This is a genomic window from Methylobacterium sp. WL19, from assembly GCF_008040005.1.
GTDB lineage: Bacteria > Pseudomonadota > Alphaproteobacteria > Rhizobiales > Beijerinckiaceae > Methylobacterium > Methylobacterium bullatum.
The window spans coordinates 1-56,356 of the sequence record NZ_VRVC01000011.1 but is presented as its reverse complement, the minus strand read 5'-3'; the positions used below and the strand labels follow the sequence as shown (position 1 = coordinate 56,356).

At 62.4% G+C, this 56,356-nt stretch carries 41 protein-coding genes, 1 tRNA gene and 11 pseudogenes; 31 read left to right on the top strand and 22 right to left on the bottom strand.

Annotation, left to right across the window (positions count from 1 at the left end):
* The 9 genes and pseudogenes from FV220_RS26465 to FV220_RS04215 form a co-directional block, all read left to right on the top strand.
* The coding region (locus tag FV220_RS26465) for an IS3 family transposase (RefSeq protein WP_348642059.1) at window positions 1–97 on the top strand (97 nt) is incomplete at its 5' end.
* Between the two features lie 244 nt (window positions 98–341).
* Window positions 342–686: a hypothetical protein gene (locus FV220_RS04250; RefSeq protein WP_018044634.1), complete on the top strand. Its 345-nt coding sequence runs from the start codon at window positions 342–344 to the stop codon at window positions 684–686.
* A gap of 23 nt (window positions 687–709) precedes the next feature.
* A complete protein-coding gene (locus FV220_RS04245; protein WP_147829849.1) occupies window positions 710–973 on the top strand; it encodes a hypothetical protein in 264 nt (87 codons plus the stop codon).
* Between the two features lie 107 nt (window positions 974–1,080).
* A complete protein-coding gene (locus FV220_RS04240; RefSeq protein ID WP_018044635.1) occupies window positions 1,081–3,597 on the top strand; it encodes a CheR family methyltransferase in 2,517 nt (838 codons plus the stop codon).
* A 1,105-nt stretch (window positions 3,598–4,702) separates the two neighbouring features.
* Window positions 4,703–5,140: a TadE/TadG family type IV pilus assembly protein gene (locus tag FV220_RS04235; RefSeq protein ID WP_056161208.1), complete on the top strand. Its 438-nt coding sequence runs from the start codon at window positions 4,703–4,705 to the stop codon at window positions 5,138–5,140.
* 8 nt (window positions 5,141–5,148) lie between these two features.
* Window positions 5,149–6,774 carry a pilus assembly protein TadG-related protein gene (locus tag FV220_RS04230; protein ID WP_082494148.1) on the top strand — a complete coding sequence of 542 codons (1,626 nt, stop codon included), beginning with the start codon at window positions 5,149–5,151 and terminating at the stop codon, window positions 6,772–6,774.
* 1,057 nt (window positions 6,775–7,831) lie between these two features.
* Window positions 7,832–7,982 (top strand): annotated as a pseudogene (locus FV220_RS04225) (IS3 family transposase); the annotation flags it as partial.
* 405 nt (window positions 7,983–8,387) lie between these two features.
* Window positions 8,388–9,872: a PAS domain-containing methyl-accepting chemotaxis protein gene (locus FV220_RS04220; protein WP_056161207.1), complete on the top strand. Its 1,485-nt coding sequence runs from the start codon at window positions 8,388–8,390 to the stop codon at window positions 9,870–9,872.
* Between the two features lie 33 nt (window positions 9,873–9,905).
* Window positions 9,906–10,199 (top strand): annotated as a pseudogene (locus FV220_RS04215) (transposase); the annotation flags it as partial.
* A 33-nt stretch (window positions 10,200–10,232) separates the two neighbouring features.
* Here FV220_RS04215 and FV220_RS04210 read toward each other — a convergent pair.
* The 4 genes and pseudogenes from FV220_RS04210 to FV220_RS04195 form a co-directional block, all read right to left on the bottom strand.
* Window positions 10,233–11,299: pseudogene (locus tag FV220_RS04210) on the bottom strand (IS630 family transposase).
* A 230-nt stretch (window positions 11,300–11,529) separates the two neighbouring features.
* Window positions 11,530–12,138, bottom strand: a complete 609-nt coding sequence (locus tag FV220_RS04205; RefSeq protein ID WP_051439860.1) for a PAS domain-containing protein — start codon at window positions 12,136–12,138, stop codon at window positions 11,530–11,532.
* Window positions 12,139–12,796: 658 nt separating this feature from the next.
* Entirely contained in the window at window positions 12,797–15,523 is a 2,727-nt protein-coding gene (locus FV220_RS04200) for an EAL domain-containing protein (protein WP_056161203.1), read from the bottom strand.
* 205 nt (window positions 15,524–15,728) lie between these two features.
* On the bottom strand, window positions 15,729–18,080 hold the full coding sequence (locus FV220_RS04195) for a calcium-binding protein (protein WP_147829847.1): 2,352 nt from the start codon (window positions 18,078–18,080) through the stop codon (window positions 15,729–15,731).
* Between the two features lie 531 nt (window positions 18,081–18,611).
* Here FV220_RS04195 and FV220_RS25965 point away from each other — a divergent pair.
* From FV220_RS25965 to FV220_RS04170, 6 genes and pseudogenes are all read left to right on the top strand, one after another.
* Window positions 18,612–18,931 (top strand): annotated as a pseudogene (locus tag FV220_RS25965) (hypothetical protein); the annotation flags it as partial.
* A 9-nt stretch (window positions 18,932–18,940) separates the two neighbouring features.
* Window positions 18,941–19,411 (top strand): annotated as a pseudogene (locus tag FV220_RS04190) (integrase core domain-containing protein); the annotation flags it as partial.
* A 304-nt stretch (window positions 19,412–19,715) separates the two neighbouring features.
* Window positions 19,716–20,105, top strand: a complete 390-nt coding sequence (locus FV220_RS04185) for a helix-turn-helix transcriptional regulator (protein ID WP_082494110.1) — start codon at window positions 19,716–19,718, stop codon at window positions 20,103–20,105.
* 192 nt (window positions 20,106–20,297) lie between these two features.
* A pseudogene (locus FV220_RS04180) lies at window positions 20,298–21,358 on the top strand (IS3 family transposase); the annotation flags it as partial.
* Between the two features lie 392 nt (window positions 21,359–21,750).
* A pseudogene (locus FV220_RS04175) lies at window positions 21,751–21,918 on the top strand (transposase); the annotation flags it as partial.
* A 132-nt stretch (window positions 21,919–22,050) separates the two neighbouring features.
* Complete coding sequence (locus FV220_RS04170) at window positions 22,051–22,791, top strand: cyclic nucleotide-binding domain-containing protein (RefSeq protein ID WP_056146132.1); 741 nt, start codon at window positions 22,051–22,053, stop codon at window positions 22,789–22,791.
* Window positions 22,792–22,809: 18 nt separating this feature from the next.
* On the opposite strand, the gene FV220_RS04165 is transcribed toward FV220_RS04170, so the two are convergent.
* From FV220_RS04165 to FV220_RS04135, 7 genes are all read right to left on the bottom strand, one after another.
* On the bottom strand, window positions 22,810–23,109 hold the full coding sequence (locus FV220_RS04165; protein WP_056146570.1) for a cytochrome c: 300 nt from the start codon (window positions 23,107–23,109) through the stop codon (window positions 22,810–22,812).
* Window positions 23,110–23,141: 32 nt separating this feature from the next.
* On the bottom strand, window positions 23,142–23,954 hold the full coding sequence (locus tag FV220_RS04160; protein WP_147829845.1) for a universal stress protein: 813 nt from the start codon (window positions 23,952–23,954) through the stop codon (window positions 23,142–23,144).
* Between the two features lie 120 nt (window positions 23,955–24,074).
* Complete coding sequence (locus FV220_RS04155) at window positions 24,075–24,335, bottom strand: hypothetical protein (protein ID WP_147829843.1); 261 nt, start codon at window positions 24,333–24,335, stop codon at window positions 24,075–24,077.
* Window positions 24,336–24,417: 82 nt separating this feature from the next.
* A complete protein-coding gene (locus tag FV220_RS04150) occupies window positions 24,418–24,534 on the bottom strand; it encodes a DUF2474 family protein (protein ID WP_147829841.1) in 117 nt (38 codons plus the stop codon).
* A gap of 11 nt (window positions 24,535–24,545) precedes the next feature.
* Window positions 24,546–25,559 carry a cytochrome d ubiquinol oxidase subunit II gene (gene cydB / locus FV220_RS04145; RefSeq protein ID WP_056146129.1) on the bottom strand — a complete coding sequence of 338 codons (1,014 nt, stop codon included), beginning with the start codon at window positions 25,557–25,559 and terminating at the stop codon, window positions 24,546–24,548.
* A 5-nt stretch (window positions 25,560–25,564) separates the two neighbouring features.
* Window positions 25,565–27,007 carry a cytochrome ubiquinol oxidase subunit I gene (locus FV220_RS04140; RefSeq protein ID WP_147829839.1) on the bottom strand — a complete coding sequence of 481 codons (1,443 nt, stop codon included), beginning with the start codon at window positions 27,005–27,007 and terminating at the stop codon, window positions 25,565–25,567.
* Window positions 27,008–27,211: 204 nt separating this feature from the next.
* Window positions 27,212–28,219, bottom strand: a complete 1,008-nt coding sequence (locus FV220_RS04135; protein WP_187273324.1) for an HD domain-containing phosphohydrolase — start codon at window positions 28,217–28,219, stop codon at window positions 27,212–27,214.
* A gap of 327 nt (window positions 28,220–28,546) precedes the next feature.
* On the opposite strand from FV220_RS04135, the gene FV220_RS04130 reads away from it, so the two are divergent.
* A complete protein-coding gene (locus FV220_RS04130) occupies window positions 28,547–29,623 on the top strand; it encodes a PAS domain-containing protein (RefSeq protein ID WP_082473204.1) in 1,077 nt (358 codons plus the stop codon).
* A 381-nt stretch (window positions 29,624–30,004) separates the two neighbouring features.
* A complete protein-coding gene (locus FV220_RS04125; protein ID WP_246689378.1) occupies window positions 30,005–32,251 on the top strand; it encodes a methyl-accepting chemotaxis protein in 2,247 nt (748 codons plus the stop codon).
* Between the two features lie 102 nt (window positions 32,252–32,353).
* Here FV220_RS04125 and FV220_RS04120 read toward each other — a convergent pair.
* Together FV220_RS04120 and FV220_RS04115 are read right to left on the bottom strand one after the other, a co-directional pair.
* Window positions 32,354–32,638 (bottom strand): annotated as a pseudogene (locus FV220_RS04120) (transposase); the annotation flags it as partial.
* A gap of 16 nt (window positions 32,639–32,654) precedes the next feature.
* Window positions 32,655–33,279, bottom strand: a pseudogene (locus FV220_RS04115) (transposase); the annotation flags it as partial.
* A gap of 642 nt (window positions 33,280–33,921) precedes the next feature.
* Between FV220_RS04115 and FV220_RS04110 the strand changes: the two are divergent.
* The 4 genes and pseudogenes from FV220_RS04110 to FV220_RS04095 all read left to right on the top strand — a co-directional run bounded on the left by FV220_RS04110 (window position 33,922) and on the right by FV220_RS04095 (window position 38,330).
* Window positions 33,922–34,812, top strand: coding sequence for an ImmA/IrrE family metallo-endopeptidase (locus tag FV220_RS04110; RefSeq protein ID WP_147829835.1), 891 nt, complete (start codon window positions 33,922–33,924; stop codon window positions 34,810–34,812).
* Window positions 34,813–35,304: 492 nt separating this feature from the next.
* A pseudogene (locus FV220_RS25960) lies at window positions 35,305–35,652 on the top strand (recombinase family protein); the annotation flags it as partial.
* Window positions 35,653–35,877: 225 nt separating this feature from the next.
* Complete coding sequence (locus FV220_RS04100; RefSeq protein ID WP_147829833.1) at window positions 35,878–37,515, top strand: inorganic phosphate transporter; 1,638 nt, start codon at window positions 35,878–35,880, stop codon at window positions 37,513–37,515.
* A gap of 440 nt (window positions 37,516–37,955) precedes the next feature.
* Window positions 37,956–38,330 carry a VOC family protein gene (locus tag FV220_RS04095; protein WP_147829831.1) on the top strand — a complete coding sequence of 125 codons (375 nt, stop codon included), beginning with the start codon at window positions 37,956–37,958 and terminating at the stop codon, window positions 38,328–38,330.
* 336 nt (window positions 38,331–38,666) lie between these two features.
* Here the strand turns inward: FV220_RS04095 and FV220_RS04090 are convergent, their stop codons facing one another.
* Together FV220_RS04090 and FV220_RS04085 are read right to left on the bottom strand one after the other, a co-directional pair.
* Window positions 38,667–39,056, bottom strand: coding sequence for a hypothetical protein (locus FV220_RS04090; protein WP_147829829.1), 390 nt, complete (start codon window positions 39,054–39,056; stop codon window positions 38,667–38,669).
* Between the two features lie 482 nt (window positions 39,057–39,538).
* A complete protein-coding gene (locus FV220_RS04085; protein WP_238253806.1) occupies window positions 39,539–39,964 on the bottom strand; it encodes a hypothetical protein in 426 nt (141 codons plus the stop codon).
* Between the two features lie 328 nt (window positions 39,965–40,292).
* Here FV220_RS04085 and FV220_RS04080 point away from each other — a divergent pair, with 328 nt between their 5' ends.
* The 3 genes from FV220_RS04080 to FV220_RS04070 all read left to right on the top strand — a co-directional run bounded on the left by FV220_RS04080 (window position 40,293) and on the right by FV220_RS04070 (window position 42,133).
* Window positions 40,293–40,757, top strand: a complete 465-nt coding sequence (locus FV220_RS04080; protein ID WP_246689377.1) for an ATP-binding cassette domain-containing protein — start codon at window positions 40,293–40,295, stop codon at window positions 40,755–40,757.
* Window positions 40,758–40,855: 98 nt separating this feature from the next.
* On the top strand, window positions 40,856–41,851 hold the full coding sequence (locus tag FV220_RS04075; protein ID WP_238253807.1) for an alpha/beta hydrolase: 996 nt from the start codon (window positions 40,856–40,858) through the stop codon (window positions 41,849–41,851).
* A gap of 84 nt (window positions 41,852–41,935) precedes the next feature.
* A complete protein-coding gene (locus FV220_RS04070) occupies window positions 41,936–42,133 on the top strand; it encodes a hypothetical protein (RefSeq protein WP_018042458.1) in 198 nt (65 codons plus the stop codon).
* 29 nt (window positions 42,134–42,162) lie between these two features.
* On the opposite strand, the gene FV220_RS04065 is transcribed toward FV220_RS04070, so the two are convergent.
* Window positions 42,163–42,954, bottom strand: a complete 792-nt coding sequence (locus tag FV220_RS04065; RefSeq protein ID WP_147829823.1) for a DUF4239 domain-containing protein — start codon at window positions 42,952–42,954, stop codon at window positions 42,163–42,165.
* Window positions 42,955–43,270: 316 nt separating this feature from the next.
* On the opposite strand from FV220_RS04065, the gene FV220_RS04060 reads away from it, so the two are divergent.
* Both FV220_RS04060 and FV220_RS04055 read left to right on the top strand, forming a co-directional pair.
* A complete protein-coding gene (locus FV220_RS04060; protein ID WP_018042456.1) occupies window positions 43,271–43,690 on the top strand; it encodes a CopG family transcriptional regulator in 420 nt (139 codons plus the stop codon).
* Between the two features lie 62 nt (window positions 43,691–43,752).
* Window positions 43,753–44,964, top strand: coding sequence for a PHB depolymerase family esterase (locus FV220_RS04055; RefSeq protein ID WP_018042455.1), 1,212 nt, complete (start codon window positions 43,753–43,755; stop codon window positions 44,962–44,964).
* A 124-nt stretch (window positions 44,965–45,088) separates the two neighbouring features.
* On the opposite strand, the gene FV220_RS04050 is transcribed toward FV220_RS04055, so the two are convergent.
* The 4 genes from FV220_RS04050 to FV220_RS04035 form a co-directional block, all read right to left on the bottom strand.
* Window positions 45,089–45,190: a DUF2474 family protein gene (locus FV220_RS04050; protein ID WP_018042454.1), complete on the bottom strand. Its 102-nt coding sequence runs from the start codon at window positions 45,188–45,190 to the stop codon at window positions 45,089–45,091.
* 35 nt (window positions 45,191–45,225) lie between these two features.
* Window positions 45,226–46,233: a cytochrome d ubiquinol oxidase subunit II gene (gene cydB / locus FV220_RS04045; RefSeq protein WP_147829820.1), complete on the bottom strand. Its 1,008-nt coding sequence runs from the start codon at window positions 46,231–46,233 to the stop codon at window positions 45,226–45,228.
* 10 nt (window positions 46,234–46,243) lie between these two features.
* Window positions 46,244–47,662, bottom strand: coding sequence for a cytochrome ubiquinol oxidase subunit I (locus tag FV220_RS04040; RefSeq protein ID WP_147829819.1), 1,419 nt, complete (start codon window positions 47,660–47,662; stop codon window positions 46,244–46,246).
* 93 nt (window positions 47,663–47,755) lie between these two features.
* Entirely contained in the window at window positions 47,756–48,160 is a 405-nt protein-coding gene (locus FV220_RS04035; RefSeq protein ID WP_018042451.1) for a DUF983 domain-containing protein, read from the bottom strand.
* 192 nt (window positions 48,161–48,352) lie between these two features.
* Here FV220_RS04035 and FV220_RS04030 point away from each other — a divergent pair, with 192 nt between their 5' ends.
* Complete coding sequence (locus FV220_RS04030; protein ID WP_147829817.1) at window positions 48,353–49,744, top strand: PLP-dependent aminotransferase family protein; 1,392 nt, start codon at window positions 48,353–48,355, stop codon at window positions 49,742–49,744.
* 266 nt (window positions 49,745–50,010) lie between these two features.
* The gene (locus tag FV220_RS04025; RefSeq protein WP_246689379.1) at window positions 50,011–50,775 is read left to right on the top strand and encodes a sigma-70 family RNA polymerase sigma factor; all 765 of its coding nucleotides are present in this window, start codon (window positions 50,011–50,013) and stop codon (window positions 50,773–50,775) included.
* A 1,303-nt stretch (window positions 50,776–52,078) separates the two neighbouring features.
* Here the strand turns inward: FV220_RS04025 and FV220_RS04015 are convergent.
* Window positions 52,079–52,153: transfer RNA gene (locus tag FV220_RS04015), tRNA-Glu, on the bottom strand.
* 155 nt (window positions 52,154–52,308) lie between these two features.
* Here FV220_RS04015 and rlmB point away from each other — a divergent pair.
* Window positions 52,309–53,124: a 23S rRNA (guanosine(2251)-2'-O)-methyltransferase RlmB gene (gene rlmB / locus FV220_RS04010; protein ID WP_026175694.1), complete on the top strand. Its 816-nt coding sequence runs from the start codon at window positions 52,309–52,311 to the stop codon at window positions 53,122–53,124.
* A gap of 118 nt (window positions 53,125–53,242) precedes the next feature.
* On the opposite strand, the gene FV220_RS04005 is transcribed toward rlmB, so the two are convergent.
* Window positions 53,243–54,790: a CYTH and CHAD domain-containing protein gene (locus FV220_RS04005; protein ID WP_147829813.1), complete on the bottom strand. Its 1,548-nt coding sequence runs from the start codon at window positions 54,788–54,790 to the stop codon at window positions 53,243–53,245.
* Window positions 54,791–55,010: 220 nt separating this feature from the next.
* On the opposite strand from FV220_RS04005, the gene FV220_RS04000 reads away from it, so the two are divergent.
* Together FV220_RS04000 and FV220_RS03995 are read left to right on the top strand one after the other, a co-directional pair.
* On the top strand, window positions 55,011–55,757 hold the full coding sequence (locus FV220_RS04000; RefSeq protein ID WP_147829811.1) for a TlyA family RNA methyltransferase: 747 nt from the start codon (window positions 55,011–55,013) through the stop codon (window positions 55,755–55,757).
* 11 nt (window positions 55,758–55,768) lie between these two features.
* Window positions 55,769–56,356: pseudogene (locus FV220_RS03995) on the top strand (RNA methyltransferase); the annotation flags it as partial.

Sequence of the window (56,356 nt, the reverse complement as noted above, 5' to 3'; positions counted from 1 at the left end):
CGACTACATCGAACGCTTCTACAATCCGGCCCGCCGACACTCGACCCTCGGCTACGTCAGCCCAATCGAGTTCGAAAAACAGGCCCAATTAGCTTAGGATCGTGTCCACGGAACCAGCAGCAGGCCAGCCATCCCGGCCACTCAACCCTGCCTCAGCCTCTTATCGGACGGGCTCTGAGTCAGTGCACAAGCGTCCCACCTCGGCTACCACATGAGCGCAAACCACGGCACTCGCCGGGAATTAATTTGCGTCATGCTTTTTCTCAGCGCAGTCTACGAAGGTGTCTAGGTCGCTTCGTAGACACTGGAAGGTTCGCTAAAAATTTCGGTCGGGACGAAAAATGAGTGATGCCAATACAGGAGATCGCGCCCTCGAGACGGCTCGGGCGTTGCGCGCAGCGGCCGAGGAGGCGCGGCGGACAATCCTGGCGTCGCGTGAAATCGTACAGAGATCGCAAGAGCAGACGCGCGCAATGATAAACCGGCCTGAGATTGAGCCGTGTGATCATCACACCAACCAGCCCCCGTCGGAGAAGCTCGTCCGCTGCCTGATCCAGGCTTACGAACTCGCCATAGATGAGGATGATGTTCAGACACAGGCCTTGCTAGGCAGCATGTTACATGATGTGGGGGGACGCATCGCTGCGGCGGTTGGACCGAAGGCGGCCCAAATGATCCTGCATTGATCATCGCGGAACGGAAAAATGGGATGGCTCAGGATTTTGATGAAGATCCAATGGATCGTCACGGCACTCAAATACTGGCCCGTATCGCCCAGACACTTGACGTACCGCTCACCACTTTCTTTTCGAAGACGCAACCCTCGCCGTCCATTGGCTCATTGAATGCTTCCGAGTTAAAAAATCTCGCCCAGACAACGGAGATGCTTCGAAATTTTGTCAAACTGAAAGATACCGACGCTCGCGAGCGTTGCCTGGATTTCGTGAAAAGGGAAATCGAACGGCAAAATTAGTTTGGCTTAGTTGGCAGGAACGTCATCAACATCCTCGATTTCGTGGGGTTGATCCGCCAAGCCCTTTGTGTCCCTTGAGGCGACACGTAGCGGGGTTAGGATAGGCGATGACCACACAGGATCGGTTCCCGATCATCGGTATTGGAGCATCCGCTGGCGGCATCGAGGCTATGAGAGCCTTTTTCAATGGGTTTCCGCAGAGCCTCGATGCGGCTGTAATCGTCGTGACGCACCTCAACCCCGAGCGTGAAAGCCTGCTGACCGAAGTCTTGGCGCGATTCACGGCTTTGAAGGTCGAGAACATTATCGACGGCGTGTTGGTTCAGCCTCGTCACGTTTACGTCATGCCCCCCGGCGTCACTCTCGGCATCCAAGACGCTCGGCTCATCACGACGCCACTCCCTCCTGGAACCCGCGAGACGAAACCAGTCGATATCTTTTTTACCAAACTCGCGCTCGACCAGGGGGAGCGGGTGGTGGGCGTCATTCTGTCGGGCGGTGATGGCGACGGCGCAATCGGAGTCAAAGCGATCCGGGAGCACGGAGGCCTCACTCTAGCTCAGGTCGGAGACGAAGACGGCCCCGAAACGCCGGACATGCCTTTCAGCGCGATGCGGACCGGCTACATCGATTTCGGATTACGGGCCAGCGAAATGGGCGCCCGGATTGCTGAAAGTTATCTCGGTGACCGGGAGCCTTCACTAAGCGGTTTCGACAACGGCGATTCGGCGGATGCCACTGTTTCCGAGGATTTGCTCGCAGACATCTACGCCATCCTGCGCCGACAGGTTGGGCATGATTTCGCGGGCTACAAACCCAGCACGTTTCTCCGCCGCCTGTCCCGGCGCATCAGCGTCAGCGGCTCGGCCGGGCCACAGGCCTACCTCGAACTGCTGCGCGCAAACTCTGCGGAGGTCGCCGCCCTTTTCCGGGACCTGCTCATTGGCGTGACGAAGTTCTTCCGCGACGCTGCCGCTTTCGACGCGCTCTCCGCCCTGGTGATCCCTCTGCTATTCGAGGGACGTGGCCCCGACGATACGGTACGGGTCTGGGTGCCCGCCTGCTCGACCGGCGAAGAGGTCTATTCCATCGCCATACTCTTGCGTGAGCACGCCGATACGTTGCCCAACCCACCACGTATCCAGATTTTCGCCACCGATATCGACGAACGCTCGCTTACCGTCGCCCGATTTGGCCGCTACCCGCGGGCCTACCTCGATGCCGTCTCGCCAGAGCGTATTGCTCGCCATTTCGTCTCGGAGGCGGAGAGCGTCGTCATCAGTAAGAAGCTGCGGGACATGTGCACATTCTCGCCCCACAGCGTGCTGCGCGATCCACCGTTCTCGCGCCTCGACCTCGTCTCCTGCCGTAACCTGCTGATCTACCTCGGCCTTGCCGCCCAGGAGCAGGTTCTACCTATCCTTCACTATGCCTTGCGCCCATCCGGGTATCTGTTCATCGGCATGGCTGAAAACGTCACGCGCTTCGAAAATCTATTCGCCACCGTTGAGAAGAAGCACCGAATTTTTCAGGCCCGTAACACGATCCGACCGGTGCGTTTGCCGTCCATGCTCGACCCTGACAGGACTGGTATCCTTGCGGCTGGTGAAGGCCGGCGCCGAAGCGGGACGACGCACGCGACGCTGCGGCAGGTGGTAGAGGCAGAGATACTCATCACGTTCAGTCCACCGCATGCGGTTGTGACGCGCTCAGGCGAAGCCGTGCATTACTCCCCTCGGATCGGTGACTATCTGGAGATCGCCTCAGGCCAACCGACGCAGGATTTAGCCGCGATGGCTCGTCGCGGACTGCGCCTGGAACTTCGCATGGTCCTCAGTGAGGCCATCGAGGGGAACCGGTTGGCAGTTCGAGATGATCTTGAATATACCATGCCGGATGGTCGTATCCGAAAGCTATCTCTGATCGTCAAGCCGCTTGCGATGACAGCCGAAGCGGAGCCACTGTTTCTCGTTGTTTTCGACGATGCGGCGTCCCCCATCGATCCGACCCTCCGGCGCGCGCAGATGAACGGCGAGCAGAGCGAGGAAATCGCTCGGCTGGAGCGTGAACTGACTGATGCGCGCGAGCGTATGCTGGCGATCGTTGAAGAGTATGAGACCTCTCTTGAAGAGCTGAAATCGTCAAACGAAGAAATGCATTCTGTCAACGAAGAAGCACAATCGGCAAACGAGGAGTTGGAGGCTTCCAAGGAAGAAGTCCAGTCAATTAACGAAGAGCTTCACACGGTCAATACAGAACTGAACTTGAAAATTGACCTCATGGATCAGATGAGCGACGATCATGAGGCTCTGTTTGAGAGCACTGAGCTCGCAAGTGTATTCCTCGACAAAAGCTTACGGATTCGCCTTTTCACACGGGCCGCCGCGGATATATTCAACATAGTGCCAAGCGATCATGGACGTTTGTTGAGTAATTTCTCGGCTCCGTTCTCGTTGGTGTGGTTGCCGGATGAAGCCTATAGAGTGATGGTCGAAAGACAGACGAGCGAGAGAACGATCGACGGACTGGACGGCGCACGTTACCGAATTCGCCTTACGGCGACGGCTCGAAGAGGCGCTGAAGTGTCGGGTGTCGTGGCGAACTTCGTCAAGTTGGCCGAATAGGCAGCCTCGGCACGGGGCTCATAGGCTCGACGACAGGCCCGATGTGAGAGGGCTACGTCGCCCACTGCGCAAGTGAGCAGATCGACCTGCTACTGCCTCCGAATGAACGATGTTGATGTCCGCTTGGCGCGACGGCAAGCGGTCAGCCCGCATCTTGAAGAGTTTCCGGGTACGCCTCCGGTGACGGCCGCGGTCGTCATTCCGACAGTGCGTCAGGCGGCGATCTGCTGGGGCTGAGCCAATGTCCCGTTCCGCGGCAGTCTTTCGTCGATACTTCCGGCGGGATGATCGGATAACCGAAGGACCACGCCGAAGGAGGATCGCGAAGGCCTGACGAAAATTGTTCGCCAAAACCGGCTTACAGATCCAGCACCTCGTCCCAGGCTCAGCATGGGAGAATGGGGGGGGCCAACGGCAAGCTGACGGACGAAAGCCTACGCCGAGACATCGTCTGCTCGCTGAAGAATGCGCAGATCGTGAGGGAGATCTGGCAGATCATCGACACCCGCATCCGACCGCATTCCTCGTTGGGCCGCCGACCGCCCGTGCCTGTAATTTTCCCGATTCTGGCTCTTCGACTACCCATGGTCACCACCATGCCGTCGCCCTCACGAGAACCAGCATAAAATACCCACCAAGCCTCTCACTCGCCCCACCTCATCTAATAATGCTTACTTCAAAATTACGGCCTTAACCCTGCAAATACATTTATCTAAGCAAGCTTATGATTATTGAAGCTGACAATTATGCCAAAAATAGAATATTATATTATTAGAGAAGTATTTTATATTCATTTATTAGATATGACGCTCATAAAATCAGACAAATAAAACATGGGTTCCAGCACAAGCATAGTTTATAAAAAGGTAATTATTTTCCATAAAAATAATTCATATTTGAGTGCGCCGTCAAATACCCCACGCCGCACTGTGGCTCCTCAAAATCGCGAATCTTTTTGATCGGCCGTAGCTTGTAGCGGCATATTTCTCATGTAAGTTGATAAGTGCAACCGCGCTGTCTGTCGCTCCCAGCGGGCGCTCTCGGTGACCTTATCGCCTGAAGCCCCATCCTCAGGATTGGTCGCTCTCTCGAAGATTGAGGAAAAATGGCTAGGAACAGTCGTTTCTCACTGAGACGTTTTCAAGTCGCCGAGGAAGGAGCCGCGGCCGTCGAGTTCGCTCTCCTCGTACCGATCCTCATGGTTTTGCTGTTTGGAATCGTTGGTTTTGGGTGGTTCCTGGGAATCGCTCATAGCCTACAGGAAGCCGCCTCCCAATCTGCACGAGCGTCTGTAGCGGGCATGGATGTCAGCGAGCGGTCCGCTGTAGCATTAGCGACCATCAAGCGTAGAATCTCCGACAATCCCTTGATCGATCCCGATTCACTGACGGTGAATGTCGGGGCGGATGCGGGAAATCCCGATCTCTTCACGGTCACCCTCCGCTACGACATGAGTGCGAACCTACTCAAGATCGTACCAACGTTCGTCCCCTTGCCAACAACATTGATGAGGACAGCTAGTATTCGCCGGGGAGGTCTGTGAAGCGGACCATGCTAAAGGCATTACGATCTGACCGCAGCGGTGCGATTGCTCCCCTCGTTGGCCTCGCGATTTTCGCGCTGCTTGGCTTTTGCGGTCTCGGCATCGATTTCGGCGTTGCCTTCAACCACAAGCGTAAGCTTCAGTCCGCCGTGGACTTAGCTGCCCTGGCCGCTACGGGCGCCAAAGATAAGGTCGGTGCTGCCACCCTCGCCATGATCGACAATGGCTTCAGCGTTCCGTCAAAACTTACGGTGACGCCTGGGACGTACACGGCAGACCGCAGCATCAGTCCCGAGGCCCGGTTCTCGGAGGGGGGGGCCTCCCCGAATGCGACCCGGGTTACGGCCAATTCGTCGATCATCACCAGCTTCTCTCACCTGATCGGCGGGCCTGGATCCATGGAGATGACGGCAAGCGCAACGGCTATACGGGCCGAACTCGCTGCCTTCAGCATTGGCTCTCGCGCCGCCGCCCTAGATGGGGGAATCGGCAACGCCCTCCTGTCAAGCATTTTAGGAACGTCCGTATCCTTGTCCGTTCTCGATTACCATGCCCTAGCCGGTCTAAAGATCGATGCGCTCACTTTCCTGAAGAACGCAGCCACTCGGGGCCATATTCAGGCCGCAACCTACAAAGATGTACTAGACGGTTCGGTCACCGTCGGCGAGTTGGCTCTCGCTTTAGCCGATACCGCTCGTGCGACACCCGGCGGGTTCGAGGCCGCACAAATTCTGAGTCGTCTTGCCGCAGGGAAAGGCGGAACCGAGCGCGTGAAGCTCGGAAACCTGCTATCAGTCGGAGACCTGGCACAACAACCCCTAACATCTCCTGGCTCGCCACTGACTGTCGGGGCGCTTGGCATGCTGAGTGCGGGGGCGGTTCTCGCCAATGGGACGAACCAAATAAGCGCCGACTTGGGTGTTAACATACCGGGCTTGCTTAAGTCTAAGGTTACGTTTCGAGTTGGCGAGGCTCGGCGTACGTCAGGCTTTGTTCTACCCGGCACCACGCTCTCGACATCGCAGGTTCGTGCTCTCGTAGAGGTCTCCCTCGCGGCTCCTCTTGGGCTTGGAGAATTGAAAGTTCCAATTTATGTGGAAGTCGGGCGCGCGACAGCGAAACTGGCAAAGCTCACATGCCCCTGGAACTCGCAGGATCAGAGGTCGGTCACGTTGGACGTGACAACAGGCGCTGCCTACCTTTCCCTTGGAGAGACGCCCTTATCGTATCTCGATCCTGAAGGACCACGTCCTCCACTAACGCCAGCGGTCATCCTGCGCGCCCCGCTCCTCGAGGTGCGAGCTTCCTCAAAATTTGAATTGGGACAGACCACCCGCAGTGTTAATTTTGGCGATGCAGACATCACATCCGGACGAATAAAAACCGTCTCCTCGGACAAGCTGACGTCGTCTTTATCTCGCTCACTTTTTTCGAGTCTGTATCTCGATGTGAATGGTCTCCCATTAGGTGGTATTCTCAACCTGCAGCAACTGATCGGCTCGGTGCTTATGTTAGCCGCGCCTAGCATCGATGCCATCCTCGACGCACTGCTGGCGACATTGGGGATCCAGATTGGGACCGCCGATGTCTCCGTAGACGGGACACGCTGCAATGGTGCAGCTCTGGTGCAATAGCAATATTTTTCTGCCTCTTAAGTCATTGATATGACGAAAATTTGAGGCCATTCCCAATTCGTGAAATATCACCGTTCATAACCGGCGTACGATACAATCGCACGATACGCAATCAACGTAAGTGGAAGGGATGCCCAATTCGGCACGATGATGTGTCCGCTAGCGGTCAATGCCGAACGTTCGAAGCATACTGCAGCCTATTCGTCGCGCTTTTGACTTTGTGTCGCTAACTGTCGAAATTTGACGCCGTTTCTATATTTCGCCGTCGTACCAAGCCTCAATGACTTCGGACGTTCGCAAAGCAGTCTTGCAAACCCGCAAGGTTTTCAAACTCGGAAGCTTCAATAAAAATATATCTGGAACTACGTCTGCGTCCAGCAGAACCAGTCGCACGCTCAACTCACTGCGGCTACAGACGAGCACAGGTACCATCGTATGTTCGGTCAGAAAAATGGCCCCGGACTCGAAAGTAGTTCCCCACTTATCCTTGAGTTTATCAATCATCATTCACCTCCGCGAGACAATCATATTATTTGTACAATTCTAAACATTTTCCCGATCAAAGGCGGAGCGAAAGATGATTGCTAGAAAAATATAAAATTCATTCCCAGTCATCTGTTAACGCAAGTTGCCTAACCTGCTGTTTGGAGCGAGCAGAATACCCATCGTGTTCATGTCCCACCTGTTTTGGCCTCCGGAAATGAGTATCAACGGCCGGATAGCCTTTCTCAGTTTTCGGAAGCAGGGGCACGCTAGCTCTAATGGCGCGAATGTAGCACGAGTTCGCTCGTTGCTTTCCCTTACAACATTCGATCAAGATCATTGCATACAGGTTAAAACTCGCCTCATTTTTGTCCGCGGCTCAACCTTTAGGCGATTTCTTCCCTCGCGGGCGACCATGCGAGTAGTGTGGACACACGCTAGGCCGTGAAACCATGACGATTTTTGGATCGGGACGAACCTGCTCGGATCTTTTTCTCCTTGGAAGGAGTTGCCAATGGCTTGATATGATCTGACGGATGTAGAATGGACGGTCATCAAGCCGGTGCCGCCGACCGCGATCCGGATCGCTCGTAAGCTTGAGGCGCTGTACGTGATCGACGTGCCTTCGGACCTGTTCAGCCTCCGCGGGGTTGCCCGGTTATATCCCCTCGGACAACGGGCCGGAGTGCGTTGCCGAGACCGTTCAGGACTGGATCGGAGCGGTTGATCAACCGCCGCCGACATCGAGCCGGCAGCCCGTGGGAGAACGGCTGATTGTAAGGAGGTGTCGGCTTCGCACAGCACCAGCAGCGCCGCTTCAGCCTCGATCCGCCTTATGGTGGGCATGATGGCGGGCTTGGGCGGAGCCTCGAAGTTGACTGGCAGCGGATGATCCAAGGCCTGGGTGCTGCTCGTGGTTGGCATACCTCATAGGCTCATGGTCGCGGGCCAATCCACACGAAGGACCAAAAAATCGCATCTCAGTTGAGTTATGGAAGGAATTAAAGCCATTGTTAACGGGTGCGGCGTGATGGTGGTGATCTGTTGTTCGAGTATTCAGTCAGAGCTGGAGCGTAGGTTGTGGGCGCGACGCGCCGGCGTCACGCAAGAAATCCCGAAAGTATTTGAGAATGCTTTTCAGTCGCCCCCTTCATCCGAGGACGGAAGATTGTGCCAAGATAGCGGCGCTTGAACGGTCCCAGGGGGTGATCGAATTCGATCTTTATGGAACGGTGGTTCGCGCCAACGAGAATTTCCTTTCCGTGCTCGGTTTCAGCGCAGGGGAGGTCGTTGGACAGCACCACCGAGGGTTTGTCGAGCCGGCCGTGCGGGATAGTCGCGCATACAGTGAGTTTTGGGAGAAGCTGCGGGCCGGCGAGTTCCAGGCCGGGCAATTCAAGCGCATCGGTAAGGATGGCCGCGAGGTCTGGATCGAGGCGTCCTACAACCCGATTTTCGACCGTCGGGGCAAGCCCTACAAGATCATCAAATTCTCGGCCGACATTACGCATCAGAAGCAACTCGATGCGGATTGCAAAGGGCAGATCGAGGCTATCCAGAAGGCGCAAGCAGTCATCGCCTTCAATCTAGATGGGACCATTATCGAGGCCAATCAAAACTTCCTGTCGGTTGTTGGTTACACGCTCCCCGAAATCGTCGGTCAGCATCACAGGATATTCGTCGATCCAGCTTTCGGCGACAGTCCTGGTTATGCGGCGTTCTGGGGCAAGCTGCGCCAGGGCGAGTACCAGAAGGGGCAGTTCAACCGCATCGGCAAGGACGGTCGCGTGGTTTGGATTGAAGCTTCCTATAATCCCATCTTTGATGCGAGCGGCCGGCCCTACAAGGTGGTGAAGTTCGCCATCGACATTACGGCGCAAGTCGTTTTGCTGGCTAACCTCAAGCGCCTGATCGAACAGAATTTTGCAGAGATAGACGGGGCCATTTCGATCTCCTCGCAGGAGTCGAGGTCCGCCACGGAGGCTGCGGGAATTACAGCCAACAACGTACAGACCATGGCTGCCGCCTCCGAAGAACTGGCCGCCTCCGTCGACGAAATCTCACACAGCATGAGCAAGGCACGGATCGCAACGGACGATGCACATGCGCAGGTGGAGGCAGCGGGTGCGGTCACCCAGAAGCTCACGGCAGCCGCCACGGCGATGAGCGGCATCGTGGCCCTGATCCATGCTATCGCCAGTCAGATCAATCTGCTGGCCCTTAACGCGAGCATTGAGGCGGCGAGGGCTGGCGAAGCTGGACGCGGTTTTGCGGTGGTCGCGCAGGAAGTCAAGAACCTCGCCGCTCAGGCGGCCCGTGCCACGAGCCAAATTTCCAGCGAGATCGACAGCGTACAAACAGCGTCGGAACAGGTCGCCGGGACGCTTGGAACGATCCAGGGATCGGTCGAGACCATGCGCGACTACGTGGTCAGCACAGCCGCTGCGGTTGAGGAGCAGAGCGTTGTAACGCGTGAGATGTCACGGAGCATGCAAGGGGCGGCCGAAGCCGTTCGAGACATTTCACGGAGCGTGCTGGCGATCTCGGAATCTATCAACGAGGTCTCATGGGCCGTCGACACGACAAAGGAGGCTGCTCGTGTTCTCGCCCGTTAAAAGTGTGCGCCGCATCGCCCCCGATCCCGTCGTATGGGTTGCTCGCGCAGCGGCCTGACCACCACGATCCATGTCCCGGTCGATGCCGTGGGCCGCCCCATCGCACTCAAACTGACCAAGGGTCAAACTCATGACGGCCGCTCCTCGGACGATATGCTCGGCGCGCTCGGTCCGGGTCAGACCCTCCTCGGCGACCGGGCCTACGACAGCGACGAACGGCGAGACCGTCTGGCGAAACAGGGCGCGTTGGCCAACGTCCGCCCCATGTGCAACCGCTACCTCGTCGAACGCTTCTTAAACACAATCAAGCACTTCAAGGCAGTTGCCGCATACCTTGGCATCGTTGTCTAGTGCGCTGACTCAGACAGATGGTGCAGGGAGGCGTTTGAGAGCGCTGAGGATGGCGTCGGCGGGTTTTGTCCATTGGAAGGGCCTTGCCCGCTGGTTGTGCGCGGCGATGTAGCGTTTGATGGCGGCTTGCAGATCGACGATGCCGGTGAAGGTGCCGCGCCGCAGCCGGCGGCGCGAAAGGGCGGAGAAGAAGCCCTCGACGGCATTGAGCCAGGAGGCTGAGGTCGGGGTAAAGTGAAAGGTCCAGCGCGGATGGCGCGCGAGCCAGGCGCGGACCTTCGGGTGCTTGTGGGCCGCATAGTTGTTGAGGATGGCATGAACCGTCTTGCCAGCCGGGACGGCGGCCTCGACGGTGTTCAGGAAGCGGATGAACTCACCGTTGCGATGGCGCTGCATGCAGCGGCCGAGCACGGTTCCTTCCAGGACGTCGAGCGCGGCAAGCAGTGTGGTGGTGCCGTGGCGGGTGTAACCGTGGGTCTGGGCGGTGGGGCGCCCTGAGCCGAGCGGCGGGGCGGGTCATGTGCGCTCCAGCGCCTGGATCTGGGACTTCTCGTCGATGGAGAGCACGACCGCGTGATGTGGCGGGTCCATGTAGAGGCCGACGATGTCCTCGACCTTTTCGGTTAAGGCGGCATCGTTCGAGCGCCTGAAGGTGCGCACGCGGTGTGGTTGTAGGCGGTGGGCCTCCCAGATGCGTTGCACGGACCGCAGCGAGATGCCGACCTATTCGGCTACGGCGCGACCTGCCCAATGCGTGACCTCGCCCGGTGGCTCGGAGCAGGTCAGGGCCAATACCACGGCGACGGTGCGCGCCGACAGCGGTTCCTTGCCGGGCGGGTCTTGTCATGCAGTAGGCCCTCGACGCCTTCCTCGGCAAAGTGCTGCTGCCAGCGCCAGACCGCCGGGCGGCTGGCGGCGGCCCGCCGCGCCGCTTCCACCACCGACAGGCGCTCGGCAGAGAACAGCACGATCCGGGCACGCTGGATGTGCTTGAACGGACGCCAGCGGTCGCCGATGATGCTCGTCCGCCGCGCCCGGGCGGCTTCGTCAAGGAGAACACAGACAGTCTGAGCCATCCCCTCAGACACGCATACCTCACCGCAAAGGTGAATCCTCCGTATGCGTCACCGCAATAGGATGGCAGAGAGATAGAGCGCCTCCCACACCGTATTGTGGCCGAAGTGCTCCATGCGCCCTGGCGGCAGTGGCCTGCCCTGATTCCCATCCGAGAAGCGAAGCACATTGGCCAGCAGCCCAATGAATCAGCCTCACAACCTGTCGTCGAGCGTATTACTTAAATGGGCTTCTAGTTCATCTCGCTGTATCGCCTGCGATCCGACAGCTTCGCGAGGGCCCGCCCAACCTCCAATAATAGCATATCGCTCATCCTATGGAGGAGGGGTTCAGGAAGCTCATGGATGGCTTTTCTGGCAGCAAGGCAATGCTCGGCAGCGCGTTCTAACGGGTGCTGGGCCTGACACGTCAGATGAGAACTCTCATCTTGGTTGCCAAGACGCGATTGAGTGATATCGATCAACACGCCGCTTCCACGCTGAGGTCGTCCTGCCTTGTCTAGAGCAATACGCCCCCGATCGAGGACCCAGCGGACGACACCGTCAGCCGAGCAAACCCGGTACTCAAACGTGCAGCACAGGCCTGTCTCCGTGCTTTGCTTGATCTCGCGGGTAAAGCGCTCACGATCGTCCGGATGAACGCCGGCGCGAAAGGCATTGAGCGAAGTGCCGGCCGCTGCTTCAGCGGGGTCAAGATTGAACACGAGCGCCACCAGGGCGTCAGCATAAACGCGATCATTCGGAACATCGTAGTCCCATCGCCCGATCACGTCGGACGCGTCGAGCGCCTGCTGCAGCAGGACCTGCGAAACCTGGGCCTCGCGAGATATGATTGTACCCACTCGTGCCCCACAGATCCGCTTCCATGCAACCTGAGAGTACGATAAGCCCAGAAAATTATAAAAGCGATACCGGTGAAAATTTACTACCGCACGGGTTAGGACAGGGGAAATTATTATTCAATTTTAGGTTGTTATTATGGAGGCGATAGGGGTCGTAAGCTGCGTATCGGTGAAGCCGATCCGTTGCTCACAGGAGGCTCGAGCGTCCCTGTTGCAAAGGTCAAAGTCTCGAGATCGTAGAGCGCTCGACTGAAATCCTGGACTGCAGAGACACTGTGTCTTTCCGTGCCAGGCCTGCGCGACACGCAGGATGTCAGCTGTGACGAGCGGAGAGTTGATTTGGCAATGCGCCAAAATTGCCTTGATTTTATTGAGGCTTTCGTGCGCGTCTTTGACCCAAACAAGCGCGAGCACCTTATCAAGTCCATTCACCAGGCCGGCAAGCATGACTATTTATAAGGCTCTGTCGTTCATCCGCTTCCGCTGAATATACCGATAAAGTGTTGATCAACGGTAGCCATATGACTTCCGTAAGGAGGTCACAGCAAGTTTCACCACGCCAGATATCGAATGAATGCTATAAATCCTTTTCATATCTCCGGGCGCCCCGTGGAACGCGAGCGGCTCATAGGTATGTTCCGAAATTATATGTTGTAATTTATGCTTGTGTCAGCCCGATACGTTTCTGGAAATTCGATACGAAGACATCTAACGATACTTCTTCTAACAAATCTGTTGCTTCATCGGCTGGTAGTGGTCGACTGACCAGATAACCTTGTATGTCAGTACAGCCGTCTAAACCGACCTGCTCAAGCTGATGACGGGTCTCGACGCCTTCCGCGGTCACCGTTGCTCCAAATTGCGACGCGATCCCCACGACGGCCCGGACAATCGCCGCGGCAGCCGGGTCGTCGATCTCGTTGACGAAGGATCGGTCGATCTTGATACTGTCGAACGGGAAGCGGCGCAGATAGCTGAGCGACGAGTAGCCGGTACCAAAGTCGTCGAGCGCAATGCGAACGCCGAGGCGTTTCAAACGACGCAGGCAGGCGATCACCGCCTCTGCGTCTTGGACGAGGACGCTCTCGGTGATTTCCAGGACGAGACGATAAGGCGGGAGACCTGAGGTCGTCAGAGCGGATATGACATTGTCTTCAAGCCCTGGCTGCTGAAACTGAACGGCGGAAACGTTGACGGCAATCCGTAGATGACCGGGCCAGGACGCGGCTTCTCGGCATGCCTCATGGAGCGCCCAGGAACCGAGCGACACGATGAGACCGGTCTCCTCGGCTAACGGAATGAACGCGCCGGGTGCAATCATTCCACGTGTTGGGTGAGGCCAACGCATCAGCGCCTCGAAACCGACGATCCTGTGGTCAGACAGACGCAGCACGGGCTGATAATGCATGGCAAAACTGCCGCATAGGATGGCCTCACGCATCTCCAACTCAAGCTGCATACGGGTCTCGATTGCCGCATCCATACCGGCTTCGTAGAAACGATAGCTGGTGCGCGCTGCCGCCTTGGCGCGATGAAGCGCGAGATCCGCGTTCTTGAACAGGATCTCTGGCATGTCGCCATCTGCAGGGGCCAGCGCGATCCCGATGCTGATGCCGACAGTCACAAGGACCCCGCCAAGGTCGAGCGGTTGGCCTACCGCATCGATCAAACTCTGTGCGAGAGAGCTGACGTGGTGCACGTGGTCTACATGCGAGATAATAAGAGCGAACTCGTCGCCGCCAAGCCGTGCCACGACATCGCCGTCGCAAATGTTTGCGCTCAAGCGCGTGGCGATCTCGCAAAGCAGTTGGTCCCCCGCAGGGTGGCCGAGCGTATCGTTGATGGACTTGAACCGATCGAGGCCAAGGCACAGCAGTGCGGCCTGGCCTCTGCTGCGGCGAACGTCGACCAGCCTTTGCTCCAAGTGCTCGTAAAAAACAGTTCGGTTGGGCAGGCCCGTGAGCGCATCGTGGCGAGCCATGTAGGAGATGTGGTGCTCAGACGCTTTACGCTCAGAGATGTCGATATTCGTGCCTACCATGCGCAGCGGGACGCCTTGCTCGTCCCGCGAGACCACTCTGCCCCGTGACAGAACCCATGTGTAGTCACCTGACTTGGTTCGTATACGACGCTCGGAGGCGTACGCGGCGCTCCGCCCCTCGAAATGCTCTGCGATAAGTGCCAGTGTCTGCTTCAGGTCGTCTGGGTGGGTGAGCCCGAGGGATGTGTCGATGTGCGCTTCGAGCTCTCCTGGCTCATAGCCAAACATGGTGTACCAGCGGTCAGAGTACCAAACCTGCCCCGTGGTGACGTTCCAGTCCCATAAGCCATCGCTGCCACTGTCGAGGGCGAGGGCAAGACGCTCCTTGCTCATGCGTAGGCGCTTCTCGCTTTGAATGAGAGCGTCCTGGGTCGTGCGTCGTTCAGTGACATCGAGATCGAGACCGACGATGCGCAGCGCCTTGCCCGTTACCTCATGGCGAATGATGCGACCAAAGCTCATGAGCCAGCGGTACCCGGCGCTGCCATCGGGGCGCCTAACCCGATATTCGACCTTGTAGGTCGTCCCGTCACGAAGTGCCGCTGTGTGCGCTGCCTGGACGAGGGGAAGATCCTCCGGGTGTACCCGTGCGGCCCATTCCGCGATGCTGATGTCGATCCAGTGTGTTGAGCTCGACTTGCCATGGAACCCAAGCATGAGGGCACTCTCAGGAGAGTTCTGCACTACATCTTCATCGAAGCTCCACTGCCAAATTCCTGCTCCGGCGGCTTCCTGGGCAAGCCGGAGAAGATCGGCTGTCTGCTCGAGTTTCTCATGGGCAGTCCGATAGCGCTCTTCACTCGCTCTTATCAGCATCTCCGATCGTATACGCTCGTCCAACGTGGCCTCGGCGGCGATTCGCGCGTGATGAAGTTCGATGTGAGCGACGACAATCTGAGCGAGGCTTTCAAGTTGGGTTCCCTGCAACTTGGAAAACCTTCGCGGCTTGGTGTCGACGAGGCACAATGTGCCAAGTCGAATGCCTGATCGAAGAACAAGGGGAGCGCCGGCGTAGAAGCGGATGGCATTCTTACCCATGACCAAGGGGCTGTGGGCAAAACGTGGGTCCATTGTTGCATTTTCTACAACGAGAACGTCGTCTGATAGAATGGCATAGGTACAGAACGAAATTTCACGTGACGTTCCATCGCCAGCGATCCCACACTTGGCCTTGAACCATTGTCGCTCGCTGTCGATGAGCGTGATGAGTGCGACAGGCACGTTAAACAACGCAGCGGCCGTGCTACACACGGCATCGAAGTGGGCCTCAGGCGCCGAATCGAGGATGCGCAGATCGCGCAGTGCCGCGAGGCGCTCGCCCTCATTTGGCGGAAGCGGCGGCATGGTTGTTCCATCACTGATGGTCGCTCTTACGACCGGGTTGACTCACGCTACTCGTCAAAGGTCGAAATAATTTTGTAGGCGCAATCGGTTGCTCAGCTTACAGATACTGCAGAAGCATTTGCCCGCCGTCACAATCAAATCTAATCTTTTACTTCCAGAAAGAAGGGGCCGCCTAACGGCGCCCCCTTCATGACGTTGAATAGCGTCAGACGATGAACGACCCGCTGTCGAGGACATGGTGGCCCTGGAGGAGGACGGCGAAATCGGCCGCTCCGTCGCCGTTGGTATCACCCTGCAGGAGGGTGTTGCCGCCGCCGAACTTCATCCGCAACTCGCCGGCCTCGCCCGAGAACGCCTGGGTTCCGACGAACTGGAAGCCCTGGTCACCGGCGAGCCCGAAATTCGCATCGATCGCGCTGAGGTCGATGCGGTCGCCCGCGGCGAAATCGAAGTCCTTGACGATGTCGCGTCCGCCGATGCCGACGTCGCTGTCGGTGACGTCCTTGAACACGAAGGTGTCGGCACCGCCGCGGCCGTAGAGGAGGTCACGGCCGTCGCCGCCGTAGATCCGGGTGTCGCCGGCGTTGCCGAAGATCTCGTTGTTGCCGGCATTGCCGTTGGCAACGAGCTCCGCGGTTCCACTGAGAACCATCTTCTCCGTATTGGTTTCCATCGTGTGACTGACGGTCGAGCGGATCGTATCGAAGCCCTCGCCCGGCTGTTCGATGGCGCGATCCCCGGCATTGTCGATGAGGTAGGTGTCGTTACCGGTGCCCCCGCGCATGGTGTCGGCTCCGCTGCCGCCGAGCAGGGTGTCGTTGCCGCCGTTGCCCGTCATGACATCGTCGCCGGCACCGCCGCTCAGACGGTTGTGGCCGTCGTTGCCTGTGATGTTGTTGTCGAGGTCGTTGCCGAAACCGCTGAAGTTGCGAGTTCCCGTCAGGACGAGATTCTCGACATTGGCGGAAAGGCCGTAGGTGACCGAGGCATAGACCGTGTCGTTGCCCTCGCCGGGGAGTTCAACGATCTTATCGCCGGCCCTGTCGACGAAGTAAGTGTCGTCGCCGAGACCGCCATGCAGGGTGTCGTTGCCGGTTCCGCCATCGAGAGTGTCGTTTCCGCCCTTGCCGAACAGGATGTCGCTCCCGCCACCGCCATTGAGCACGTTGTCCCCGCCGGTGCCGAAGAGGGCGTTGTTCAGGGCGTTGCCCGTCCCATCGAGATCTCCGGTCCCGGTCAACACGAGGCGCTCGACATTGGCCCCAAGGGTGTAGTCGATCGACGAGCGCACGGTATCGGTGCCCTCGCCGGCCAGTTCGATGACTTGGTCGCCTGCATCGTCGACTACGTAGGTGTCGTCGCCGGTGCCCCCGCGCATCGTGTCCGCGCCGGTGCCACCGAGAAGGGTGTCATCTCCCCCGCGTCCCGAGAGCATATCGTCGCCGGCGCCTCCGTCGAGGCGGTTGGCACTGTCATTGCCGGTCAGGCTGTTGGCGCCGTCGGTTCCCGTGGCGTCGATGGCACCGGTTCCGATGAGGATGACGTTCTCCACATTGGCCCCGAGGCTATAGGTCACCGACGAGCGGACGGTGTCGTTGCCTTCGCCGGCGTTCTCGATGACCTGATCGCCCGTGGAATCCACCACGTAGACGTCATCGCCGGCCCCGCCGCGCATGATGTCGTCGCCCGCGCCGCCGATGAGGACGTCGTCGCCGCCGCGCGCGGTGAGGCGGTCGTTGCCGGCCCCGCCGTCGAGGGTGTTGTCCCCGTCGTTGCCGGTGATGCCGTTGTCGAGGGCGTTGCCGGTTCCGTCGATGCCGCCGCTGCCGGTGAGGACGAGGTTCTCGACGTTGTCGGGGAGGGTGTAGGTCACCGACGAGCGGACGGTGTCGTCGCCCTGGCCGGGGGCCTCCACGACAGTGTCGCCGGGTGAATCGACGATGTAGGTATCGTCGCCGCGGCCGCCGATCATGGTGTCGTTGCCGGCACCGCCGTCGAGGGTATCGCCGCCGATGCCGCCGCGCAGGGTGTCGTCGCCATCGCCGCCGGTCTGGGTGCCGCCGGCATCGATGACGATGTCGATGAGGTCGGGGGTGGCGTCGAGATTGAGGCCGACCAGGGAGACCGTTGCATCGAGGGTTCCGAGGAGGATGTCGACAGTGCCGCCGACGAGATCCGTCACGAGGGTTCCGACGCTCCCGAGAATGCCGGGGCTGGTTTCCGTTCCGAGATTGACCGGCTGGAACGGCAGGTCGAGCGTCGCCAGGACGGTGTTGCCGAGCTTGACCTCGACCCCGTCATACCCGCCCGTCGCCGAGACCGTTCCGGTCAACAGGCCGGTCGAGGCCTCGATCTCCCAATTGCCATTGTAATTGTAGGTGAGGCCGTCCGCCTCGATCGTGAGAACGTTGAACGTATCGGTTCGGGTGCCGTCGAGAAGGAGGTTCCCGACGCTGCTGACGAGCCCTGTGAACGACAAGTCGGCGTTGGCTAGGTTTGGAACGAAGAAGTCACGAACGTCGAAGCCGGCATTGGTAAGGATTGAGACAGTGGCCATTGTTTTCTCCAGACGGCAGCGCTGGTTGATCACAGCGCGATCAACGGATGGCGCATAAAAGTTCCGAATGGATGAATTTTTCGCATCAGAGTTGTCTAACTCTCCCTTAAGGGGAGTTCATCGATTTATCCTTCAGGCGATGCTTTTCCCAGCATGGTCGGGCAGAGCAGGTTCGCTTGCGCTTGCGCAAATTGGGTTTTTGGTCCAGCAATGCGGCCAAACGTAATTTCAGCGAAAACGTCATATATTATCATAGTTATTTTCCCTCTATATGCTCAAATGACTTGAAAATTCTGAAATTTATCTTGGCCTCGCCGACAGAATAATGAAATTGGTACGCCATAAGACATATGCATGGTAGGCCAACGGGGCGATCTCCAGCACGTGGCGTATTTGCACAATACTGTAGTATTAAATATTGTCATTAATAAAGAGAAAAATGTCTTGGCCAAAACTCGAGTTGCATACGGTAAAATTGCCATACATCGGCACCTTTGGGACAAAATGAGTAACTTTGCGAAAGCATGACGACTGCTTCATCGTTCCCTAAGGGAGCGAAGACGTAGCAGATGTCCGGCCCCAGACAGAAGGCCGGCAGACGCGTTGAGCAAGGATATTCGCCGGACCACATGGCAGCGATTCTCGTCGGAGGAGAAGATTCGCGCGTTGCTTGAAGACGTGCGTGGGCCGCTGGCTGCATCGCCAAGCCTTGTCGGCGCAAGGGGATCGCCGCCTCGATATACAATGGCTGATTCAAGGAGTTCCTGAAGGCTGGCAAGACGCGCTCTTTCCGAGACACGGCTCGTGCAGCGACCACCGATGAGGTGTGGGAACTGCGCAGGGAGACGGGCGGGTTCTCCGACGGACGTTTCTTCCGGATCTTGACCTTGGTCGATTGCCACGGGCGCGAGATGCTCTCACTCACACCGAGAGCCAACTTCGGCGCCTACCAAGTGACTGAGGGGCTCGACGCCTTGGTCAGCCCTGCGGGGGCTGCCCAAGAACCTGCGGGTGGATCATGGAACGGAACCAAAGGACTGCGGCAGCGAGTTTGCCGGGCGCATGCTCAACCTTTGGGCCGACCTGAATGGGGTTGCGATCGAATGGGTCGCTCTGCGCCCGCCTCCGGCTCTCCCGGCCGGGGAAGCCGACCGACCACGGCAACAATGGAGTGGTTCAACGGCCGCCTCCGGGCGGAGTGCCTGAACGCCCCATGGTTCCTGTCACTGGCGGATGCGCGTGATCGCATCGAGGAAGGTATGTGCCACTACAACGAAGATCGACCTCTTATGAATCCGGGCGGCTTTACGCCGAAAGCCTTCGCCAACTAAGCTGTCGCAGCCGAAGAGTTTGCATTGGTCCTGGATCACAAACAAGGCAAAATCCAAAAACTAACACTCACTATATTTGATACAGGCTACCTCACGTGGGTAGGCCAAAAAGCTGCCGCTTATTGTGAACCAATTTGCTGTGTCAAGGACATAAGTGATTCCTGTCGCTGCTTCTGGTCCCGACAGGGCATCTTATCACCCTTGCAACGGTGGGGCCTTTTGGAATGAGGCGGAATGCAGTACACCACGTTTTCTGCCCGAATTTGGCGTCAATGCGACTTAAAGTTATACTACGCAGGGATCTATGTCGGACGATAACAAAGATAGAAGCCCAGGTGCAATTGGCGTTCGCATCAAGTCCTTGCGGCGTTCGGCCGGTCTAAGCCAAGCCAGTCTAGGAAACGCTTTGGGCGTAACCTTTCAACAGGTGCAAAAATATGAGAGCGGTCAAAGTAAGATTGCCGCAGATAAGCTTCAGCGGATAGCTCAGACTTTGGGAGTCGACATCAGCTACTTTTATGATATGCAATCTGAAAGCGGTTCTACTGCTGTAGTTCAGAAAATTAATGATGTTACGGTGCCATTGGAAGATTTCTATTTTAAGGACGCATTTGATAAAATCAAGGATCCCCGTGCCAGATACTTGTTGGCGGAGCTCGCTCGTGTATTTTGCGAGATTGAATCAAAAAAGTAATAGCGCCGGAAGTGATAGATAAATACATTAATTATCGGGCGTCTGGCTCAAATCTAGTGTTTTTTGCTGTCGAAATGGCCTGATTGTTAGAATTCTTGACTGACTGTGACCTTGTGGCCTTGACCCACCAAACTGGTCCGCGCTGAGCGCAAGTTTTTCGGGCATCTTGAACCCTGAAGGAGGGTGGATGCCATGCGCCGCAAACGCTTCACGAATGAACAGATCGCCTTTGCCCTGCGGCAGGCTGAGAATGGCGCCACGGTGGACGAGGTCTGTGCGGCGAGATGGGCGTGTCCGAGCCGACGTTTCACCGCTGGAAGAAGCATTCGTCGGCATGTGCGTGCCGGAGATTCGCCGGCTCAAGCAATTGGATGACGAGATCAGTAAGCTGAAGCGGCTGGTCGCCGATCTGACGCTGGACGGCTCCATGTTGCAGGATGTGCTCAAGCGACCCGAAGGGCAGCGTCAGCAAAAGTGGTGAGGCCCCCCCCGCTCGCCGTGAGGTCGCCGGCCACCTGCCGGTGGCTAGATTCATCAGCGAGCGTCGGGCCTGCCAGGCTACCGGCTTCGGCCGTTCGTCGCAGCGCTACAGGAAACGCTCGGACCCGCAGGTCGCGCTGCGGATGCAGTTGAAGGAGTTGGCTGCCGCGCGAGTCCGTTACGGCTACCGGCGGCTGCATATCCTACTACGACGGGAGGGCTGGGAGGTGAATCACAAGCGCACGTATCGGATCTACCGGGATGAGGGGCTATCGATCCGGTCCAAGCTGCCCAAGCGTAAGCGGGCTTGGTGCTATCGCCAGGGGCGACCGGCGATTGGCGGACCCAACGAGGTCTGGGCGATGGACTTCATGTCCGACCGCATCTTCGACGGACGTCTGTTCCGGATCCTGACGGTCGTCGATTGCCACACGCGAGAGGCGCTCTCGCTCACACCGAGAGCTAACTTCCGCGCCTTCCAGGTGACCGAGGCTCTGGACGCCTCGCTCCGGCTGCGAGGTCGACTGAAAAGCCTGCGGTTCGACATGGGCCGGAGTTCACCGGGCGCATGCTCGGCCAGTGGGCTTACCTGAACGGGGTCGAGATCGACTTGGTCGCTCTGCGCCCGCCTCCGGCTCTCCCGACCGGGCAAGCCGACCGAAAACGCCACTATCGAGTCGTTCAACGGCCGCCTACGAGCGGAATGCCTGAACGCCTCGTGGTTCCAGTCGCTGGCCAATGCCCGCGAGCGCATCGAGGAATGGAGGTGCCAATAAAACGAAGATCGACCCGACACGGCCCTGGTCTGCCGCTTGTCAAGCATGCCTCCCTGTCACATCACGGGTTTGACGAGTGCACCGAAACGCTGCTACGAAGTAGGCATTGAGCGCCTGAAGAAGCCGTTTATTTTCAGGGCATTAGGAATGGTGGCGGCGAATCCCTCCGTCTCCGCCATTTACCCTTAAACCACTGAAATAGCTGGTTTTTTCCTCGATCATCGCGGACCAATTTGGGACGCTGTGTCACCTTGGCTGTTCAGATGCGAGGCCATGGGTGCAGAGGGTGCAATATCTCCAATGTCGTCGCGGACGCTGGTTCATCCGAGTGCGAGTTCCGTCTCACCTCGTGTCCGCTGTAGCTGGACCTCCTGGCCGACTTGGATGACCGCATCGCCGAACTCGAACGGGAGATTGCCCGCCGGGACTGGGGGGACGAGACGAGTCGTCGGCTGATGACCATCCCCGGCATCGGCCCCATTACCGCAACGGCACTGACTGCCCTGGCTCCTGCGGCCGAGCCCTTCACCAAGGGACGGGACTTCGCTGCCTGGCTGCAGGGGGCGTCCACAGATGGATCACGTCCGCGAACGGGCCTGAGCGAGCCGGACCATTGATTTTAGTTCGCCGCTGCCACGGTCGATCGTTTATCATCGACGTCTCGTGGCGATAGTGCGGAGGCTTCAGAGATGCTGAGCCCGACGGGACACCCCGCTGCCCACGATGACGGCTGCCATCACGGGCGCTCCACCGGCGGCTGCGTCGATTGCAAAGTGCGTCTGATCAGCGTCTGTGCGGCGCTGACGATCGACGAACTCGATGGTCTCGAAGCCATCAGCCAGGTGGTCGAGCTGGCGCCGCGGCAGGCCCTGTTTGCCCAGGGCGAGGAGGCGGGAGCCGTCTACAACATCACCGAAGGCACGCTGCGCCTCTTCCGGCTCCTGCCCGACGGGCGTCGCCACGTCATGGGCTTCGCGCTCATCGGCGATTTCCTCGGCTTGGCCCTGGCGGAGCGGTTCACGGTGACGGCCGAAGCGCTTTCGCCGGTCAGGGTCTGTCGATTCGAGCGCGCGGCGTTCAAGGCCCTGGTGGCGGAACGGCCCAGTCTCCTCGAGCGCCTGCATGAGCGCGCCGGCTGCGAACTCAGACTTGCGCAGGACCAGATGACCCTCCTCAGCCGGCGTACGGCCGAGGAGAAGGTGGCCATCTTTCTCGTCGGTCTACGCGAGCGCTATGCCCGGCTCGGACAAGCTTCGGTGACCCTCGAACTTCCGATGGGGCGGCAGGACATCGCCGATCATCTCGGCCTGACGATCGAGACGGTCAGCCGGATCATCACGCGCCTCGACCGCGAGAGGATGATCCTCGTGGTGCCGGGTGGCGTACGCCTCATCGATCCAGCCCGGCTGGAGCGCCTCGCCGCCAGCTGACGATCCGCGTCGCGCGGCCTACCGCTCCAACGTCTTGAGGTAGGCGATCAGGTTGTCCGCTTCGTCGGGATCGAGACGAAACTCCGGCATGGTCGGATGCCCGGTCGTGATGCCTTCGGCCAGCGCCTCCCCGAGATCCCCGACGGGATAGCGCCGGTGAAGCATGCGAAACGGCGGGGCCTCCGCCAGGGTGCTGGGACCGATGCGACCGATCGCGTGGCAACGGACGCAATTGGTCCGCGCGATGACCTCGCCGCGCTTCTCGTGTGTGTCCAGAACGCGTGGATCCCTGGCATGGGCGTTCTGGCCGGTGGCCATGAGCGCCAGCGCGAGAGCGGTGAACCGGCACATCAGTGGCTCATCAGGCAGCAGACCGGCGTCGTCCGCAGGATCTCGCGGGTTGCCCCGCCGAACAGCCATTCCCGCAGCCGGGAATGGCCATAGGCGCCCATGACGACGAGATCGGCATCGTGCCGTGCGGCAAACCGCAGGATCTCGTCGGCGGCAGCCAGATCCGGCCTTGCCAGCAAATGGGTCGTGACGTGGGCGCCATGCCGGGCGAGGTGAGTGGCGACGTCCTCCGCCCCCTCGAAACGGGCATCGTCGCCGGCCGTGACCACGTACACCTGATCGGCCCGTTTGATGAAGGGAAGCGCTCCCGATATGGCGCGGCGCGCCTCGGGCGTATCCTTCCAGGCGATGACGATACGCGCGGCCTGGATCTGCTCGATCCGGGGCGGGACGACGAGGACGGGTCGCCCAGCCTCCATCAGCACCGGACCGGGCAGGACGCCCATGTCTCCCGGATCCCCATCGTCGATACCGCGGCGCCCCACGATCACGAGATCGGCACCACGCGCTTGCTCGACGAGAAACGGGACTGAAGCGACCATATCCGAGCGCCAGTCGACACGTGCTTCTCCGACGCTCCTCTCGAAGACCGCCCTGACGCACGACAACTGCTCCTCCAGCTTGGCTTTTTCTTCAGCGAAGAGGGACTCGGCTTCATGGATGTCGTTGACCGCGACCGGTGACGGAATCCTCCGGGCCGCGACCCCGGTCAGCGTGGCCTCGAACCGCAGGGCCACTCCGCCGGCGAGCCGAGCCCTGTCGGGCGTATCGGGACCCGTGTCGAGGGAGACCAGGATACTGGCGTAAGACATGTCCACCTCCTTTGGCCGGTCTGCCGGCTCGATGGAATCGTCGTGATTGCAGAGGGCCGCGGACATGATTCGATTGCCTATCGGATCGGCCGCGGCCGTCGGGCGCGATGCGCCGCGGCTTCAGAGCACCACCCAGAGTAGCCCGGTGAGGAGGATCGAGGCGGTGACGGCAAGGGCGAGGGCCTGAAGGCTGCCGATATCCGCGCCGTGGAAGCCGTCCTCGATCCGTCCGGGGACGTCCCCAGCCAGGGCCGGAGGCACCGGTTGCGGATTTGCCGGATCGCCGGGCTCAACGGAGGAAAGCTTTCGCGCCTGAGATCCCCTGGGCATCCCGACTCGGCCGGAGGATGCGAGGTCGGCCGTCCCGATCGCTGAGGTCATGATCGTCTCCCGTTGTTGCGACGAGAAGAGGATGCTCCGGTCCTGCGGAGGGCGCTTTGAGATGGATCAAGGCCAGGGATTTTCAGACGGTCTTGAGAAGCCACCGGAGCGGGAGCGCGATCGCCGTCAGGCCGGCGATACCGCTGGCCCAGAGGGCCACGAACCAGGCGAGACGGCGAATGGGAGGGGCGACGGCCATGGTGCCTCTCCTCAATGGTAGCCGGGCGCGCCGGCGGTGACCTTGCCGCGAAACAGCCAGTAGACGTAGCCGGTATAGGCCAGCACCATCGGCAGCAGCACCACCGTGCCCACGAGCAGGAAGAGCTGGCTGCTCGGATGGGTGGCGGCATCCCAGATCGTCACCGTCGGCGGCACAATCATCGGGAACAGGCTGATGCCGAGCCCGATATAGGACAGCAGGAAGAGGCCGAGGCCGCAGAGGAAGGGAGCGACCTCCTCTCTCCGGTCGAGGGCCGCCAGGAAGCGCCACCCCAGGGCCGCGACGAGGAGCGGCACGGGCGCGGCCAGGGCCATGGCCGGCCAGGTCAGCCAACGCCCACGGAAGGCAGGGCTGAGGAACGGCATGGCGATCGACACGGCCGCGATGGCGAACAGCGTCGCGAACCCGAGCGCCCGCGCGAGCCGGAAGGCTCGCAACTGCAGCACCCCTTCCGTCTTCCAGATCAGCCAGCAGGCCCCGAGCAGGGCGTAGCCCGCCACCAAGGCGAGGCCGGTCAGCAGGGAGAACGGCGTCAGCCAGTCCCACCAGCCGCCGGCATACGCGCGGCCCTCGACACGGATTCCCTGGACGAGGGCCCCGAGGCAGATCCCCTGGCAGAACGCCGCACCGTAGCTGCCGAGGGCGAAGGCGGCGTCCCATGCCGTCTGAGCCGGAGCGGAGGCCGCCCGGAACCGCATCTCGAAGGCGACACCGCGGAAGACGAGGGCGAGGAGCATCAGGGTGATCGGCATGTAGAGCGCCGGCAGGAGGGTGGCGTAGGCGAGGGGAAACACCGCGAACAGACCGCCGCCGCCCAGGATCAGCCAGGTCTCGTTGCCGTCCCAGACCGGCGCCACCGTATTGACCATGACGTCCCGGTCGGCCTTCTCGGGAAAGGTCGGGAACAGGATGCCGATGCCGAGATCGAACCCGTCCATGACCACGTAGAGGAAGACCGCCGTGGCGATGAGGATCGCCCAGATGAGGGTGAGGTCGAGGGACATGGGCACTACTCCGCGGGCTGGATGGCGGGACGGCCGCCGCCGGGACGCGGAGCGTCGAGCGAGGGCGCCGGCGTGATGCCGGCGGTGCGGATCGGCTGGCCTGTGGGCGGCCCCGACTCGTGGGCGTGGGGCGTCTGGTTGAAGAGGTGCAGGAGATACCAGATGCCCGCCCCGAACACGGCGAGGTAGACCACAGCGAACGCCGCGAGGGAGGCGGCGACGGCGGGTGCGGCGACGGGCGAGACGCTGTCGGCGGTGCGTAGCAGGCCGTAGACGGTGAAGGGCTGGCGGCCGGTCTCGGTCACCGTCCAGCCGGCGGTGATGGCGATGAGCCCGGACGGCCCCATGGCGACCGCGAAGCGCTGGAACCAAGCGGCGTCGTAGAGCCGGCCCTTCCGGCGCAGCCAAAGCGAGGCGAGGCCGAGGGCGATCATCAACATGCCGAGACCGACCATGATCCGGAACGACCAGAACACCAGCGGCAGGTTGGTCGGCCACGTCTCGCGCGGCAGGCTCTTGAGCCCCCGCACTTCGCCGTCGAGCTCGTGCGTCAGGTAGAGGCTGGCGAGGCCCGGGATGCCGACGGCGCCCCGCGTCTCCCCGGCCGCCGCATCCGGCCAGCCGAACAGGTATGCGGGTGCCCGGCGCTGCGTCTCGAAATGGCCCTCCATGGCGGCGACCTTGGCGGGTTGGTGCTCGTAGCTGTTGGCGCCGTGCATGTCCCCGATGACGAGTTGCGCGGGCGCGACGATGGCGGCCATCCACATGGCCATGGAGAACATCACCCGGGCGCGCGGGTTGGCCCGATCACGCAGGAGGTGCCACGCCCCGACCGCGCCGACGATCATCGCGGTGGTCAGGTAGGCCCCCGTCACCGTATGGGCGAAGCGGTAGGGAAAGGACGGGTTGAACACGATCGCCCACCAGTCGGCGGGAGCGAAGCGACCGTCCGGCCCCAGCACGTGGCCGGTCGGCGTCTGCATCCAGGAATTGGCGGACAGGATCCAGAAGGCCGAGGTCAGGGTGCCGAAGGCGACGAGGCAGGTCGCCAGGAAGTGGAGGCGCGGACCGACGCGCTCCAGACCGAACAGCATGACGCCGAGGAATCCGGCCTCGAGGAAGAAGGCGGTGAGCACCTCGTAGCCGAGGAGCGGCCCGAGGATCGGCGCCGTCCGGTCGGCGAAGACCGACCAGTTGGTGCCGAACTGGTAGCTCATCACCAGACCCGAGACGACGCCCATGGCGAAGGCCACGGCGAAGACCTTGAGCCAGTAGCGGTAGGCATCGAGATAGACCGCCTTGCCGCTACGGAGCCACAGGCCTTCCAGCACGGCGAGGAAGCTCGCCAAGCCGATGGTGAAGGCGGGGAACAGGAAGTGCCAGACGATCGTCAGGGCGAATTGCGTTCGCGCGAGATCGACCGCGCTCGGCAGGGTGAAGGCTGTCATCGGGGTCTCCGGGCGTCCGGGTGAAATTCTCGGACCGGTTCCCCAGACCTTGATCCAATCGTGAGGCGCCGGCTTTGCGCTGGATCAAGGACAGCTCGTGTCTGGGGCGCCAGATCGATCCGTGAAAGACAATCGAGCGGGATGGAAATGAATCGGCTGTTCAGTGCGCCTGCGTCCACCCGCCGAAGCCATGATCGGATGCCGTCAGCCCGCGAGTTCCGCGAGCGGTCGGAAGGCATGGACAAGGTCCATATCCAACTTGCCGGTCATGCTTTCGAGGATGGCATACGCTTTCACGCCCGACATGGGTTCCTTGTAGGAGCGACGCTCGATCAATGCGCCGAAGATATCGCAGATGGTGACCAGACGAACGAGGTCCGGAATGTCCGTGTCGGTCAGACCATCCGGGTAGCCGGAGCCATCGAGGTACTCGTGGTGCGAGCGCACGACGGTGAGAATATCCTCGGAGAAGCCCTGGCCCCCGAGCATCGCATGGCCGAGTGCGGGATGCTCATGCATGATAGCGGTCTCTATGGTGTTGAGCCTTCCCGGCTTGTTCAAGATGGCAATCGGGATCCGCGATTTTCCAAGGTCGTGAAGAAGCGCGGCGTGGGTAAGACGCTGACAGTCGGCTCGGCTCATACCAAGTTGCCGTCCGAAGGCAGCCGCCAGACCCGCGACGAGAAGGCAATGCTGGTGAGTGGCGTTGTCGAACTGCCACACGACCTCCAGCCACCCCCGGATGTTGCTGCTGCACAATGCGGTCTCGACGATCTCACCCGCAGTTGTGAGAGCTTGTAGCGTCACGCCCCCGCCGGAACCGGCGACATGAAAAAGCCGAATGAGGGCGGCGTTTGCCAGCGCGACTTTCCTGTCGATTGATAGGCTTTCGGGTTGGTGGGCAATCGCGACACCTACCGTCGACAACGCCGCCGGAAGCAGTCGGGCAGCGCGGCTCGCCGGCAGGGTTTGGAAAGCACCGAGAGCATGAGCTTGAGCCCTGCTCCGAGCAGCGCTTTCATGGAGCAAGCAGAATAACGGTGGCCGATTGTCTTGAAAACGATCGAGATGCTGACGGAGAGCGCCAATGGTGGAGGAACTTATGAATGAGACATCGCTGACGATTGCCTTAAATGCATGAGATTCACGTCGGCTGAAGATCTGATCCGGGTCGATGATATCGACGACATTGCAGATATCGAGCGCTGCCATGTCTCTGACGATCTGCGACCCTCGCAAAACGTTGTCCGTCAGGAAAAGTGTCGAGCACGATAAATCTAATGCTTGATCCATTGTAAAACCCGTGCGGCATAGATTTGATGATGCTTTAGGATATCCATGCGCCCGGAAACTTGACCGGCATTGAATGTAATATACTGCATCTCCTGCCCGATGGTTAAATTGTCAAAATGAAATCCAGCTCGAAATCTGAAATTTGAGTTGTTACGTGGCACGAAAATGCTTCTTCGCGAAAATCCGTGTATTTCTGATGAGAAACCGCTCACGCGGCGTAGCCCTCTGTGGCGAAGGATTCACGCTATGCCTGCACGGTCCCTCATGCGCCCTTCCTGGGCAGCCACGACAGACAAGGCGAAGGGCGGATTTTCTTCACGACATTTTCTGAGGCTCGTAGAGAGTTCCATCGATATCGGCTTCTGGTCGGGCGACCTGGACGGTGAGTTGATTGAGGGATCGATCGGCCTCTATCGAGTTTTCGGGCTTGATCCGTCCATTGCGCTGACCTTCGGCTTTGCCAAGGAGATGATGCATCCCGAAGACCGTGCTCGGCACGCCGATCTCTTGCCACTGTTGCGTACCGGTCAGCCGATGCAGCGGGAGTTCCGCATCATTCGACCGGATCAGACTCAGCGTTGGGTCTTGCACCGTGTCGAGGTGCTCATCGGCCCCGACGGCCGCCCAAAGCTTGCCATCGGAATGGTCAAGGACGTCACGCCTCGGTACGAGGTCGAGATGTCGGTCGAACAGGGCAACGACCGCTTCAAGGCCTTGATTGAGGCAACAGCCGCTGTGGTCTGGACCGTCAGCCCCGATGGCCGCGTACAGGACATGCCACAATGGCGGATGTTGACCGGCCAAAGCCAAGCCGAAGTCCAGGGGGACGGCTGGCTCGAAGCCATCCATCCCGATGATCGCGATCTGACCGCTTCGGCTTGGCAGTTCTCAGTGAGTCACCGTGAGCCCTACAATACCGATTACCGTCTTCAACTCGCTGATGGCTCCTACCGTTGGTACAATGCCCGCGGCGTTCCGATCTTGAACCGGGATGGGTCCGTCCGAGAATGGATCGGCATCTGTCTCGACCTCTCTGACCGGCATCGCGTTTCCTCCTCATCGGCCAAGGCCGCCGGCGCAACCGCCGCGCAGGACATCACGGTCGAGCAGATCCGTGGCGCGCGCGGCATGACGGGCCTGTCTGCGGAGGAGCTTGGCCGCCGGGCCGGTGTCTCGGTCTCCACCGTGCGCCGTCTGGAATCGGAGGCCACGACGACGCAGGCCCGGCCCGACACGATCCTGGCCGTTCGGCAGGTCTTGGAAGCGGCAGGGATCGAGTTCACCTTCGAGGCCAATGCAAAACCAGGAGTTCGGCCCGCCTGATGCCTGGCGATCGGCTGTCCCATCACAGGATGCTCGAACCACCTGGGGCGCTGAATGCGTTCACAGTCTGCCATGCCGAACGTTTCAGGGAAATTCGGACTTAAGTCCAATTGACTGGCGTGTTATTGTTTGATCGTCCCTAGATTTGATGCAGCATTTTCATTTCTGACTGTAATCAAGAACGACAGCGAAGCCCCAGAAAAGACCGTTCTGCGTTCATTTTTGCAAGCGAACGCCATAGGGTCCCCTAAATCATCTTCATCGTGAGCAAATTCCAATCATTCGAACACTGTCGGCAGCACAGAATCGGTGGTGGCATTTAGCGATCGGAGAGGTCCCTCGCGTCACACTCACGCTCTCTTCTCCAGCGCGAGTGCAGCAGTGACGACGTCCATCGACAGAATTCCACCTTCGTCCACCTCCGCATCCGGGACCCGTTCCACGCTGGGCTCGATCAAGTTCAAGATCATCACGATCTCCGGGGCGTGTGTGGTGCTCGTCTCCGCGGCGATCGTCGGCTACGGCGCGCGCGCCAACATCCACAGTGCTGCGATCGTCAACAGGTCGACGGAAGAGATCCTCGACAAGAGCAGCAGCGAGAACCTGCTTTCGATCGCAACCGCCCAAGCCGCGACCATCCAGGGCAAGATCGACTTTGCCTTCGCGGCAGCGCGCGACATGAGCAGCGCTCTCGGCGTCGTCGCCGGAGGCAAGACCGCGTCCCGCGACACGATCCGCCGGGGACAGCTCAACGATATCCTGCTGAGCGTGCTCAAGCGCAACCCGGACTTCAACGGGACCTACAGCGCCTGGGAGCCGAACGCGATCGACGGCCTCGATGCCGAACACGTGCACCGGCGCGAGGTCGGCTCCGACGGAACGGGCCGGGCTCTGCCGTACTGGACGCGCTCCGTCGACGGGCAGATCGCGGTCCAGCCCCTTGTGGAATACGACAGCCGGGCCCTTCACCCCAACGGGGTCATGCGTGGCGGCTGGTACATCGGACCGAAGGAGAGCGGACGGGAAAGCATGCTCGCGCCGCTGCCCTATATCGTGCAGGGCAAGCCCGTTCAGTTGGCGACGATTTCGGTTCCGATCGTGATCGACGGCAAGTTCCGCGGCGTGGTCGGTGCCGATTTCGATCTCTCATTCGTCCAGAAGACTGCCGAGGCCGTCAACGCCTCGATCTACGGGGGCAAGGGTTCGGTCGCCATCGTCTCGCCGACCGGCCTCCTCGTGGCGTCGAGCCGCCATCCCCAGGGCATCGGCGGCCCCCTCGTCAGCGTCGATTCGAGCTGGAACGCCTATGCCGAGACCATGCGGTCGGGACGCTCCTTCGTCGGCCGCGACGAGGCCCTCGACGAGATCCGGGTCGTCGCCCCTCTCACCCTCGGGCAGACCGGAAGTAGCTGGTCGGTCGTCATCGCCGTCCCGCGGACCCTCGTCATGGCGGAAGCGGTCAAGCTCGGCGATGGATTGTCGGCCCGCGCGCATACGGACCTGATCTGGCAGCTCGGCGTGTCGGGCGGCATCGCACTTATCGCGCTCGTCCTGATGTATCTCCTCTCGACCAGCATCACGAACCCGATCAACCGCCTCACCCGGACCCTGACCGTCATGGCCCGCGGCGAAGCGGTGTCCGAGATCGAGGGCGCGACGCGCGGCGACGAGATCGGTGAGATCGCCCGGGCGGTCGACCGCATCCGGATCGTCACCGAGGAGGAAGCGGAGCGCCGGGGCACGCTGGCCGAGGAGATGCGTCGGACGACCGAGGCCCAGCGGCGGCAGATGCTGCACGAGATGGCGGGGAGCTTCGAGGCCGCTGTCGGTGGCATCGTCGGAGCGGTCTCGTCCTCCGCGACGGAGCTGCAAGCCACGGCCAAGGCCATGGCCGGGAACGCCGCCGACACCGCCCATCAATCGGGGACGGTGGCGGAGGCTGCACGGGATGCCGCCGCCAATGTCGGCACCGTCGCGGCGGCGGCCGAAGAGTTGGGCTCGTCGGTCCAGGAGATCGGTCGCCAGGTCGACAATTCGGCGACCCTGGCGCGCGATGCCGTCACGGAAGCCACTCGCACGGAGGCCCTCGTGCGCGATCTCAGCGAGGCGGCGACCCGGATCGGGGACGTGGTGGCGATGATCTCGTCCATTGCGGGCCAGACCAACCTGCTGGCGCTGAACGCGACCATCGAGGCAGCCCGCGCGGGCGAGGCAGGCCGAGGCTTTGCGGTGGTGGCCGCCGAGGTCAAGGAGCTCGCCAACCAGACGGCGCGGGCGACGGACGAGATCGGCACCCAGATCGGCCGCATCCAGGGCTCGACAGGCGCCGCAGTTTCGGCGATCGGCAGCATCACGAGCAGAATCCAGGAGATCAGCAGCGTCGCGACGATGATCGCCTCGGCCGTCGAGGAACAGGGCGCTGCCACGCAGGAGATCGTTCGCAACGTGAGTCAAGCAGCCTCGGGGACGAGCGACGTCACGTCCAATATCTCGGGGGTGGCCCACGCGGCCGAGGAGACCGGAGCCGCGGCAACCCAGGTCTTGGATTCGGCCTCCGAACTATCGCGGCAATCCGAACATCTGACCGCGGAAGTATCGCGCTTCCTGGCAACGGTTCGGGCGGCCTAAAGCCGACGACCATAATTCGGTCATAAATCATCAAGTATTGACAGGGCGAATGAGTTTTCGTCGTCCTGTTAAAAGCTCTCCAATGGTCTGAGTTAGAGGCTGTTATGAACCGCTTTTCAGTTGAGCGGCCTGTTTGATCATGCGGCAGACGAAGGCGACGATGTGGAGATCGGCGAGCGTGCTGGGATAGCGCTCGTAATCCTTGACGAGGCGGCGGAAGCGCGTCGCCCAGGCGAAGGAACGCTCCACGAACCAGCGGCGCGGCACCAGGACGACGCCGCGCTTGGCCTCCGGGAGTTTGACGACCTCCAGTTCGATGCGGTGTTCGCGGGCGGCCTTGGCCGGCTTTTCCCCGGTGTAGCCCTGGTCGACATAGGAGCGCCTAACGGAACGGCATTCGGTCCTCCGACGGGCCGACATCCATGCCGACCACTTCCCTGCGACCATCGCTGTTTACGCCGACCGCCACGATGACGGCGACCGAGATGATCCGGCCGTCCTGGCGCACCTTCACGTAAGTCGCGTCGATTCAGAGATAGGGCCACTCGCCCTCGAGCGGCCGGTCGAGGAATGCGCCGACGCGCTCATCGATCTCTTGGCACAGGCGCGAGACCTGGCACTTCGACACGCCCGTGCCACCCATGGCCTGGACTAGGTCGCCCACGGAGCGAGTCGAGATGCCCTGGATTTAGGCCTCCTGGATCACGGCCGTGAGCGCCCCTCATCCTTAGCCTGTCGAAGGGCTCCGCCATACGCCTCGGCTCCAGTAAGCCCGGGAAGTAGCTGCCCTTGCGCAGCTTCGGGATGCGCAGCTCGACCGTGCCGGCTCGCGTCTGCCAATCCCGGTCGCGATAGCCGTTGCGCTGGACCAGACGCTCGGCGCTCTTCTCGCCGTGGGCCGCCCAGGTTAGGCCACCCACCTCCAGCTCCATCAGCCGTTTGGCCGCAAAGCCGATCATCTCGCGCAGCAAATCCGCGTCGGCACTCTTCTCCATGAGGCCGCGCAGGGTCATCATCTCGTCGGTCATCGGGGATCTCTCGGGTTGGGGGTTTGTGCTCGCAACCCGACCCTACTCGGCAATCGCCGATGACCGCCCGTCATATACACCACCGCTCGGGACACGACCCACCAGGGATATCGGCAGGTTTGTAGTTTTCGGTTCCAACGCCGGATATCTATGCCGAGATGCCGAGCTTATTGGTTTGACGAGTGCACCAAATTGCTGCTACAAAATTTGGATAGAGCGCATTGAGAAGCTTTTTGTTTACAGGGCATTAGGAACGTCGGCGTCGAATGCCTTCGTCTCCGCCATTTTTAGCCTTACTAAGTAGTTGTTTTTGCTGCTGAAAGCCGTTTGATCCTGGCTCAGCACCCCTCATCCACCCCACATTTCGAATCGGCCTGCTCCGGCTATAGCGGGATCTCGCTGGACTTCGCCTCGCGCGCGAGGCCGGGCGCTCAAGGTTCATGGCAGCGTTTCGATCAATGCGATTTTTTGGCTGGAGGTGCTGATCTCCGGCCAGGAGGATGCGTTTGAAGAGCGGGCAACCACTCGAGGCACGCGGCGACATCGGATTCCTTCCTGTACGAACTCCCTACAGTCCGGTTTCGGGATAGATGGTGCGTGGCAGCCTGATGATCGGCTCAAGGACTGGAAGGGGCTTCGAGGATGCCGATCAGCAGGAAGGATCTGGCCGACGCGGGCTCGCCGGAGGCGCTCGTCAAACGCATCCTAAAGGCCGAGCCGAACCTGCCGGTGCCCGTACCGATCCAAGAGCTGTGCGCACGCCTCGGGATCCTCAGGATCGAGGAGCTGGACACTGACGGGTTCGAGGGCGGCCTCGTCACCGACGCGAAGCGGTCCGAAGGAACCATCCTCGCCAAGCGCGGGGGCGAACCGCGCCGCCGCTTCACCATCGCGCACGAACTCGGCCACTTCCTGATGGCGCACCACGTCCCGGATCAGCCCGGCCGGTTCCTGTGCAAGAGTTCCGACCTACTGCGCCTCACAGCCAAGGAGGGCGACGAACGCCAGCTTAGGGAAGTCGAGGCCAACCGCTTCGCCACACTCGTGCTGATGCCACCGCACTTGCTGCGGGAGGCCGTGGCTGCCTTTCGCGAGCCCGACCTGCAGCACGTACTTGCGCTCGCGCGCGACTTTGCGGTCGGCAAGGAGGCGGCGGCTCGGGCCTACGTGCAGTACCACCCCGAGCGGATCGCCATCGTCGTGGCGGGCAACGGCCGGGTGCAGCGGTGCTATCGCAGCCTCTCCTTTCCGACCATCGTCTGCGGGGTCGGCAGTCCGGTCCCGACACGCTCGCGCTATCATAGCAGTTCGCATCGGCCGAACATCGCGGGCGACATCGCCCCGTGCAGTCCCGATCTTTGGATCGATGTAAGGCGCGACCTCCGCGCGCCGGGTCTCTCCGAGCAGGTCTATCTCCAGCAGAACGGCTTCGCGATGATCCTGCTGCGTCTGGAACCCGTGCCGGAGGAGAGCGCGGAGGAGCGCAGGCTGGAGGAGGGCTGGCGTTACCGCTTCCACTCGGGGCGCCGGTAGGCGAGACTTTTGTAAGATATAATTCTTAGCTGGAGTGACAACCTCAGAATCTAGGAAATCGTTTATGACTAAAAATAGAAAAATTTGACTTTCAGATAGATGATACTCAATTCAATCATCTGTTATGCCGCCTGCGGGTATAGGCCGGTTGTCCTATACAACAATAAATCTGCCGCGATTTAAGGCCGAAAAGTGATTGATGAGCTCATCTTTAAGAATTCATCTGCATGAGAGTAAGATATGAAAAATCGTAGCGCGTTGTTAATGTGGCTTCACATATTAGGGCTTCTTCATTTCAGCAAAACGGTCGCCCAGTGAAACGAACTTATTGAGGTGGCTCGCGAAAATCAAAAGTGGATCACGGCTCGTTGTCACATTAGGGTACACCCTGGCGTCACGTAACACAGCTGGCGCCGGTCATCGTAATATCTGGGGTGACACCGGCTATTTGTGACAAGGTAACCTCAGGCCTAAAGCCTGAGGTTACAAGCCATGGCCCGCATCGGTTACGCTCGCGTCAGCACCCTCGACAGGATCTTGATGGGCAGGTTGCCCGGTTGAAGGCCGAAGGCTGCGGGGTCATCCGTTAGGAGAAGATCTCGGGCGGCAGCCGCGACGGCCGGGTCGAGTTGGCGACGGTGCTTGAGTTCCTGCGGCGGTTCATCAAGGAGCGCCAGCGCGATGGCATCGAGCGCGCGACGGGCAGCGGTGTGTATGCCGGCGGTAAGCGCCGCGTCGACCGCGACCGGATCATGACGTTGTCGAAGGCCGGCAATGGAGCAGCAGCAATCGTTGGCCTTGGGCTGCTCCCGCATGCAGGTTTGTCGGGTGCTTCGCGAATCCTCACGGTCCGGCTGGAGCAGGCCATGCCGGTTGCTTGATCTGGCTGCATGCGGATGTCACTTGGCCTATCGCCAGTCCAGGCTCGGGAGGAATGCCGGCGCCTTACGTTCGAGGTCTCAGCCGTAATCCGTCGAGGCAGGGGAATTTCGAATACGTGTCACAGGACTGTTATGAGCGCGACCTACTGGCAGGATCACTGATCCCTAGGGTCCTGAGGCCATCATGTCCGACGCCGTTGCTGCTCCGACTGGCTTGCCGATGGGCGCCATTGCGCCCGCCGCAGGGCCAAAGCTCGATCACGGCATTCATCCGGGCGGGGTCATCGCGTTCCTACTCGTCCTGGTCGCGGGATTGGCCTACGCGCTCTACAGTCTCGTGACCGACATGAACGCGGTGGGCCAGTCGCCTCTCGCCATCGGCGCCTTCGTGCTGCTCGGCCTGGCTCTGCTCATCGCCCTGGCCTTCGAGTTCGTGAACGGGTTCCACGACACCGCCAATGCGGTCGCCACCGTGATCTACACCCACTCAATGCCGCCGCTCGTCGCGGTCATCTGGTCCGGCGCCTTCAACTTCCTCGGTGTGATGCTGTCCTCCGGCGCGGTCGCCTACGCCATCGTCACCCTGCTGCCGGTGGAACTGATCCTGCAGGTCGGGTCCTCGGCCGGTTACGCCATGATCTTCGCGCTGCTCATCGCGGCGATCCTCTGGAACCTCGGCACCTGGGCCTTCGGCCTGCCGAACTCGTCGTCCCATGCCCTGATCGGATCGGTCATCGGCGTCGGCCTCGCCAACCAGCTGATGGCTCCCGAAGGACAGGCCACATCGGGCGTCGACTGGGCGCAGGCCTTGGGCGTGTTCAAGGCGCTGCTGTTCAGCCCCGTCATCGGGTTCTTCGCCGCCGCCCTGCTTCTGCTGGCCCTCAAGTTCACGGTGCGCCGCAAGGATCTCTACGAGGCCCCCAAGGGCGAAACCCCGCCGCCTTTGTGGATCCGCAGCCTACTGATCCTGACCTGCACCCTCGTGTCGTTCTTCCATGGCGGCAATGACGGGCAGAAGGGCATGGGCCTGATCATGCTCATTCTCATCGGCGCGGCCCCCACCGCCTACGCCCTCAACCGGACGATGTCGGACGACACCACCCCGGCCTTCATCCAGACCTCCCAGAACGCCAGCACGGTGTTCGCGAGCCATGCCGGGAACGGGCCGAAGCCCGATGCCGCCGAGGCTCGCAAGCAGGTGTCGGAAGCCCTGAAGACCAAGGACCTGAACCGGCCTGCCGTGTACGGGGCGCTCGCCGCGCTCTCCACCGACATCGCCGACAACGTGAAGGGCTACGGCGCCATCAAGCAGGTGCCGGCGGCGGCGACCTCGAACCTGCGCAACGACATGTATCTCGCCGCCGACGCGATCCGGCTCCTGCCGAAGAACGGCGCGACGTTCTCGGAGGCCGAGACCGGCACCCTGAAGGCCTATACCGGCCTCCTCAACGACGGGACCCGCTACATTCCGACCTGGGTCAAGGTCTGCGTCGCCTTGGCCCTCGGCCTCGGCACCATGGTCGGCTGGAAGCGCATCGTCGTCACCGTAGGCGAGAAGATCGGCAAGACCCATCTCACCTACGCGCAGGGGGCGTCCGCCGAGATGGTCGCCGCCGGCACCATCGGCCTCGCCGAGCTTTACGGTCTGCCGGTCTCGACCACCCACATCCTGTCGAGCGGCGTCGCCGGCACCATGGCGGCCAACGGCTCGGGCCTGCAGATGTCCACCGTCCGCAACATGGCGTTGGCCTGGGTGCTGACGCTGCCCGCCGCCATCACCCTGGCGGGCGTCCTCTTCTTCATCCTGCGACATGTCTTCTGAGATGACGGATGCGACGCGGGTGACCGCCTCGGCTTCATGAAGATGATGTGGGCCGAATAGCCTGCGGGACCGTGCTCTACGTTCCCTGTGAGGGAAAAGCTCTACCGGACTGCATAATCGCGTCGATGCCGCTGCGTCGGCCTCGGGCTACTCCCGCTTGCAGGCGTTTCGGGTGCTACGAGAAGCCCGAAGGAGCGACTGTGAGGCTAGAGCGCTCTCCGCCGAAGTGGATGCCGGTTCGGCGAAAAAGAGCGCGGCACAACAAAGGCCTGGAGATGTGCCCCGACCCAACGTGGTCGGGCGCAGCCCTAGGCCGATTTCCTGAAGGGCTGATCAGCGGTCGTTAAGCTGCCCGATACGTGCGGGTATGCCATTGGCAACAGCTCGTCGCCACGCTCGACCACGGCCATCTCGCGCGGCCCCCTCTTCGGAGAGAAGGTATGTTCACCCATCTCATGATCGGCAGCAATGACCTGGAGCGGGCACGGTGCTTCTACGATGCCACATTCGTCGCGTTGGGAGGGAAGCCCGGCGAGATGGATCCCAGGGGTCGGCTGATCTACGCTCACGAGGGCGGGCGGCTGATGATCACGAAGCCCATCGATGGCAAGCCGGCGACTGCAGCCAACGGCGGAACCGTCGGTATCGTCGCATCGAGCCGCGAGCATGTTCTGGCGTGGCATCGGGCCGGCACCGAGCATGGCGGCGCCGCCATCGAAAGCCCTCCCGCAGAGCGCCCGAACGGGTCCTTTGTCGCTTACCTTCGCGATCCCGATGGAAACAAGCTCACCGTACGGACCCAGCCGGCGAAGTGACAAGAGCCATGGCCGTCACCACCCTGTTCGACGTCGAAGCCGAGGGCAAGTGCTGATGTGGTGCGTCCGCTAAAGATGGGGAGCGGACGTCAATTCGACGCCCAGAAGCTGCTCACGCTGGCCACGGCAGCGGGTGGCTCATACCAATCGGCGATGAGGGGGACTCACGGGGTTTGTTCGGCGGGGCCGTTGTGATTCGATAGGGCGGACCGGGAGGGTTCGCCAAGTCGGCTTGCGTACCGCTACGCAAGGACGTCAGCGCCGATGATTTGCGTCAGCTGGTTCGGGAGAGCCGGCATGCCGGTCAGAGCCGACCCTTCTGCTGCGGCTCTGCGATCATGCCTCGATGTCAATGCCGGTCAATGCGCCGGCCTGCTGGCTGGCGAAGAGCTCCTGCGCCTGCTTGTAGAGCGGCATGTCCTCCAGCCGATTGGAGGGATCGTTGAGTGCCTTCAGGCTGTCGAGCGCCGCCTTGATCAGCTTCACGGTCTGGTTCGTCGAGTCGAGATTCTCCGGTTGCTCACCCTCGAAACGACTTCTAGCCTCGTAGTTGGACTGCATCGCTGCGCGTTCTTTCGCCCAATCGAAGCTTCCCTTCTCTTCGGCGCTGACGTTGTCGAGATAGGTTACGACCTTATTCCATGTCGGCGCGAGCTTACCGCCTGAGACTACCGCATCGAGCCCGGTATCGGCATGAAGGCGATCTCGCATCTCGCTATTGGCCATTTTTCGTTCGAGATCTGAGAATCTCCCGCCTTCGTTGCTCTTGATCGCGTAGAGCGCGCGCCGGTCGAGCCCGCTGAACAGCTCCTGCCGCTCGGCGCCTGTTGTATAGATCGAAGAGGTTTTCCCCGCCTTCGTGTAGCCCGCATCCAGCGCGGCCCGCGCATCCGTGGCAACGGTGGTGAAGTCCTTCGAGGCCGATGCGATTGGGGGATACGGCCTTTGCCGGGGCCGAAAGCTCGACCACGCTTGCCGGACCGATCGATGAACGAGGGGCGCTCGCCTCGTCGCTCGTGGACACCCGAGACTCGCCGGCAGGGTCGCGGAGCAAGGGAGTTGTGGGCCGGTCGACGCCCGTCATCCCGCTCGACATCATCAATGTATCCTTCGACGTATGCTGTCTAGATCCACGCCGGATGAGGCGCGGACCGGTTAATCGGGCATAAGATCGATTCTTTTATTTCACGAACGAAGGAACTTCGCCTTCAAGGCGCAATCGTCGGGCTGACGGACCAATTCCCGTTGAAGCCCACCGAGGTAATGCTGCTGGAACAGGTCACGCCCGAACCATTCGATGACGTGTTGACGGTCGGATAACTCCAGCGGCCGCTCGCCGAACTTCTGGTGCGCGTCGCGTTCCAGTTGCAGTAGCGCAAATTGCCGGAGCGCGTGTAGCGGATCGAGCAGCCGTTCGACGTCGAGTATGGGCTCTGTATGGTCGACGTCTGGCTCCCGCCATTCCCGATGGAAGAAAAACCATTCGTGCCGATACAGCCGGATGGTGAAGAGAAATCTACTGAGACCGGCGTGTTGTTGTTGACCGTCGCCGTCAAAACGCTCTGTGCCTGAGCCGAATTCGCCATGACCGACAAAGCGAGAATGAGAGCGCCCGCGAACAATGTCTTATTCATGATATCCTCTTTTTGACGTGTCAGTTCTACTGCACATGTCGCAGCAATAAATCGTCCGAGAATTTGAGTATGGGCAAGTTTTAAAACAACAGATTGGCAGATGGGGCAAAAACTTAATCTATATATAAAATTTATGTCATTGTTCGCAATAATAAGGCAATGATACTTATATTAGGCAGAACAGGATCGGCATTTGACGCTGTTATCAAAAATGGGGATTGTCAATCTACAAAAATAGTAGCTTGCTCGCAAAGTCAGAGTATCGATAGTCACACCCGAAGCCCCTTGTCCCGTCGGACAAAGTGTTAGGTCGGGCATGGGCTGGGCCATGATGAGCATCGAGAACGTCACGAAGGCCTATCATGGCCGGGCAGGTTCGCTCCCCGTCCTCAGCCGGGTGAACCTCCACGTCCGAAGCGGGGAACTCTGCGCCCGCACGGGGGCCTTGGGGTCCGGCAAGACCACGCTCATGAACCTCATCGGACTCCTCGACCGGCCCGACGAAGGCGCGATCCGCCTGGTCGGGACCGACACGGCGGACCTGAACGAGAGCGAGACCGCCGGGTTGCGCAACCGCCTGATCGGCTTCGTCTTCCAGTTCTTCCATCTGCTGCCGCGCCTGTCGGCCCTCGACAACGTCGCCCTGCCGCTCGGCGCTGGCCGTCGGCAAGGCCATTCGTGTCGTGCTGCTATGAGACACTGTCTTGATACGGCGCGAGACGTGCACCCTGGCGTCGATCGTCGACACACAAGATTTGTGAGGAGGACCGCTTTCCAGGGGGCAGGCCACTGACACATGCCCTCACCGGTTCTTGGTGTAGGGTCATGTCATCTCGACCGACAAAGGGGCATCCTATGAGACTGATCCGGGCTCTTTGCTTGGGAGGCGTCATGGCTGTGAGTGGGCTTTCTCAGCAGGCATCCGCGGGCGATGCGCAACTGCCCGGTTATTCCGAGGGGGCTCAGGTCGTTCGCGTCGAAGGACGCCGAAACCAGGTCGACCAGATCAGCGGTGTGATCTATTCTCAGATCCGTTCGATGCGTGCGGTCAGACAATTGCGCATGTCGCTGCTCGTGCCACGCACCAACGACAAGAAGCCTGCGATCGTCTATTTCCCAGGTGGCGGATTTACCACTGCCGACCATGAGAAATACTTCGAGATGCGGTCGGCGTTGGCCGCGGCCGGCTTCGTCGTCGCCGCCGCCGAGTATCGCGTCGTCCCCGACAGGTTCCCGGCTCTGGTGCAGGATGGCAAGGCGGCCGTGCGCTACCTGCGGGCTCATGCGGCCGAATACGGCATCGACCCGGCCCGTATCGGCGTGCTCGGCGATTCCGCCGGCGGCTATCTCTCGCAGATGGTCGGCGTCACTAACGGAGAGAAAGTTTTCGACAAGGGCGATCATCTCGATCAGTCCTCCGATGTGCAGGCGGCGGTGACCCTTTACGGCATCTCGAACCTTCTCAATATCGGCGAGGGATTTTCTCCGGCGGTTCAACTCATGCACCAATCGCCTGCGGTGACCGAAGCGCTCTTGGTCAACGGACCGGCCTTTCGCGACTTCGCCGGTGCTTCGATCTCGGCCGATCCCGCAAAGGCGCTGGCGGCAAGTCCCATCGGTCATCTCGGCGCCGATGAGCCGCCCTTTCTGATCATGCACGGCACTGCCGACACGCTCGTCTCGCCGGTGCAGAGCAAACAGTTGTTCGAAGCCCTGCGGGCTAAGGGCAACAAGGCGGTGTATGTGCTGGTCGAGGGAGCGGGCCACGGCGACCTGCCCTGGTTTCAGCAGCCCGTGATCGATCGGGTCGTCGCCTGGTTCAAGGCGACGCTCGGTGGCCCCATCGCGGGCGCCGGTGGCAAGACCGATCCCCGATCCGATCTCTGACCGCCCCCGGCCGCATGGGAACCCGACCCCGCTCCCCGCGCTTGCCCTCACGAGCCGGCATTCCGCCCGGCCGAGGAGACCGCCATGTCGAGCGACACCGAGAAACATCAGGCTCTCCTGGCCGCCTTGAAAACCGCACAGGGCAAGGGTGACGGATCGTTCGAGCAAGCCGTCACGCAAGCTTTCGCGCATGTCTTCGAGCATCTCGAGCGCCTGAACGCCGTCAGCGGTCCCGATGAGGGACGCGCCCTTCATGCCGGCGAGTCCCCGACCCTGCGGTAGGTCCGCACTCATCGTGGGGAGCGAGGTTCTCAGCTGCCCGGGTCGATGACCGTGCGGACCTGTTCCAGCAATGACGGACGGATCGCCAGTGGTCCGTCGAAGGGGCGTTCGTGCATCGCCACGACGCCCAGCGTGATCACCATCGCCAGACCGAAGACGGTCAATGTCATTGCCTGCGACGCGGGTCGTTCGGTGTGGATCGCGGCGATGACCAGCAGGGTCAGGGCCAGGAGCGCGAGCAGGGTCGCCCACTTGCTGTCGTCCCCCTCCACTTCGCTGAGGGCGAGCCGTTCGCTCCGGGCGGTCTGCAGGGCGAGGGTGGCGGCCAGGAGAGCGGAGTGATTGGCTCGGCCCACGACGATGTCGAAATTCGGCGCCACCACGGCCTGGAGCAGCCGGCCGAAGGCCTGATCCGCCTTCGATGATGCCTTTCCGCCATTGGCCATCGCCGGCCATTCCTCGACCACGATGGCCTCGATGTACTCCGCCAACATCATGCGGATATCCGGTAGATCCTTCGACACGGACCGGCTCAGGTTAAACACGGCCCGCGTCTGAGCGCTCTCCGTCTGGACGACGCGGGAGGCTTGCCTCTGGCGCTCCCACGCATCGTTGGCGACGAATCCCATCAGGAGCGACAGCAGTACCGACAGGACACCCACGAAGGCGCGGGCGATCCCGGTCGCCACCGCCACGACGACGGGACGCGTCCGCTTCGTGTTGGTGAGCAGCATCAGGATCAGGCACCAGGCCGAGACGAGAAGCGCAAGGGTCCCGAAGATCAGCCAGATCGGCTGGTCGAGCCAGAACGTGAGCATCATGGGTGATCCGGGCCGGTGGCGGCGGCCGTGATGAGGGCTGCGCGAGCGAGGACGCATGCGTCGTTCCAGATTGCGGACGACGATGCCCGCCGTCACCCGCAGGGGCGCACGAAGCACCGCGCGCCTTTGGAATGCAACGCAACACGCCCGGTGCCCGCGATCCGAAGGGCCACCTCATTGTGAGTGACGGGCCCACCGCGTGGTGCTCGCCCCAATTCCCTCATTCGCGTACCCCGATTCCACGCCGGCACTTGCGCTCGTACTGCGGCGCACCATCTACAGACCATCCAACGAGATGGTATGGGGATGGTTTTCGATGTCGGATACGGTTCGTGAGCTTCGTCCCAAAGCGCCCGACAGCGAGAAGCTGACCCTCAATCTCGGCTTCGTCGATCTCGGCCAGATCGACCTCCTGGTTCGGGACGGGTTCTATGCCAACCGTGCCGACTTCATCCGCACGGCCGTGCGCAATCAGCTCGACCGTCAGGGCGACGCGGTGAAGCAATCGGTCGCCCGCAAGCAGCTCAGTCTCGGGCTGTCCCACTACAGCGTCCGCGATCTCGAAGCCGCCAGGGATGCGGGGACGCCGCTGCACATTCAGGTGCTCGGCCTTGCCAGCATCGCGTTCGATGTGACGCCGGAGCTGGCCCGACAGGCCATCGCCTCGGTGCAGGTTCTCGGGGCCTTCCAGGCCAGTCCCGAAGTCAAGGCGGCCTTGGCCGACCGCATCGCCTGACCATTCGCCATGACCCGTGCGGAACGACGTTCCGTGCCGCCACCCCATCCAGGATCGTGACCATGACCGCTTTCTCGACCATCGACATGGGTGAGGTGACCCGTCTCACCCGCGCGGGCCAGTTGAGCGAGGCGATGGCCCTGCTCCAGGGACGGCCTGTTCCGTCGACACCGACCGGCCCCCACGCTGCTGCCGGGACCATCGACATGGTGGCGCCCACGATGTCCGGCGGGGCCTGGACCGCGCCCGCCACCGACCGCACGTCCGCCGATGGGGCGGCGAGCACGGCGAAAACCGCCTTCGCACGGCCGGGACTCGCGGAGACGATCCAGACCCTGCGCGAACGTTTCCCCAAGATGGGCGCGATGCCCGACCTCGGACAGGGCATCGGATCGGCGAGGGGCGCCACCGTCGCCGTGCCGGAAGGGGCGCGGTTCGAGGAGCGGAGCTTCGGCAACGAGGCGGGCAGCCGGGCCTACAAGGTCTATGTCCCCAGCGGCTACCGGGGCCAGGCCCTTCCCGTCGTCGTCATGCTGCATGGCTGCACCCAGAACCCGGACGATTTCGCCGCCGGAACCCGCATGAACGCACTCGCCGAGGAGCAGACGTTCCTCGTGGCCTATCCCGGCCAGCCGCAATCGGCCAACATGCAGAAGTGCTGGAACTGGTTCAACGCCGGTGACCAGCAGCGAGGCCGCGGCGAACCTTCGCTGATCGCCGGCATCGCCCTGGAGGTGGTGAAGGAGTTCTCCGCCGATTCGAGCCGGGTCTATGCGGCGGGCCTGTCGGCCGGCGGGGCGGCGGCGGCGATCATGGCGGCGACTTATCCGGATGTCTTCGCGGCGGTCGGCGTCCATTCCGGGCTGCCGTGCGGGGCGGCCAGCGACATGCCCTCCGCCTTCGCCGCCATGAATGGGGGCGGTACTTTCAAGGCGTCGCAGAACGGTCCGGGCGTGCCGACCATCGTCTTCCACGGGGATGCCGACAAGACGGTGAAGCCGGTCAACGGCGAACAGGTCATCGCCCTCGCGATGCCGGGCGTTTCGCTCGCGCGCACGGCGACCCAAGGGACGACCGAGGGTGGGATGGGCTTCACCCGTACGGTCCGGACGGATGCGTCCGGGCGCGCCATGCTCGAACATTGGGCGCTTCACGGCGCCGGACATGCCTGGTCCGGCGGAAGCAGCGACGGAACCTACACCGATCCGCGCGGCCCCGATGCCAGCCGGGAGATGGTGCGGTTCTTCATGACGCACGCGAACCGTTCGTCGTGACCGCTTCGACCTGCGGGGCTCTTCGGACTGCGTCGAAGGTCTTCGCAGGACCCGTCGTTCGGGAGACCGTTCCGTAGGACGGGACGAAAGAGACTCCCGGCGGGACGCTCTCGGCCGCCCGGTACTAACCGGCCTTCAGCCAGGCGCGAAGACCGAATGAGACGATCCCGAGGGCGACGATGCTGGCCGCCCAGATCGCCGCGAACCAGAGCAGACGCCGCCACAACGGCGATGGGTTTCGGCGAAACGCGGCGGGCTCCATCAATGGTACCCCGCCTCATCGACCTTTCCGCGAAAGACCCAGTACGAATAGGCGGTATAGGCCAGGATGATGGGGATCAGCACGGACGCGCCGGCCAGGAGGAAGACCTGGCTCGCATGCGGCGAGGCGGCATCCCAGATAGTGATGCGGCCGGGCACGATATCCGGGAAGATGCTGATGCCGAGCCCGGCGAAGGAGAGCAGGAACAGACCGAGGGCCAGGAGAAACGGCGCGGTCTCGGCCCCCTTCCGCAGCAGGCGGAAGAACAGGAACGAGGCGACGGCGACCAGGATCGGCACCTGCGCCGTGAGCAGCACGTTCGGCATCGAGAACCAGCGCTCCCAGTATTGTCCCTTCAGGAACGGCGTCGCCGCGCTCACCGCCGCCACGGCCGCGATCGTCGCCGCGCCGAGCCACAGGGACAGCGAGCGGGCGCGTTCCTGCAGCGATCCTTCCGTGCGCATGACGAGCCAGGTCGCCCCCAGGAGCGCATAGCCGCAGACCAGGCCGATTCCGACGAGCACGCTGAAGGGAGACAGCCAGTCCCACCAGCCGCCGGCATAGGCACGGCCTTGGACCTCGATGCCCTGCAGCAGCGCACCGAGGGCGACGCCCTGCGCGAAGGTGGCCACCACCGATCCGCCGGTGAAGGCGATGTCCCACAGGGCCCGGTGGCCGGGGTCGCGCCACCGGAACTCGAACGCGACGCCCCGGAAGATCAGGCCCAGCAGCATGGCGATGATCGGCGCATAGAGGGCCGGCATGATCACCGCGTAGGCGAGTGGAAAGGCGGCGAACAGGCCTCCTCCGCCCAGGACCAGCCAGGTCTCGTTGCCGTCCCAGACCGGGGCCACGGAGTTCATGGCGGTGTCCCGCTCCTGCCCCGGCCGGAACGCCGGGAACAGGATCCCGAGGCCGAGATCGAAGCCGTCCATGACGATATAGGCGAAGACCGCGAAGGCGATGATGAAGGCCCAGACGACGGTCAGGTCGATGCTCGCGAGCATGGCGGAATCCTCACTCGGCCGGATGGAGGGAGCGGCCGGGATCGACCGAGGGTGCGGGCGTGATGCCCGCGGTGCGGATCGGAACACCGGGCTCGATCCCGTGCTCGCCGAGATGCGGGGATTTCGCCATCAGGCGCAGGATGTAGAGGATGCCCATGCCGAACACCGCGAAATAGATCAGCACGAAGGCCACGAGAGAGGAGCCCACGGCCGGCGCCGACAGGGGAGACGCCGATTCCGCCGTGCGCAGCAGGCCGTAGACCGTGAAGGGCTGCCGCCCCACCTCCGTGGTGATCCAGCCCGCCACCACGGCGACGAAGCCGGCCGGCCCCATGGCGATGGCGAAACGGTGCAGGAGCGTCCAGTCGTAGAGCGCCTTCCTGTAGCGCGCATACAGGCTGGAGACGCCGAGCAGCAGCATCAGCATCCCGAGGCCGATCATCACGCGGAAGGACCAGAACACCACCGGAACCGGTGGCCAGTTCTTCCTGTCCACGGTGTCGAGGCCCTTCAACGGCTCGTTCAATCCGTGTTTGAGGATCAGCGAGGACAGTTTCGGGATCGAGACCTCGTAGTCGACCCGTCCCGCCTCCTGATTCGGGAGGCCGAACAGGATGAGGGGAGCCCCGTCCGGATGACTTTCGAAATGCCCTTCCATCGCCATGACCTTGGCGGGCTGATGCTCCAGCGTGTTCAGTCCGTGGGCGTCGCCCGCCAGGATCTGGAGCGGCGCGACGATGGCGGCCATCCACATGGCCATCGAGAACATCGTCCGCGCCCCGAGATTGTAGCGGTCGCGCAGCAGATGCCAGGCGCCCACCGCCCCGACCACGAGGGATGTCGTGAGGTAGGCGGCCAGCACCATGTGGACGAGACGGTATGGGAAGGAGGGATTGAAGACGATCGCCCACCAATCCTCCGGGATGAACTGGCCGGCTTCATTGATGCCGTAGCCCTGCGGAGTCTGCATCCAGGAATTCACCGACAGGATCCAGAAGGCCGAGAAGAAGGTGCCGATCGCCACCATGAGGGTGGCGAAGAAATGCAGCTTCGGCCCGACCCTGGACATGCCGAACAGCATCACGCCGAGGAAGCCGGCTTCGAGGAAGAAGGCCGAGAGTACCTCGTAGGCCATCAGCGGGCCGAGCACCGGCCCGGTCTTGTCGGAGAAGACCGACCAGTTCGTGCCGAACTGGTAGGACATGACCAGCCCGGACACGACGCCCATGGCGAAGGCGATGGCGAAAATCTTGATCCAGTATTTGAACAGATCGAGGAAGACCTGACGGCCCGTCGCCAGCCAGAGTCCCTCCAGCACGGCGAGAAAGCTGGCGAGCCCGATGGAAAACGCCGGGAACACGATGTGGAAGGCCACCGTGAAACCGAACTGGATTCTCGCGAGCACGAGGGCGTCAACGTCCGACAGCATGTCGATCAACCTGAATGGTCGTTGGGAACGGGCAGGAAAACGACTCGGCAGCTCAGTCTCGTCGACGAACCCTGCCCCATTGCGTCGCTGCGCTCAACGCCCGGCTTCCGGCCCGGCCTTCGGCACGGCCCGGACCGCGAAGCGGCCTTCCTCGGCCTTGTTGATGTACTGGCTCGCGATGAAGAGCCCCTTGAGCGGGCGGATGATCGGCACGCAGGCCAGGAGAAGCAGCGGGAGCGTGAGCACCGCATGGATCCAGAGTGGCGGATCGTAGGTCAGTTCCAGCCAGATCCCGAAGGCGGTGACGGGAAATGCCATCGACATCATGATGAAGAAGGCGGGGCCGTCCGCCGGATCGGCGAAGCCGTAATCGAGGCCGCAGGCCTCGCATGCCGGCTTCAAGGTGATGAAGCCATCGAACAGCCGCCCCTCGCCGCAGCGCGGGCATCGGCAGCGCAGGCCCACCGACAACAGGGATCGATCCGTCGTTCCGTCCATGGTCGAGGTTCCTCGATGTTGGCTCACGTCCCGCACTCGATCGGCAGCGGCTCAGGTTTGCGGGCTTAAGATTGTATGGTATTAAAATCCATACATTGCCTCGCAGCGCGAGTTGCTGCTGTCGATTTTTAAGACGGGGAAGCCTGTGGCTCTGTTCCTTGTATGCATACAACTTGGCGTGATGTAGGGTCAATGATGGAATCGTGGAGCCCTACAATCCTGGACAAGGCCGGGCCGAAATATCTGGCCATCGTCCGGGTCCTGGCGGACGACATTCGCTCCGGGCGGCTCGCCCCCGGCATGCGGCTGCCGCCGCAGCGCAGCTTGGCCAAGCATCTCGACGTCGATCTCACCACCGTCACGCGGGCGTTCAACGAAGCGCGGAGGGCCGGGCTGATCGATGCCTCGGCCGGGCGAGGCAGCTTCGTTCGCACCGCCGCGTCGCCGCTGGCGAAGGTCAGGGCGCCGGACCCATCGGCGAGCGTCGATTTCAGCATGAACATGCCGCCCCAGCCGGCGGAGGCGCGGCTCGCCGAGCGCATGGAGGCGGGGCTGGCGCGGCTTTCCGCCTCGCCGGGCTTCCTCGACCGCATGCAGTATCAGGACAGCGCCGGCAATCTGGCGGATCGCGCGGCTGCGGCGACTTGGCTCGCTCGCCGGCTGGGTCCCGTGCCGGTCCAGCGGGTCATCGTAGCCGGCGGGGCGCAGGCCGCCCTCTCGGCCATTCTCGCCGTGCTGCTCAGGCCCGGCGACGCGCTCTGCGTTCCCGCCCTGACCTATCCGGGCCTGCGTATGGCGGCCGAGCGGCGCGGAGCCCGGTTGCTTCCCGTCGCGACCGACGGCGACGGCATCGACCCCGATTCCTTCCTCGAACGCTGCCGGGCCGAGAGGCCGCGCGCCCTCTATCTGGTCCCGACCCTCGACAACCCGACGACGGCGACGCTCCCGCTGGCCCGTCGCGAGCGGATCGCCGAGATCGCCCGCTCCCACGGGGTCGCGATCATCGAGGACGATGCCTACGGCGCCCTGCCGCCGGACGCTCCGGCCCCGTTCGCGGCTTTGGCCGGCGACATCACCTGGCATGTGGCGACCCTGTCCAAATGCGTCACTCCGGGTTTGCGCATCGCCTATGTCGTCGTGCCGGGCACTAACGAAGCGGTCCGTGTCGCGGCCGAGCTGCGCGCCATCAGCATGATGGCCTCACCGCTGGCCGCCGCCCTCGCCTCTCACTGGATCACCCACGGAGACCTCGACGCGATCGTCGGGGCCATCAGGCGCGAGAATGGCCGCCGTCAGGTCGTGGCGCGGGAGGCGCTCGTCGGCCTCGAAGTCCACGCTCATCCCTGCGGGCACCATCTCTGGCTCCCGCTCCCGGCGCCGTGGCGGCGCGGCGAGTTCGGGGCGCATGCGCGCCAGCTCGGGGTATCGGTGATCCAGAGCGATGCCTTCGCCGTCGGCCCGGCCCCCGACGCGATCCGCGTCTCCCTCGGCGCCGCGCCCGACAGCGAAGCCCTGCGATACGGCCTCGGCCTTCTGGCGACCCTGCTGGCACACCCGCCCGGTGCCATTTCGAGCGTCGTGTGAGGGAAGAGCGGAACCCGGCCGCCTGGATCCCCAGTGAGCGTGTCTGGTCACCCTGCATCCGGGATGAATACAGCAAAGCTTGGCAGTCAGCCTCGGTAGGGTCTCCCTCGACATCGGGCGATACGATTTCACCCTCAGTTTAGAATTCCTTTAGCCTGCGTTCAGCTTTCTTTTGCCAAAAGCTCCCGTTGGTATTGCCCAATGAGCCCGGCGCGCACGGCGTGCCGACTGCCGAGGGGGGATGGATGGACGTTCGCAAACCGGGAATGGCGCAATCACTGCAAGCGGCCGAGGCTGACGGTCAGACGTTGGAGCGCCCCGCCAAGGGAGGGATACCGGAGGCGGTGCGCGTGCATCTGGGGGCCGAACTGAGGGCGGTCTACGCTTGCATCGTCGCGGAAGATCAGCCGCCGGCTTTGTTGGATCTGATTGCCCGGCTCACGCACGCATCCGCCGGGCGCGGCGACGCTGCGTATGCCGCCTTCAGCGCCGATCTGCTCACGGCTCTGCCGGGTTTGAGGGCCTTCGCCCTGTCGCTCGCCATGAACCCGGCGATGGCGGACGATCTCGTGCAGGAGACGCTTCTGAGAGCCTGGCAGAACCGGCGCCGGTTCGAGCCTGGCAGCAATCTGATGGCCTGGCTCTGCACCATCCTGCGAAACCACTTCTATACGGAGTGTCGCAAGCGGAAACGGGAGGTCGAGGACGCGGATGGCGCCATGGCGGCGCAGGTGGCCGCGCCGGCATCCCAGGAGGCGAGCAGCGACCTCAAGCGGGTCTGGCAGCATCTCGGCAAGCTGCCGCCGTCTCAGCGGGAGGCCCTGATTCTCGTCGCGGCGCAGGGGATGACCTACGAGGCCGCCGCGGAACTCATCGGCTGTCAGGTCGGCACGATGAAGAGCCGAGTGAGCCGCGCGCGCTCGTCCCTGGTCGGGTACCTCGGGATGGAGGTGCGCCCGAAGGCGCCCTTGGGCCAGATCGCCGCCGACAGTCTCGAACCCGCCGCCATGCAGGTCGGCCTCGGCGCCTGACGTCGATAGGGCTGGACGTCGAATCGATGAGCCGCCGTCGACCTGCACTTCACCCTGAACATCATCGCCGATGTCGGCGGATACCTTTTGGCAAGGCCTTGCTCGTACCGGCGGATCAGCATGTCCCCCCCCCCATGCCCGCCGCCGGGTTTCCCTCGGGCCGAACCTGATGGCCCCTGCCGCCTCCCGTCATGCGAATGATTGCGCCGGCCCACCAACGAGCCCTACCATCTCCGTGCCAGCCGCGAGGTCATGCGGTCTCGGCCCGGATGAGGTCCCCTCATGTTCGTGGACGAAGGTTGGAAGCCGCCGAGAGAACCATCGTGGGAGCCGCCAGCTCGCAAGCCTCCGCTCACGAAGGCCCAGGAGCGGGCGGTGGTCTGGATCATCGGGGTGAACGTGTTGCTCCTCTTTGTAGCACCCGTAGGCGGAGCGACCGTGATCCATGCTATCGCCGCGCTATTCGTGAGGGGCTGAGCGATGGATAGTAAGACGCAGATTTTAATCCTTGCAGTCTTGGTCGCACTTGCGATTGTTATATTTGACCGATTGCGGAACTGTGATCCAGCCTCATGCTCTTACCGAAAGGGGCCGACAGTGGCGTTGCCACGTTGATCGTGTCCGCTCGCCCGGCAGTAGCGACACGTTGTCGTCCGCAAGGGTATGCCGCGGCGTACAACTCGGCGACCGTTCTTGAGGCCGTTCGTAAGGGTTAGCATCGGCATACCGATCCTCCCCCGGTTTCGCTGACACCTTTGATACGCTCCTTGCGGGCGGGGAAGGTGATTGATGGCCAAGACGAGACGCGAGTTTGCTTCGCTGCACCTTCGGTGCCACGCCAGAGTTCAAACGCGAGGCGGTGGCCCTGCCGGAGAGCAGCGGCCGGCCGCCACCGCATCGTCCTCGGTGAGGAGCCGCGCCAATTCGCCCGCCTCGATCTCCGCATCCTTGGGCATGACCGACTGCCCAACTGGAGGGTAGGCCTCTCACCGCGCTTGAGCCGCTCCAAAGCCGCGAAGTGCGCCATACAGTCCCTTGGGACGCGCGAGCCTACTTGCTTCGCGATGGCCAGGGGGGCGTTCTGAGGCTCAACTTCCAGTCTGCCTTCCCCGACCACGGGGTGGCACGAAGGACCTTAGGTCCCCTGGAATCACGCGGCGGAAGTAGTACGATCCCAGCCTCTCGCGGAGGGGGTATGACCTCAATGCCATGAGTGGTTTGCACCACCGGACTGTATGACCGGCGTCTGCTAAGGCACTGATTTACGCGCTATCTCAGCCTAGGCAATGGCTGAGAAGCCTAATGGCGCGCCCTGCGGGAGTCGAACCCGCCTTTTCAGCGTGAAAGGCTGACGTCCTAACCGATAGACGAAGGGCGCTTGCTCGAGAGCGAGGGTTCTATAGGCGGCTTCTCCCGGCAGGGCAACCGGTGTTTCGCGGTGTTTCACGCTTGACGAACGGCATGGCGGTCGCTTTGTCGCTGCTCAGCATCGGCGCGGCGTTTCGATCGTGCCGTCAGACAGTGGATTACACCATGAATACGCGACGCGACGGGCCGGGCGGACCCCGCACCGGCCGCCCCGGTGGCCAACGCGACCGGTTTCGTCATGGTCCGCCCTCCTCCGGGCCGCGCGGGTCAAGCGGCGATCACGTCGTGCTCTATGGGTGGCACCCGGTGTCGCAGGCGCTGGCGAACGAGGGGCGCGGCCTGCATCGGTTGCTCGCCACCGAGAACGCCCTCGCGCGCCTGACCGAGGAGCTCGGCCAACTCCGGATCGACGCCGAACTGGTGCGCCCCAACGCGATCAACGCCCTGCTCGGGGCGGATGCCGTGCATCAGGGCCTCTATCTCGAAGCCGATCCCCTCCCCGGCCCGGATCTCGACGACCTTCCGGACGATGCGCTCCTGCTGGCGCTGGACCAGATCACCGACCCGCATAATGTCGGCGCCATCGTCCGTACCGCCGCCGCGTTCGGCGTCGCGGGCATCATCACCACGGCGCGGCATTCGCCCACCGCCACGGGCGTACTGGCCAAATCCGCCTCGGGCGGGCTCGAACACGTTCCCCTCGTGATCGTGCGCAACCTGTCCGATGCGCTCATCGATCTGGGCAAGCGCGGCTTCACCCGCATCGGTCTCGATTCGGAGGGAGAGGCCACCCTCGATTCCGTCGGGCCGAAGCGGCCCGCGGTGATCGTGCTCGGTGCCGAGGGCAAGGGACTGCGCCAGCGCACGCGGGACAATTGCGACGTCCTCGCCCGTATTCCGTTCAGCGGCGAGATCCGCAGCATCAACGTGTCGAACGCCGCCGCGATCACGCTCTATGCCTTGAGTGTGCGCGGCGATTGAGACCGAGCGACGCCGATCCCGACCGATGGTCCTCCTCGGCGCGATCGGCGGACGCCCGCCGCCGCGTAGGCAGACGGTGATGAGGTTCACTCACCACCGTCTGGTCTGAGGCCGCGATTCAGCGCCAGAACGGTTTCACGTCGAGCAGTTCCTCGTGTGCCTTCTCCGCCGCCTTGAGCAGATCGTTGGTGCGGGCTTCTCCGTCGGCGGCGGTGAGGCCGGCGGCGAACAGCGCGCGCCCGTCGATGCCGGAGGTCTCCCCGGTTTCGGCGCTCGCCAAGCTCGCGAGCACGGAATGGGCGGTGGCGAGGTCGTTGAGCGCGCCGAGATGGTCCTGCAGGTCCGAGAGGGCCGAGACGAACGCCTTGTGGTGCTTCTGCGCCTTCTTCTCCGCATAGAGCGAGGCGAAGAATTCCGCGCCGTAGCGCAGCTTCTTGGCTTCGATGCGCACCTCGTGGCGCGCCTCCGCATCGAGGCGCTGGAGATGGCGGCCGCGCTTGCGGATGCGCCGGCGGGCTTTGTCGAGCATGGCTTCGGCATGGTCGCGGGCGGAGACCGCCTCCCGCTTCGCATTGCCGCGCCACGGCCCGGTCTCGATCCAGGCGGACAGATCGAGGATCAGGCTGCGCCAGGCTTGCGATTCCAGGATCGTGAAGACGGTCCCGTAGGCGCGATCCCGCTCGGCTTCGAGGCGGATTCGCAGATCGTCGAGCCCCACCTCCTCCGGTCTCCGGGCCATCTCGTCGGCCAGGGTTTCGCTGAGGAAGACATCGAGGTTGCGGGCGTGCCCGAACGGCTCGGTGACGCGCTTGATCTCCTCCCGCAGGGTCGTGGCGGTGGGATCGCTCACGAGAATCGGCTTGAACAGGGTGAAGGCCGAGCGCAGCCGCCGCAGGGCGACGCGGATCTGGTGCAGCCCTTCCGGGTCGCGCGTCTTGAGGAAGACATCCTCGTTGAGCCGCAGATGGGTCAGGCAGGCGACGGCGATGGTGCGGAAGGCCGTGGCCGCCGAAGCGTCCCGGTCGAGCTTGACCGCTCCGGCCTTGCTCGGACGCCGCAGGCTCTCGCCGAGGATCCTGAAGCCGCGCTCGCTCTTCGACAAGACGCCGAGACGCAGGGGCACGGTCTCCGCGAGACTCTGCGCCAGGAAGAACAGGTCCGCCGGATCGCCCTCGATCAGTTCGAGTTCGAGTTCCCAGATGGGCGCGTCGCCGACCGGCGTCTCCACCCGCCCCTGGTCGAGGGTGGCCGAAATGCGCGAGTGTCCGTGGGCGACGGCCCGGGTGGTACGTTCGATGATGGTGGTGACGACGGCGGCGAGGTCGGGCGAGGACGCGCTGGCGAGTACCTCCGGCACCGGCGTCTCCTCGAGGAGCGACAGGTCCGGTGTCGGGCCGTCCACGGCCCATTCCCATTCCGAGCGGTCGAACAAGCCGGCCGCCGAAGATGCGGCCTTCACCGTCTGGACGTGACGCTCCCCATGCCGGCGAACCCGCAGGGTCATCCCCTTGCGGTGAAGCGCCCGGTCGGCCGTGTCGTAATAGGTGGCGGACAGGAACTCGGCCTCCGTCGGCTGCTCGACGGCAAGCAGCGGGTGGCGTGCCAACTCCGCCAGTTCCGCGGCGCCGCAATCCAGCTTCAGCTCGACTTCCCTCGGGGTACCCATCGATCGTCCTGTTCTGTGATCCGGTATGACGGGCGCCAACGCCCGAGGACCGGGTGTGGATCATCCATGGGCTTCGACGGGCACGCAAGCGGGCCATGTCGTTGCCCGGATGGACAAACCCGAGAATTCCCGTAGCTGAGACGGGGTGGCCCGGTTGGTCTGGCCTCGATCCGGGGAATCGGATCTTAGGCGAGAGATCACACGGGATCGTAAGGGTTCGATGACGGTGGACCGGGTGAGGGCCGATCGGCTCCTGGTCGAGGGTGGCCATTTCGAGAGTCGGGCGAGGGCCCAGGCTGCGATCGAGGCGGGCCTCGTCACCGCCGACGACCGCCCCGTGACCCGCGCCTCCGACAGGCTCGACCCCAGGGCGCGGATCGTGGCAAGCGCGCCGCACCCCTTCGTCTCGCGCGGCGGGCTTAAGCTGCAGGCCGCGCTGGCGGCGTTCGGATTCGATCCGGCCGGGCTCGTCTGCCTCGATGTCGGCGCGTCCACCGGCGGCTTCACCGACGTGCTGCTGAAAGCCGGTGCCGGGCATGTCTATGCCGTCGATGTCGGCCGCGACCAGCTGCATGCCTCCCTGCGCGGCGATCCCCGCGTGACCAGCCTCGAGGGCCGGGACGTGCGTGGCCTCGACACCGCGGCGATCCCGCTCGCACCGTCCCTGGTGGCGGTCGATGTCAGCTTCATCGCCCTTCGCCTTGTCCTGCCCGCAATCGTGCCGCTCATGGCTCCCGGTGCGGCCCTGGCGGCATTGATCAAGCCTCAATTCGAGGCGGGGCGCGACCGGGTCGGGCGCGGCGGCATCGTGCGCGACGAGGCCGTCCACCAGGCGGTCTGCGAGGAGGTGACGAACCTCGTCACCGATCTCGGCCTGTCGGTCCTCGGCCTCATCCCCTCCCCTGTCGCCGGTGGCGACGGCAATCGCGAGTTCCTCATCGGGGCACGCTCGACGGTGCGCCCATGACGGACACGACCATGACCGAACAACAGACCCTTCGTACCGTCGACATCGCGCGCCTCGGGCAGCGCGGCGACGGCATGGCGACGGACGGCACCGTCGTCCCCTATGCCCTGCCCGGCGAGCGCGTCTCGATCCGCAAGGACGGCGCGCGCGTGTCCCTCGTCGCGGTGGAAACGCCCTCCCCGGACCGGATCGACCCGTTCTGCGGCTATTTCGGAACCTGCGGAGGCTGCGCGGTCCAGCATCTCGCGCCAGAGCCCTACGCCGCCTGGAAGCGGGGCAACCTCGCGCAGGGACTGGCCCAGGCCGGAATCGACGTGCCATGCGAGCCCGCGCGCGATGCCCATGGGTCGGGCCGCCGCCGGCTGACGCTCCACGTGCGCGAGATCGACGGCAAGGGCGTCGCCGGGTTGATGGAGGCGCGCAGTCACGCCCTCGTGGCCATCGACCATTGCCCCATCACCGTCGAGCAGCTCCACCGGGCGCCGGCCGTCGCGCGGGCGCTGAGCGCTCCCCTCGGCCACGGCCGCAAGCCCCTCGACGTCGCCTTCACCGCCACCGAAGCCGGCCTCGACGTGGACCTGCGCGGGCACGGCCCGGTG

Bases quoted from the DNA above. Each gene is read 5' to 3' on its own strand.
- FV220_RS04060 (WP_018042456.1), top strand. From the start codon at position 43,271: ATGTCGGATACGGTTCGTGAGCTTCGTCCCAAAGCGCCCGACAGCGAG.
- FV220_RS04250 (WP_018044634.1), top strand. From the start codon at position 342: ATGAGTGATGCCAATACAGGAGATCGCGCCCTCGAGACGGCTCGGGCG.
- FV220_RS04080 (WP_246689377.1), top strand. From the start codon at position 40,293: ATGATGAGCATCGAGAACGTCACGAAGGCCTATCATGGCCGGGCAGGT.
- FV220_RS04005 (WP_147829813.1), bottom strand. From the start codon at position 54,790: ATGGGTACCCCGAGGGAAGTCGAGCTGAAGCTGGATTGCGGCGCCGCG.
- FV220_RS04135 (WP_187273324.1), bottom strand. From the start codon at position 28,219: ATGGCAGCGCTCGATATCTGCAATGTCGTCGATATCATCGACCCGGAT.
- FV220_RS04030 (WP_147829817.1), top strand. From the start codon at position 48,353: ATGATGGAATCGTGGAGCCCTACAATCCTGGACAAGGCCGGGCCGAAA.
- FV220_RS04100 (WP_147829833.1), top strand. From the start codon at position 35,878: ATGTCCGACGCCGTTGCTGCTCCGACTGGCTTGCCGATGGGCGCCATT.
- rlmB (WP_026175694.1), top strand. From the start codon at position 52,309: ATGAATACGCGACGCGACGGGCCGGGCGGACCCCGCACCGGCCGCCCC.
- FV220_RS04090 (WP_147829829.1), bottom strand. From the start codon at position 39,056: ATGGCCAATAGCGAGATGCGAGATCGCCTTCATGCCGATACCGGGCTC.
- FV220_RS04025 (WP_246689379.1), top strand. From the start codon at position 50,011: ATGGCGCAATCACTGCAAGCGGCCGAGGCTGACGGTCAGACGTTGGAG.
- FV220_RS04240 (WP_018044635.1), top strand. From the start codon at position 1,081: ATGACCACACAGGATCGGTTCCCGATCATCGGTATTGGAGCATCCGCT.
- FV220_RS04195 (WP_147829847.1), bottom strand. From the start codon at position 18,080: ATGGCCACTGTCTCAATCCTTACCAATGCCGGCTTCGACGTTCGTGAC.
- FV220_RS04245 (WP_147829849.1), top strand. From the start codon at position 710: ATGGCTCAGGATTTTGATGAAGATCCAATGGATCGTCACGGCACTCAA.
- FV220_RS04040 (WP_147829819.1), bottom strand. From the start codon at position 47,662: ATGCTGTCGGACGTTGACGCCCTCGTGCTCGCGAGAATCCAGTTCGGT.
- FV220_RS04200 (WP_056161203.1), bottom strand. From the start codon at position 15,523: ATGCCGCCGCTTCCGCCAAATGAGGGCGAGCGCCTCGCGGCACTGCGC.
- cydB (WP_056146129.1), bottom strand. From the start codon at position 25,559: ATGTCCCTCGACCTCACCCTCATCTGGGCGATCCTCATCGCCACGGCG.
- FV220_RS04095 (WP_147829831.1), top strand. From the start codon at position 37,956: ATGTTCACCCATCTCATGATCGGCAGCAATGACCTGGAGCGGGCACGG.
- FV220_RS04230 (WP_082494148.1), top strand. From the start codon at position 5,149: ATGCTAAAGGCATTACGATCTGACCGCAGCGGTGCGATTGCTCCCCTC.
- FV220_RS04085 (WP_238253806.1), bottom strand. From the start codon at position 39,964: ATGAATAAGACATTGTTCGCGGGCGCTCTCATTCTCGCTTTGTCGGTC.
- FV220_RS04165 (WP_056146570.1), bottom strand. From the start codon at position 23,109: ATGGCCACCGGCCAGAACGCCCATGCCAGGGATCCACGCGTTCTGGAC.
- FV220_RS04235 (WP_056161208.1), top strand. From the start codon at position 4,703: ATGGCTAGGAACAGTCGTTTCTCACTGAGACGTTTTCAAGTCGCCGAG.
- FV220_RS04140 (WP_147829839.1), bottom strand. From the start codon at position 27,007: ATGACAGCCTTCACCCTGCCGAGCGCGGTCGATCTCGCGCGAACGCAA.
- FV220_RS04155 (WP_147829843.1), bottom strand. From the start codon at position 24,335: ATGACCTCAGCGATCGGGACGGCCGACCTCGCATCCTCCGGCCGAGTC.
- FV220_RS04130 (WP_082473204.1), top strand. From the start codon at position 28,547: ATGCCTGCACGGTCCCTCATGCGCCCTTCCTGGGCAGCCACGACAGAC.
- FV220_RS04035 (WP_018042451.1), bottom strand. From the start codon at position 48,160: ATGGACGGAACGACGGATCGATCCCTGTTGTCGGTGGGCCTGCGCTGC.
- FV220_RS04110 (WP_147829835.1), top strand. From the start codon at position 33,922: ATGCCGATCAGCAGGAAGGATCTGGCCGACGCGGGCTCGCCGGAGGCG.
- FV220_RS04185 (WP_082494110.1), top strand. From the start codon at position 19,716: ATGTCGGACGATAACAAAGATAGAAGCCCAGGTGCAATTGGCGTTCGC.
- FV220_RS04075 (WP_238253807.1), top strand. From the start codon at position 40,856: ATGGCTGTGAGTGGGCTTTCTCAGCAGGCATCCGCGGGCGATGCGCAA.
- FV220_RS04065 (WP_147829823.1), bottom strand. From the start codon at position 42,954: ATGATGCTCACGTTCTGGCTCGACCAGCCGATCTGGCTGATCTTCGGG.
- cydB (WP_147829820.1), bottom strand. From the start codon at position 46,233: ATGCTCGCGAGCATCGACCTGACCGTCGTCTGGGCCTTCATCATCGCC.
- FV220_RS04070 (WP_018042458.1), top strand. From the start codon at position 41,936: ATGTCGAGCGACACCGAGAAACATCAGGCTCTCCTGGCCGCCTTGAAA.
- FV220_RS04160 (WP_147829845.1), bottom strand. From the start codon at position 23,954: ATGTCTTACGCCAGTATCCTGGTCTCCCTCGACACGGGTCCCGATACG.
- FV220_RS04000 (WP_147829811.1), top strand. From the start codon at position 55,011: ATGACGGTGGACCGGGTGAGGGCCGATCGGCTCCTGGTCGAGGGTGGC.
- FV220_RS04220 (WP_056161207.1), top strand. From the start codon at position 8,388: ATGCTTTTCAGTCGCCCCCTTCATCCGAGGACGGAAGATTGTGCCAAG.
- FV220_RS04170 (WP_056146132.1), top strand. From the start codon at position 22,051: ATGCTGAGCCCGACGGGACACCCCGCTGCCCACGATGACGGCTGCCAT.
- FV220_RS04055 (WP_018042455.1), top strand. From the start codon at position 43,753: ATGACCGCTTTCTCGACCATCGACATGGGTGAGGTGACCCGTCTCACC.
- FV220_RS04150 (WP_147829841.1), bottom strand. From the start codon at position 24,534: ATGGCCGTCGCCCCTCCCATTCGCCGTCTCGCCTGGTTCGTGGCCCTC.